Below are 57,401 nucleotides of genomic sequence, written 5' to 3' on the forward strand. Positions count from 1 at the left end.
ATCGTCAGTTCCACGTTGTCGCCCGGCATCACCATCTCTGTGCCTTCGGGCAATTCCGCCACTCCCGTCACATCTGTAGTCCGGAAGTAGAACTGCGGACGATAGCCCTTGAAGAACGGTGTATGACGGCCGCCTTCTTCCTTGCTCAACACGTACACCGTGCCCTTGAACTTGGTGTGAGGCGTAATCGATCCAGGCTTGGCCAGAACCATGCCGCGCTCCACATCTTCCTTCGGAATGCCGCGCAGAAGGATGCCGGCGTTATCGCCCGCCAGACCCTCATCGAGCTGCTTCTTGAACATTTCCACGCCCGTGCACACCGACTTGCGGGTCTCGCGGAAGCCGACAATCTCGACATCCTCGCCCACCTTCACCTTGCCGCGCTCAATTCTTCCCGTGACCACGGTTCCACGGCCCGAGATCGAGAAGATATCTTCGATCGGCATCAGGAACGGAAGGCTCACCGCGCGCTCCGGCTGCGGAACGTACTTGTCCACCGCATCCATCAGCTCGTCGATCTTGGCTTCCCACTTCGCTTCGCCGTTCAACGCGCCCAGTGCCGAGCCACGGATTACCGGAACGTCGTCGCCCGGGAACTGGTACTTCGACAGCAACTCACGGACTTCCATCTCCACCAGATCCGTCAGCTCTTCGTCTTCGACCGCATCGCACTTGTTCAAAAACACCACGATGCAGGGAACGCCCACCTGGCGAGCCAGCAGAACGTGCTCCTTGGTCTGCGGCATCGGACCGTCAGTCGCTGCCACCACCAGAATCGCGCCGTCCATCTGCGCCGCGCCCGTGATCATGATCTTGATGTAGTCGGCGTGGCCGGGGCAATCGACGTGCGCATAGTGCCGGTTCTTCGTCTCGTACTCCACGTGCGCCGTCGCGATCGTGATGCCGCGCTCCCGCTCTTCCGGAGCGTTGTCGATCGAGTCAAACGAACGAAACGTGTTCTTCGGGTTGTGCTTCTGCAATACCTTCGTGATCGCCGCCGTCAACGTCGTCTTGCCGTGATCGATGTGACCAATCGTTCCCACGTTCACATGCGGCTTCGAACGATCAAACTTTTCCTTCGCCATTTTTCTCTTCCCCTCTAAGCTTCGATGCCATTGCCAAAAGGGCGCCGGCGTTCCGGCTCCAGCCCCAAAACTCAGTTAACAGTCTTCAGTTCTCAGTCGTAAGTTTTCAGTTCCACCTGCGCTCGACCCAACTGATAACTGAAAACTGATAACTGACAACTCGTTTCTCAGTAGTACGCGTAAGCCTTCAAATATCTCTGCCGCAAATCCGCTGGCACCGCTTCCACCAACCGCAGATAACGCTCGCGGGTCAATCCCTGATCCGATACCGGAAGCCCCTTGTACAGCGCGATCGCTTCCTTGCCCAGCAATCCGCGACTGAGGACGCTCTCGAAATCGCGAACCCGCAGCTTGGTTCGGATCACGCGATTCAGAAAAACCTCCACATCGCTCGCCTTGAACGCCGCGTCAATCTGCGTGTGAAGCGCTGCGTACGTCTTCTCGTCCTGAACCGAAATTGCTGCCTGCTCGAACATCTTGACTTCTGCCTCTGTTCCTTAACTGGAGCGGGAGACGGGACTCGAACCCGCGACCAACAGCTTGGAAGGCTGTGACTCTACCACTGAGTTACTCCCGCCCTAAAACAGTGGACAGTGAGCAGTGGTCAGTGAACAGTTCGTTCGCCTTTCGGCCTCTGTTCACTGTGCACTGCCCACTGTGCACTCGAAACTCTGGAGCTGATGACCAGGATTGAACTGGTGACCTCTCCCTTACCAAGGGAGTGCTCTACCAACTGAGCTACATCAGCTCTTCTAAAACCTGAATGCCTGGGTGCCCCATCCAAGCCGCGTCTTTTGCGGTTTGGGTGGGATACCGAAAACTTCCGGCTCATTCATCGCCACGGCGGATCTTCTCCGCCTTCATCGCCATCACGGTGCGCAACGCAAGCCCACCGATAATGACCAGTGGAACCAACCTCAGCTCCACCAACCTTCCCCCGACTGGAATCTTTCCATCAAGGGTAAACCAACTCAGCACTGCCAGAACCGCATACAAAACCAGCGCCACCCAGTACTTCTTCTCCAACGGGCTGCCGGGCTCTGCCATTTCTAAAACCCTGATCACTGATCCCTGACCACTGATCCCTTTGAATGGTGCACAGGGGAGGATTCGAACCTCCGTAACTCGAATGAGTGGCAGATTTACAGTCTGCTGCCATTAACCGCTCGGCCACCTGTGCCCAAACGCCCCAAAAACGATGGACCTGTTTTTGGGGGCCAACATTCCATCTGAGATTGGGGAGCCCCATCCAAGACGCGCCTTTTGCGTCTTGGGTGGGAGACCATTCTTCCCAGCCAGACAAATTCAACCGCCGCTCCACCCGCTTCCGCGCATACCCGCCTTACCGGAGAACCTCCGGCTTGTCGGAGCATGCACCTCAGTGGGATCGCCGCAGAGGACTGAACCGGCCAGTGCATCTGTTTCGCCGGCCCGTGAAACTTGCTGCCGCCCGTCTTCCGCTTCGTCTTTAAGTGGAGCTGGCGAAGGGATTTGAACCCCCGACCCTCTGATTACAAATCAGATGCTCTACCAGCTGAGCTACGCCAGCCCGACCACCCAAGACACTTTGCCGGGGACACCGGTAATCCGCGGACACACTCCCGCTCCGCGCATAACACGGCACAGTTTTTAAGGTTAGCACACCGGAAACAGCGGAGCAAACCGGCACTTTCCCACAATCTTGCACCGATTTAAGAGATTCCGGCTGCCGCTGTAACGGAGATCAGCTACGGACAGGACGTTCACCGTAGAGTTGGTGCAGCGATTGGCGTCGCGGTGGTTTCGCTTGGCGTTGGAGCACTGCTGGCCCTGACCAAATCGAAAAAGCACTTTATCGGCCTCACGTGGGACGACTCCGGAAAAAAGGGCGGCTTTGCTTTTCAAGCAGACAAGAGCGATTACCGCGGATTACTTGCAGGACTTGAGGGTGTCACCGGCAAGAAGGCCGTCGACTCAGATGCTATGACCGTCAAGAATTAACGCGGAATCAGGATCGGCTTGCAGGCATCGAGGAACGTGCTCTGCAACACTCGGCACCTTCGAATTCGGAGGGTGCCGCGCTGATTTTTGCGCAGCTCACCTGCATTTTTTCTTGCTCCAGACCCCCTCTCCGCGGGATGATTCGATAGCTCCCATAGAGTTTGTCGTCTTCTCCTCAAGAGGTGGACCCTTATGCGAAAAGCAATCCTTGCGTGCCTTGTCTTGCTTATGGGCTCTGCCCTGCTGGCGCAGCAGGCGCTCGACAACCAATCCGTCATCAAGCTGGTAAAGGCCGGGCTGTCCGAGGACCTGATTGTCACCACCATCAACTCGTCCCCCGGCACCTATGACACTTCGGCGAACGGCTTGATCGCGCTCAAAAAAGCCGGCGCCAGCGACAAGGTCATCGCCGCCATCGTGATCAAAGCATCAGGCGCGGCTACAGGTGCAGCCGCAGTCCCGGCCCCGAACAGTCCCAGCGGGGTAACCGTCGGCGGTGCCCCGATGGCCGGCAGCGCCACACCCGGTGCTCTCGTGATGGGCGCCCTCCCGGCGGGCGTCGACAGTGTCGGCGTCTATTACCTCGACTCAACAGCAAATGCCTGGCAGGAAGTTCCGGCCGAGGTCGTCAACTTCAAGACCAGCGGTGCGCTCAAGCACTACGCCAGCGTCGGCGTGGTCAAGGAAGACATGAATGCCCTGATCGGCGGCAATCGCAGCCGCACAATCCTCAAAATGCCCGCTTCGTTCATCTTTTATGTTCCCGAAGGCCGCTCGCCGGGCGAATACCAGCTGTTGCGCCTCCACGTAAATGCCGACAGCCGCCAATTCCGAGCCAGCACCGGAGGCGTGGTGCACGAGTCCGGGGGCGCCATGCGCGACACCGTAGACTACACATCGAAGAAGATCGCGCCCCGCGTCTACCAGATCGTCCTCGGCGAAGAGGTTGGCAAGGGCGAGTTCGGGTTCCTGCCCCCCTCCGATACGGTCTCAGAGAACAACATCGCAAGTTCCGGCAAGATGTATACCTTTGCGCTCGTACCATAACCGGCCAGTTCTCCCCGGCCCTTTCTGCGCCCCGCAGGCAGGTCCGATATCCTGTAAGGGGTAGCCCGAAGTCGGCTCCCTTTGTCCATGCACAAGCGCACGCGCAGAACGCTGTTGGTCGTTGCCGGAGTCGTGCTGTTGCTGGCGATTGCGGTTTTCCTTCGCTCCAAGGCGCCGCCTGAAGCCGCTCGCCTGCTGCCTGAGTGCGACGGCATCCTCTATTTCAACCTCAAGCCGATCCGCGTATTTCTGCGCAAGGACCTGAAGCCGCCGCAGCGTGTCCCTGAATACCAGGAATTCGTCGACGCCACCGGCATCGACTGGGAGCGGGACCTCGACTCCGCCGCCATTGCTCTGCATCGCATGCAGGACCCAAACGGCCCGAATGGCCCCGTCGCATACTCCATGGTCCTCACCGGAAAACTCACAGGAAAGCGCCTCAACACCTGGCTCGACGGGCACGCCTCCAGCCGCGAAGTCTACGCCGGCCATACCGTCTACGACATTCCGTCAGAGGGCCGGACCGTCCGTGTCGTCCAGGTGGGATACGACATGATCGCCGCCTCAAACTACCCGACCACCGAGAAGATTCACTCCATCATCGATCGGCATCGCACCGCCGCCCTGCCCTTTGCCGGCTCCACTCTGCTGCAGCATCACTACCACGACGTTCCCCTGCTGGCCGTCGCATGGGGTGTCGGCCAGGTCGGCCTGCCCTTCTCCGAAAGCGGCGCCATCAAGGTATTCGGCCTTTCGCTGCCCCTTCAGGATGACTCCACCATCATCGCCAGCCTCACTCCGGGCCTTCCGCTGGCAAACTCTGTCCGTCTTCGTGTCGAAGAGATCGCTCCCGACGAGGACCAGGCAGCCAGCCAGGCAGCTGCCCTCGCCTCCATCGTGACCCTGGCCCGCGACGTCACCACCCAGCTCTCCAACGACCCCGCGAACAACGCCCTTCGTGAGCTGTTGAAGACTACCGAAGTGACTCAGAAGCGCAATCGCGTCATCGCCACTGCCACTCTGTCGCCCTCTTTTTTGAGCCGGATTACGAACGGAGATATTTCTTTTCATGCACCGGCAACCCCGCCCGCACAAAACGCATCGAAATGAAAGACGTGGTTCTCCGGAATGCGTCGTGTATTTTGCATCGGGTGTTGTGTTCAGGCCGTCGGCAAGTGCGTTCCCTCTTCCTGGGTTGGGGGTGGAAACCAAGCTGGCGGCCTTTTCATTCCCCCTGCTTTTTCTGGACTCCCTCTGCTCCCTTCCCGCATCTTGTTCAGTAGGCTTACGCTAAGGTCTTCACACAAAACCCGGAGAGGTCTCATGATTCGCTTTCTCAGAACGCAAGCTCTGTTGTGCATCGTTTTCTGTCTGTTGTCGATGGTTGCAGCGGTTGCATCCGCAAAAAAGTCCTCTCCAACTCAAAGTCGGCAATCCACCCCCGTGCTGACAGGTCAAAGCGCATTTACTGACGCCGCGCACGAATCTCCCGGCACCCGCCGCCACGTCTCCGTCGGCGATCTGCCCGCGCCCGCCCCTGACCAGTCCGTCGATAACGGCGCAAACATGGTTCCGCGCCCCGCCAATGCCTGGCCAATTGCGCCCAAGGGGTTCAAAGTCGAACTCTACGCCACCGGCCTCGACAATCCCCGCCTGCTCCGCGTCGCACCCAACGGCGATCTCTTCCTCGCCGAAAGCGAATCAGGCAAGATCCGCGTCTTTCGCGGTGTAACAGCCGACGGCAAGCCGCAACAGACATCTGTTTTCGCCGAAGGCCTGCACCAGCCATTCGGCATCGCGTTCTATCCCCTCGGCCCCAATCCCAGGTACGTCTATATCGGCGACACCGACGGCATCGTGCGCTTCAATTACCAGAATGGCGATTTGAAGGCCCGCAGCGCTGCTGAAGATCTGGCCGACCTGCCCGGCGGAGGACGCCTGCGCGGCGGCGGCCATTGGACCCGCGACCTGGTATTTTCCAAGGATGGCAGCAAGCTCTTCGCTTCCGTCGGATCGCACTCCAACGTCGACGACAGCGACACTCACCCCGAGGAGTACCACCGCGCCGACGTTCTCCAGTTCACACCCGAAGGCAAATTCGTCAAGATTTACGCCTGGGGAATCCGCAACTGCGTCGGCGAGGCTATCAACCCCATCACCGGCGAACTCTGGTGCTCCACCAACGAGCGCGACGGCCTGGGCAACAACCTCGTCCCCGACTACGTGACGCATGTGCAGGAGGGTGGCTTTTACGGCTGGCCATGGTGGTACATGGGCGGACACCAGGACCCGCGCCACGTTGGCAAGCACCCTGAGTTGCAGTCGAAGGTCATCACCCCCGACATCCTCGTCAACCCGCACTTCGCTTCGCTCGAGATGACGTTCTACGAGGGCTCGCAGTTCCCTGCCGAATTTAAAGGCGACGGCTTTGCCTGCGAACACGGCTCATGGAACCGCGCCCAGCGCTCCGGCTATGAAGTCATCCGCCTGCCCATGAAGAACGGACACGCAACCGGCGAGTACGAGGACTTTCTTACCGGCTTCACCATCGGCGACGGCTCCGTCTGGGGACGCCCCGTCGGCGTTGCCGAAGCCAAGGATGGCTCCCTCTTCATCTCCGACGACGGCTCCAGATCCATCTGGCACGTCATCTACACCGGCAAATAGTAGATCCTCGCCGTACTCTTTGGCTTCCTTTTCGCGTGAACGTTACTCCGTTTGCCGTAGGGAAGTTTCAATCGGACGCGACCATTGTCAGTTTGAAGTTGAGCAGTAACAGCCAGTCTCACGGAAGGATCAGACGGCGGGCGGTCAGGCAGCACTCATTTCTGCAGACTGTCCTTCGCGAAGAGTCTTAATGTCTCGCATCGGAGGCTGCCCGAAGAAGCGGCTGTACTCACGATTGAACTGGCTGACACTTTCGTATCCAACCTCAAACGCCACCGTCGAAGCATCCAGACCATCGATCAGCATGCGCCCCCGCGCTGCCTGCAGCCGCAACTGTTTCTGGTACTGAAGAGGGCTCATATGGGTCAGCACTCGGAAATGATGGTGCAACGTCGATACGCCCATGCCTGCAATCTCAGCCAGATCATCCACGCGTACTGGCTTCGCGTAGTTGTTTCGGATCCAGGAGATCGCCCTCGCCGTGCGATGGCACTGATCTCCTGAAGTCGCAATCGCCCGCAGACGCGCTCCCTCAGGTCCGCAAAGCAGGCGGTAAACGATCTCGCGTTGAATGAGGCCACTCAGGTAGGGAACATCCTGCGGAGTCGCCAGCAGGTCCACCAGCCGGCAGCAAGCGCCCAGCAACTCGGCTGTGATCGCACCGGTCACCATGGCAGGACTGTCGGAGAATGTGTCATGCACGCGGACTTCTTCCCGGCTGAGAAGCTCGCGGACAACCGGCATTTCCAGTTTGATCGCCATCGCGAGAAGGGGCTTTGCTTCACTGGCCTCCACCACCTGGCTGACGATCGGCAGGTCGATCGAGGTCAAGAGAAAGCTTGACTGGTCATAAACGAGTGTGGTCTGGCCGAGATCGACGCGCTTGCTGCCCTGGGCGACGACGATCACGCTGGGTGTATAGGTTCCGGTGCAGGGCGGACTCGGTGCCGTTCTGCGCACCAGCATCACTTCCGGTATCTGGGTGATCAGCCTCTCTGAGGAGCCAATGAACCAGGCAATTCTATTCGCCAGCGCGGTTCTCAACTCCTGTATCGAAAGGCCGTGTAAAGGCGCGGCGGGATGCTCACCAGTTCTGCTCATTCCGATTGCCCCCCTCTTCCAAGCATAGCTGCGTCGTTCCTTTGAGGCGAGTGCTAAGACTCCCCGTCAAGAGAATCAGGCAAAAGATCGGCAGGATCAGGATAACGGCTCGCATTCGCTTCTCCCTACACTGCAGATGGTGAGGAGATGATGCAAAGCTCCACAGTGATTTGTTTTCTGCCTCGGGTCACCGGGGTTTGGGCAAAAACGGGTAAAGGCGAGATCAGCCCCAAATCCTGAGTGCAGAATTCTTCTTGTATCCCGCGTAGCGTGATCGATCAGCCACGCTGCTTCAAGTTCCCCCACGAATCAACCACACATAGCGACGGAGAGCGATGAAAACCTTAATGCTAGGTCTGTTTCTATCCACACTGATTGCGCCATCGTCCCACGCACAGCAATCGCCGGCGCCACCAACGGAAACGATTAAAACTGCCGCAAGTCAAACACCCGAGCAACAAGAAGTCATCAACCTCTCAAACATGAAATGGGATTGGATGGCAGACAAGAAGGTCGATTCCTTGGAGACACTCTTCGATGACAAAGCCATGTTCACTCACATGGGAGGAACCTGGGGAAAAACCCAGGAACTCGCCACCATCGAGAGCGGTGGCATCTGGTACAAAAAAGCCTTAGTTTACGCAGTTGACGCGCGCATATTTGGTAACACAGCCGTCCTGCTGGAGGACATTGATTTGCAGGCAGCCGTCGGTGAGCACGAAGTCACCAATCCTTTTATGGTGACTGAGGTTTATATCAAGGAAAACGGCAAATGGAAGCTCGCGCAACTCACGTTCTCGCACCTGCTCAGGCCTGTCAAAATAAACAGCAATAAGAATTAGCCACAAACGTCGAGGAAAAGAGAATCAGCGACGAAATTTGGCGCTCGTGGAGTTTGTGAAGAGAGGGGCCGTGCGGGAATTGGCTAAGAACACTGGGAATGCTGAAGTACTTCTCGGAGATTCAAAGAGAGGAAGGAAAAATATTGAAAAAGAGAAAACTTGGAAATAGCGGCCTTGAGGTATCAGCCCTTGGCTTCGGGTGCATGGGGCTGAGTTTCGGTTTTGGCCCGGCTACTGAAAAGCAGGTAGGAATCGCTCTCATCCGTGCGGCCGTCGAACGCGGCGTGACATTCTTCGATACGGCTGAGATCTATGGCGCCTACACCAATGAAGAACTAGTCGGCGAAGCTCTCGAGCCGTTCCGCGACCACGTCATCATCGCGACAAAGTTTGGCTTTAAAATCGACGAAAACGGGAAGGGCGCCGGCCTGGACAGCCGGCCCGAGCACATCAAGCAGGTCGCCGATGCCTCGCTGAAACGCCTCAGAACTGACGTGATCGACCTTTTCTATCAACACCGCGTTGATCCGAACGTGCCGATTGAGGACGTGGCCGGTGCTGTGAAAGATTTGATTCAGCAAGGCAAGGTCAAGCACTTCGGTCTGTCTGAGGCAGGTGTACGGACGATTCGTCGCGCACATGCCGTGCAGCCCGTCACCGCATTACAAAGCGAATACTCCTTGTGGTGGAGAGAGCCGGAACAAGAGATCCTGCCCACCCTGGAAGAGCTCGGAATCGGCTTCGTACCGTTCAGCCCGCTCGGCAAGGGATTCCTCACCGGCAAAATCACTGAAGAAACAAAGTTTGATGCGGGAGACTTCCGCAATACTGTGCCGCGCTTCAATGAGGAAAATCGTAAAGCGAACCAGGCGCTCGTAGATCTGGTCGGCAGTTTTGCGCAGCAGAAGAATGCGACTCCGGCTCAGATCGCGCTCGCGTGGATTCTGGCGCAGAAGCCATGGATCGCGCCTATCCCGGGCACCACAAAGCTGCATCGCCTGGAAGAGAACCTTGGCGCAACGGCAGTGGAACTAACGCCAGACGATCTGCATCGCCTCAACGAGGCAACTGCGACCATCGCGGTGCAAGGCGCCCGCTATTCCGAGGGTGCGCAGAAGATGATTGATCGCTAAGTTCTGCCGAAATTCGAGAGCCATCGCAATCAGCAACCAATCAGTTGCGCTTCAGAACAACCTGAAATTCACCATCACCGAAATACGCACCGCCACCGGTTTGCCGTCCTTGCGCGCCGGCTTGAAGCGGTACTGCATCACGGCCGCGAGCGCCTTCTCGTCAAGTCCCATCCCCAGCCGCCGCACCACGCGCGGGCTTTGCGGAATTCCCTGCGCATCGATAATCACCGAGATCAGACACACGCCCTCGTATTTCTGACGACGTGCCTCATCTGAGAATTCCGCCTCAGGTGTAAAGATCGGAACCGGCTGTGAAACGCCTCCTACTCCCGGAATATAGATTCCGTTTCCTGAATCCGGGCCCCAGCCCGTTCCGCTTCCCGGACCATAACCTCCATCGGGCCCGAAGCCGATGCCGCCGTGGCTGCCCGGCCCGCCCGAGACGACCGTAACATTCGTCGAACTGTGCACACCGATCATCGGCATCGTCGGATTGTCGGGAAGTCTAACGTCGGGCGGCACGGCAATGCCGTTATCCAGCGCCAACTTGGGATGATCGAGCAGCGGCACCTGCACCTTCTCGATCGCATTCAAATCGATCTTCGGCAGCCGCCCCTTGTTCGGATCAAGAGGATCGTTCGTTCCTCCGCCCCGTCCGCCATGCGACGAAGCGGCTCTCGACGGTGCGAATAACGGAAAGTTGTCAATGTGAAACGGATGATCTAACCGAGGAACAGGATCGCCTTGAACAACCGCTTTTACGCCCATCAGCAACATGAGCGCAAGAACGCCGCCATTCACCAGCGTGGCCGTTCCCACGGCCCAGGGACTGGTGCGCGACGCCATCCGGTCGGCTACCGGAACCGGCGTTGATGTCAGTTCCAGAGGAGGAAGTTGCGGCGCAAAGAATCGATCGTGGACATTCTCATAAAGCCCGCGCCAGATAGGCGGCTCAGTGAGCGCTGGAGTTAGAAAGTCCCGTTCGCCGCTCGGATCTGGAAGTCCCATACGTCTCCCTTCGCACGATCGCCATTCCTGATCGTGTCTTGTGACGTGATCCTGAAACTTCAATATCCGAATAGACCGTCTCTCCGGGTGTTTGTCACCTGCGAAAAGAGTCGATTGTTGGCGTCTGCTCCCGGCCGAGTTAGCCGTCCTCCTCTTCGCCCGATTCCGCGCCTTGCTGTGCATCCGCAATCAGTTCCAGCGCCTCATCCCTCCGAAAGGCCGGCATCAGGATGCGGCGCACCGGATTGAGGATCGGACTGAATCCAAATCCTGCCGGCATGTCTTCTCTCGCGAGATATTCAACTCCGGCTTCGTCGAGCGCCCCCTTGGCCAGTTCAAACGCGACCCAATCATCGCTCTCGAATACAGTCACGAGTTCCATCTTCGGATCCGGCTTTGTCATCGCACATCACCATTAAAATGTCTGCTACTTCTTCAATCCCAGCGCTTCGACCACTGCGGGATCCACCTTCGCCGGCTGGCCGTCCTGCTTCCACACCACGCCGAACCCGCCGCGATAATCCCACATCGTCCAGCCAATGCCGTCCGCTTCGAGCGCCGTGCGCACATCGCGAATCCAATTCATGCGCGAAGTGGGATCGGTGTGCTCGCGGTAGGCGCCGAACTCGTTGCAGATCAGCGGAACGTGATGCTCCTTGCCCCACGCCGCCGCCGCATCCATCTGCAACTGGATGCGATGCGCATTCCAGTGGTCGAGCCAGTAGTGCTCCAGTGCGTACCGATTCGCCGCATCCGGCACCTCGGCCAGCGATTTCTGCATGCTGTCTTCGGTCGCGGGATAAGGAATGTCGTGCGTATAAATCCACCACGTGCCGCCCCAGCCCGCACCCTGGTGCGTGAACTCATGCGGCTCATAGAAGTGGAAGTTGTAAATCACGTTGCCGTCGGGCAGAGGATGCTGCGTCAATAGGTCCGCAATCGACGACCAGTTCGGCCCCGTCGCGATGATCGTGTTCTTCGGCGCAACTTCGCGAATCGCCTCCGCAGCACGCGCCTGCACCCCCGCCCAGTGATACGGATCCCGGTCCTCAGGCTCATTCATGATCTCGAAAAAAATCAGGTCGGGATTGCGATCGGCGTAATGCGCCGCCAGCTTGCGCCACAGCATTACAAAGCGATCGACGCCGTCGCTGGTGGTGCTGACACTCTTTTTGTAATCGCTCTCCGGATGGATGTCGATCTGTACGGCCATGCCCTTCGCGAGCATCTGGTCAACCGCATGATCGAGCCTGCCCAGAAAGCCCGAGCTATCCCGGCCAAACAATGCTCGCGAAAGTGGCGCCGCATCGATGCTGAGCCGCACATTGTCGAAGCCGAGCTGCGCCATCAGCGCAATGTCCCCGTCATCGGTATAGCTGTTGGTACGCGCGGCCGAATAATCTCCAGGCGACTGCGCAAACCACTCCGAAGCATTGATGCCATGCCGCAGATGTTGCGCGCGAGCGAATGCGGTTTTGACTTCAGTGCCGCGGTCTTGCGCGAAGGCGGCCAATGCGACAACGAGCAAAGCAAACAACAAACGAGAACGAAGCAGCACAGTTCATCTCCCAGGATCAACATTCAAAATCTAACAGGTAACCATACTACGTCCCTGCTCGATGGGTGAAGATTCGGGATAGGGAAGAGTTGTCCACTACTGGCCAGAACCCGCTATTCTCCTTTTCGCCGGACGAAACGTTATACCCATAAAGTGCTTAGGAACGCCATTCTCAGTCGGAGTCTTTTCAAGAAACGCTTTTGCCGAATCGTCGTGCTTCAAGTAAACATCCAGAAACTTCAGTGTGTAGAACGCCACCCATGCATGGCCGATGTTGGCGTCCTCTCGTCCATAGTCGGCTACCTGATTTTCCGCAAAGCGCTGCGCACTTTCCCTGCGCTGAAACATTGAACTGAACTCCGCGTGTGCCATGCCCAGCATATTCACGGTGAGAAGATCACCGTGTATCCAGGCGTTCAGAACGTTTGGACCCACGATGTATGTCGGGGGGCCGTCATGATATCTCTCAATGTCTTCGAAAAGATTCGGATCGCCCTGGGTGAAGAAAAGAAGCGGTATGTTCATCCTTTCCGGATGAACATACCCGGCTATTTTCACGAGGCCCGGGTAATAGCGCATGCTGCCGTCCATAGATACGAGGGCGTCGATGCGGGAGTCACGCGCTGCGGCAAAAAGGCTCGAACCTCCGCCCCAGCTCCAGCTCACCACGGCGACCTCAGATATATCCGCATCGGGAAGCGTTCTGGCATAGGTGATGAGAAACGAGATATCCAGAGCCTGTGCATTGATTCCATCGAGATCGTCAGTCATATCTCGCGTCGACACCCCCATCGACGGGCTCGCAAGAACAATGTACCCATGACTGGCGAGGTACTCACAAAGGTCGGCGTTCTCCCACGAAACGGAGGAATCGCTGGGAGCATAAATCAGAACAGGATAATGTTCTTTCCTCGGCGGCGCATCCTTCACCGCTCGCAGCGGGATCTCGAATGACGTCTTCAAGAGCGAACGCCACCGGTTCTGCTTTTCATCCGGCGCGTTGAAGTGGATTTCCGTGTCGGCAAGCCGGACATAGTCGCCAACATTCATGGGTTTGGCTGAACTTCTCAGCGACGGATACCAGATCAAGGTTTGCAGGGGGCGCGCCTGATCGCCCGAGGATGATGGCGATAGGTTCTTCGCCGGGTAGGAGCGTGAGCGATCGTATTGATCGACAACTCTTAAACCCACCGGGTAAGGTCCAGGTTTTTGCAGGAACTGAAATGGAGACGTTCGGGGAAGCGCCAACAGTGAACCAGGGCTTAGGCACAACGCGCAAAACACGCCTAAAACTCGCGTTCTCAACCTGGCGTTCGTTTCGCTCGCCGAAGCATATCTCAAATCTTCATCCTCACAGGGATCCGAGACCTTGTGCACGATAGTTAGATGCACCAACGGCAACTTCTCCAGCAGTCTCGAGCGGATATCCGCCAATGCGGATGCAAGAAAAGAGTTGCCCCCCCTCTCGCCCTGGGACTTCCACAGATCCTCGGGCCAACATAAAGGCGGCCCTGTTGGGAGCCGCCCCTGTTTATCGGGATCGAAAAATCCTATTTGCTCGCAATCCGCGTCGACGTATCGCCGGCAAGCGCCTGCTCGTACGTGCTCCGCAGATATTTGTGCGGATTGACGGGAACCTTGTGGATGCGCACTTCATAGTGCAGGTGCGGTCCAGTGGCGCGGCCCGACTGGCCCACATATCCGATGACCTGCCCGCGCGTCACGTGCTGGCCCGGCACAACAGACACAGCCGAGAGATGTCCGTAGAGCGTGATCAGATCGTGGCCATGATCGAGCACCACCTGGCGTCCGTATCCAGCTCCCATATTCTCATTCAGAACATCGCCGTCGCCTGCGGCGCGTACAGCTGTTCCGTACGGCGCTTCAATATCGATGCCCGGATGGAACGCCCCTTCGCCGTTGATCGGATCTTCACGCTCGCCGAAGCTCGATCCGATGCGGCCTTCGACAGGCCAGATGGAGGGAGCGTCGGCAAACTGCGTCCAGTCGCCCGTGAAACCGGGAGCAAGACCACCCTGGAGAGCACGCGTTACCTGGCCCGACATGGCCTGGTCCCGCAATGCATAGAACTGCTCGAAGGTCATCTTCACATCCTGCGGGCTGACGTCGTCCTTCATCGCCAGAGTCGGAGGCGTGGGCGCCGCGGCTGCTGCGGCGGCCGAAGCCTTTGCAGGGATCACCTTGTGCTGGCGCAGGCCGTAGAGAGCAGTGACTTCGCTGGCCAGCGCGCCGAGAGACGCCACCTGCACATCGCGATCGTGCGCAACCTGGGCCAGTTGCTTGTAGTCCTTGCGCAAATTCTGGTTGTCTTGCCTGACCTGGTTGAAGCGCTCCGTCTTGAGCAGCATGCGCGTATACGAGCCGGCCAGTCCTACGATGGTGAAAGCTCCCACCAGCGCGGCAGCAACAAATCCGTATACATAGCGCAGAGGAAGCGGAATCTTCCTGACGCGGCCATCTTCATCTCTGGCAACAAAAAGTATGTAATAGCGTTTTCGCAGCATGGTCCTGCTTTCACATCCACAAATTTGCAAGGTGCTACTCGCCGCGTAGCCAGTAAATCACCACGAATGCAGGTGCTGGGGGGAGCCCCCGCCCTATCTATGCACACCCCCAGGAGCGCTTATGCTTGAACGTTCGTACAGGCTAGCAGTGCCCCCCGCGCAGGGTCAACAACTTGTCGCGGAAATTCCGCTCGAAATTCGATTTAGGTCCAACGTCAGACTCGCCATAAGTAACGGTCTAATCCGCATATTTCAGCGGCTTGCCCTATTCTCAATAAGATGCGCAGCAAACGCGGTAGGTTGATCGCAAAGGGCGGCAGGGGCGAGTTGGCGCTCCTTGAGCGGATCCGCCGGCAGGCAAATCGCCCTGCAACCGGCGAACTGCGCCTGGGAATCGGCGATGATTGTGCGCTTTTGCGCATGAAACCGGGCGAAGAAATGGCCGTAACCACCGATTTATCCATCGCCGGCCGGCATTTTCACCTCGAATGGCACCCCCCCGAGGCCGTCGGACACCGCACCCTGGCCCGGGGACTGAGCGATATCGCCGCCATGGGAGCGCGGCCCGTAGCTGCCTTTCTTTCCCTTGGTTTACCCCGCGAGCTCACCGTGACCCCGGGTCGCCGTCCCGCCTGGGTCGACCGCTTTCTGGCCGGCTTTCTGGCCCTCGCCGATAGTCATCACACTCCCCTCGCCGGGGGGGACCTCGCCGAGTCGCCCATGGTCGTAGCCGACATTGTGCTCCTGGGTGCGGTGCCGCAAAAAGAGGCTTTGCTTCGCTCCGAAGCGCGGCCCGGCGATCTCCTTTATGTCACCGGGAGCCTTGGCGGTTCAGCCGCAGGACTCGCGGTGCTGCGTGAACGCGGAGCGTCTGTTTCCCGCGCCTCCTTGCGAGACCCAAAAGCCGACAATGCACTGGCGCCGCACCTGTGGCCGCAGCCGCGCATTGCGCAGGGCCTGTGGCTGCGCCGTCACCACGCTGCGACCGCGGCGATCGACCTCAGCGACGGCTTGTCAACCGACCTCGATCATCTTTGCGCCGAGTCCGGCGTCTCTGCAGTCATCGATGCCGCGCTGTTGCCCCTTCATCCGGGCGCAACGCTTGAGCAGGCATTGCACGGCGGTGAGGACTACGAGCTTTTATTCACGGCCGGCCCTGATATTTCGCTCCCCCGCCTCATCACCGGCATCGCCATCACCCAGATTGGAACCATTGCGAAAAGACGCAGCGGACAGCCCAACGTCGTTCTCATCCGCGAATCCGGCCTTCGCAGACCCCTGCTTCCCGGCGGCTGGCAACACTTTTCCTGATGGATATCCACGGTGGCACGAGTCTTCTTAATCACTAACTTTCTTTGAGATAGCAGATTATGATCGAGAGTGATATGGAGAACGGAACCATACGCGTACGCTTTGCGCCTTCCCCGACCGGCCTTCTGCATGTCGGCAATGCGCGAACCGCCCTTTTCAACTGGCTCTTCGCAAAGCGCATGGGGGGGAAACTCGTCCTTCGCATCGAGGACACAGACCTTGAGCGTTCAAAATCGATGTACGAGAAGAAGCTGATCGAGGACCTCGTATGGCTCGGCCTGACTTGGGACGAAGGCCCCAACGAAAACGATCCCGGCGAAACCGGCAAGTTCGGCCCCTATCACCAATCAAAACGGATCGAACTCTATTCCACACACACCGTGCAGTTGCTGGCAGAGAACAAGGCGTACCGCTGTTTCTGCACGCCCGAAGAACTGGATGAGGAGCGCCGCCGCGCCGCTGACGAACATCGCCCGCCGGTCTACAGCGGAAAATGCCGCAATCTCTCCAAGCAGGAGGTTAAGGAGAATCTCCTGCGGGGAAAGACCTACACCGTTCGTCTCAAGATTCCCGACCATCCCATCAAGTTCCACGACATCGTGCGCGGCGACCTGGAGTTTGCCGCGGACACGATCGGCGATCCAATCCTGGTGCGCTCGGCGAAGAGTGGAGCAGTGGGAGGAAGTCCCGGAGTGCCCGTCTACAACTACGTGGTCACGGTCGACGATTCCTTGATGGGCATCACCCATGTGATTCGCGGCGACGATCACATCGCCAACACCCCGAAGCAGGTGGCGATCTACGAAGCCTTCGGCTGGAAGGTGCCCGAGTTTGCGCATCTTTCCACCATCCTGGGGCCGGATCGCGAGCGGCTCTCCAAGCGCCACGGCGCCACGTCGATGTCGAGCTTTCGCGAGATGGGCTATCTGCCCGAGGCAATGGTCAACTATCTCTCGCTGCTCGGCTGGGACGCCGAAGACAGCAAGACCGAAACCTTCACTTCGGCCCAGCTCGTGCAGGCTTTCTCTCTCCAGCGCGTGACCACGAGCCCGGCAATCTTCGACTATGAAAAGCTCGATTCGCTCAACAGGCACTACATGAAACAGGCTCCGCCGGGCCGCCTCGCCGCTCTCTGCTGGGACTACTTCGGCGGCCTGCTGCCCGAGAAGGAAGAGGCCCCCGACGCCGTGCTCGTCTGGTTCTTTCACGTCATCGGCCTGTTCGTTCCGTCGGTCAGTCATCTCGACGAAATTCCTGCAAAGGCAGCCTTCATCTTCCACATGGACCCCAATCTGGCGCGCGCCGATCAAGACAACGCGGCAGCTCTTGCCGCCGGTTCGGCACAGACCGTGCTCAACGAGCTCGCGAACCATGTGCGCGCTCACGCTGGCCAGGTTTCAGCCTCGGACTTCTCCGGATGGATCAACCAGATCAAGGAAGCGACAGGCGTCCAAGGCGACGAACTCTTCCATCCCATTCGTATCGCATTGACCGGTACGCACTCCGGACCCGAATTCGAAAAGCTGATCCCCCTCATCGAGCAGGGCGTGGAACTCAACCTTGGCATCCCCAGCGTGCGACAGCGCCTCGACGCGTTCATCGGGGTTTGACCGGCTGTGAATGAAGTCTGCTGGATCAACGACACTGGCCTGGCGATTGTTATGCGCCCGCGCGGGGATGACTGGCTGAAGGATGATCTCAGCCGTCTGAAGCGCGCTGGAATTCAGACACTGGTTTCAACTTTGGAAACTTGGGAGGCACGGGAACTCGGCCTCTCCGCTGAAGAGTCCTTGTCGGAAGAGCTCGGATTGCAATTCCTCTCCTTTCCAATCAGAGATCGAACCACACCTGCGAGCAAGGAAGCATTTGATCATTTTGTGTGCGGCCTCGCAACGCGATTGCAAGCTGGAGAAAAAATTGGAATCCATTGCCGCGGGTGCATCGGGAGATCGACTGTAGTAACTGCATGCACTCTAGTCAAGATGGGATGGCGAGCGGAACGGGCTCTCGATGCGATCGAGATGGCGCGAGGCTGTTCGGTCCCGGATACCGAAGAACAGAGAGAATGGATTATTGAGTTTGGAGCGACGGAATGAGCGCTCCAGTTCTTGACGGCACCTTCCCCCACACGTGGAAAGCCGAGATCCTGTCTGCGCGCCCGGTGATTCTGCCGGCGCGTCACTACGTCTATCCCCGCGATGTCGAAGAAGTGGAGCGCGGAGCACTTGAGCTGCTGGTGCGGACAAACGAGCCCGGCGCAGCGCCGTTTCTCGCCACCTGCGCCCTGGGATTTCGCGATCCCGTAGTTCCCACCGGCGTATGGTCGGCGCCGAATCCGCGCGAGATGTGCGCCGTCGCCGGCGGATACGCCTACATCATCGACACCGCCGCGCCGGATCGCTTCACCATGCTGCCCTTTCGACCGGTGCTCCAGGTGCGTCCGGTTGTCGAACAGGGTCTGCTGCTCTTCGTCGGAAATCGCACCATCCTGGCGTGGGCCGCGGCCGGCACGGCATGGGAAACCAAAAAGCTGTCGGACGAGGGCGTTACGATCACCGGCGTTGAAGGTGAGCAGTTGCGCGGCCTGGGCTGGAACCTGATCACCGACAAAGAGACGCCGTTCACGTTGGATTTGCAGAGCGGCGCGCAGGTCAGGTAGCGCGAACGCGCTTATGTCCGCAACTCCTCTCCCGGAGCTTCAGGCAGCGAAACCAGATATCTCCAGAAAAACTTGAAAGACCTGCGCCTCGAGCATGAGCAGCAACGCATGCTATCGCGCTGCATTGCATTGGGGCGAACATATTTGCTCGTACGCTCCATACACGCCTTCAAACACCGAGTCCCAACTTGCCGCGAGCGCGTAGGCGCGCGCCGCACCGCGCATCTCGGCATGCAAATTTGGATCCTTGAGAATTCCCGCGATAGCGCTTGCGAACTCGAAGTCGGGCACAATCCGACCGGTCAGTCCGTCGCGCACAATCGTGCATGGCCCGCCATCGGGAGTGACGACAGCAGGAACCCCGCTCGCGAGCGCTTCAAGCACCACGTTGCCGAAGGTATCGGTATGCGACGGAAAGACGAAGAGGTCCATGTTGGCGTAGGCCGTTGCCAGCGCCTCGCCCCGCAGGACTCCCGTAAACTCCGCGCGCGGCAGATGCTCGCGCAACCACGCTTCCTCGGCGCCGTGACCGACAACCAGAAAACGGAATTCGCACAATCCGCTCTGCTCCAGCTCGCGCTGCACCTCGGCCAGAAGCGCCACATTCTTCTCCACCGAAAGCCGCCCCACGAAGCCAAGCACGATCTGGCGATCGTCGTCCCGGCGGCACCGCTTCTGCGGATGAAACAGCGCGGAATCAACGCCGCGCGCCATCAGGTGGCACGGGCGCTCCGTCGCTTCTTCGAGGATCCGGCATAGTTCGAAATTTGGCGCGAAGAGCACATCCGCGTTCGAGTAGAAGCCAGTGGCAACAGCCAATGCGAGGTCTTCGATGGTCTGGCCTGCTGCTTCTGAATGCGGCCGCGCCAGCACCCGCAGAAGAGGGTCGGACCGCCGCGCCGCATATTCGTGCACGTTGGTGTGCCAGCTCGCGGCCAGCGGCAGGTTGGTATGCCGCGCGATGGCAACGCCGAGAAAGCCGATTTCGCTGGGGCCGGTGATGTGGATGACATCGGGCCCGAACCGCTCCAGAACATCTTCGATGACCGGCAAATGGCGCAGATAGACCGGGTCAAAGCTCAGATCCTTTTCGAGTGGGATCGAGAGAGAGCCGCGCGGCAACTCCAGCGTCCAGAGATTGCCCTCCTCTTCCAACGCCTGCCTGCGATGCCCCGCACGCACACAAAGAAACGGCAGATCGTGACGCCGTGCAAAGTCTTCAAAATGGCGGCTGGTGTGGGCTACCCCGTTGATCTCGTGAAACGAGTCGGGAAAATACGCAACACGCGGCACCAGTGTCTTCATGGATTCCCGCGGGAGGATGAAGATCAGCCCTCCTGCTCGCCAAGGGCAAGACGCCGTTGGCCATCATCGTTCCACGCAATGCGCAGACCGCCGGATACCGGTCCCCTGCCGAGCATCTGCACGGCCTTGATGGTCCAGTGAATCGAAAACGGCGCGTGTCCATCCGGCCAGATTTCGCGCAGCGGCCGAACCACACCGTTCGCATCGGGATGATAAGCGCGCTCATCCCAGGTGCGCGAGCCTTGCGGAAAATCAGGATAGTCGCGGATCGCATCGAGCGTGGACTGCAGCAGGCGGTACTTCCATGGCTGCGCATATTGCGGCATGAACAGCACGTGGCTCACCCGCTCACGGCGAATCTCGTGCACGAATTCCGTAAAGCTCGCAGCGTTGGTCAGATTGATGTTGGCATTGGGTTCCACACCGTGCCGGTCGCCGCCGCTGATCAGCAGCATATTCCACTGCTGTGCCAGCCTGCGCGTGGCGCGATTCTCCTCCCAGTTGCGCAGCCCATTCAGTTCGAGAGCATGCATCAGGCCGCCATATTTCTGCAGAAATTCATTCACCAGGAAGCCGTGCTTCTCCTCGCCCACCAGGAAGAGATCCCACAACGGATGGTTGAAGACAAGCAGCACGTCCGGCTCATCATTGAGCGCGACCAGGATCTCCTTCAACCTCTCCTCTTTCGGGCTGGCCGTGTAGCCCGCCAGCGTGCGCATCCACTCCTTCGCCCGGCCTGAGGGCAGGTTGTGTACGCCGAGATGAAAATCCTGCACGCCCCCGTAGGGCACGCTCCACTCGACAGAGACCGGAATGCGGCGCGCGCTGGGAATGGTGCGCAGCAGCATCGGAGCCGCGATCGTGTCATGATCCGTGATCGAAACCATGGAATGCAGTTCAAGCTTGTCGATCTGTCCGCTTTCGAGGTCAAACGCGAGCTTCGGCGTCATCGGCGGAGTCCAGTAGCTTGCCGCGTAATTCACACGAACGCCGTGCATGGACTCGGCTCGGCTCTCCAGGCGCGCCAGCAGCGGACGGATCATGGCATACCTGCTGCCCAGGTTCGCCAGAAAGTCCAGCGTCTCCTTCGATTGGTTGGTGTGGCTGTGCAGCGAAACGCCGGTGCGGAACCCCTTCGGTGCATCCTGGTCGCGCCACAGGTACGAAACGGTCGATGTGGCCATTTCTCCTCCTCATTCGCGATCGTGCGCTGGATTCTTACACCTGATTGTCGTTTGTTGACCGTCAATGGGAGGTTAAGGAGAGAACAATTGCACTTCAATTAGTGCACAGTACCAATGAAGTAACACAGTGCAAAACCGGCCCTAAGCGCATGACAAGCAACCGTTTGGTTGCAGTTCATGCCCGCGTCACTTATTGGTCTTGGCAAGTTCGGGACCCAGAAAATCCTCGAAGGTCGACCCGTGCATCAGCTCCTGCGGCGCCTTGGCGGCGGCAGCATTGGCTTCGGGGATAAGGTAGTTTTGGGTCAACCCGTCGCGCAACAGCTCGAAGGCCTCCTCCGGAGTGTCTGCATATTTGAACAGATCAAGGTCCTTCGGCGAGATGGCGCCAGTATCGGCCAGCGTTTCGAGGTTGAAGACCTTCTTCCAATAATCCGAACCGTAGACCACGACTGTAATCTTCTTAGCCAGCTTCCGCGTTTGCGCCAGCGTCAGAATCTCGAACATCTCGTCGAGCGTTCCGAATCCGCCGGGAAACACAACCAGCGCCTTCGCCAGGTACGCAAACCACAGCTTGCGCATGAAAAAGTAGTGGAACTCGAAATTGAGCGCAGGCGTGATGTAGGGATTGGGCGCTTGCTCAAAGGGCAGCCGGATGTTCATGCCGATGGTCTTGCCCCCTGCCTCATACGCGCCGCGATTGGCAGCTTCCATAATTCCGGGACCACCGCCTGATGTGACCACAAAGCGACTGCGCCGCGAAGGAATCTTCGCCGCCCAGCGCGTGAGCATCTGGGACAGCCGGCGCGCGTCTTCATAGTAGCGAGCCATAGCCACGGCGGCCACCGCGCGCTTGCGTTGAAGATCGCTGGCCTTGCCTGCGGCGATTTCCGGCACGCTGGCAGGCTGTTCTTCGCTGGGGGCCGGATCACGCGAACCCGTGTTATCGAGAAGCTCGAGCGCATGATCGGCCTCCTCGCGTCCGCGAAAACGCGCCGAGCCGAAAAAAACCACCGTGTCCTGGATGTGCTCGTGCCGGAACCGTGCCAGCGGCTCCATGTACTCGGCGACAATCCTGATCAGTCGCCCGTCCGGGCCGTTGAGAAACGCGGAATTCTCATAGGCCAATGGAGCCGAGCCAAGCGGCGGTGGACCGTCGTGCCCTTCCATATCGTCCGCGGACACGGCTGTCTCGTCGCTGGATGTTGTCTTGCCGGGTTCGGCCGCAAGGTCTGTACTGGCCGTTGCCTTAGGAGTGCCTTCTGCTGCCTGTCGGTTCTCTTCCGCGCTCATACCATTACCCATTTCGATGCCGGATAGCGTCCTGCACAGCGATCCAGATATTCAGCAATCCTAATCCTGAGATCACGCCGCGCACCCCGCCGTTGGCCGCGTAAATGGCGAGCGTGGGAAACTGCGCAAAGATCGGATTCTGATCCCAGAAAAGTTGCGACCACGGAGCATAGCAGATGGCCAACCCGATGTACATCCTCAGCAGAACGCGCAGATATAGCTCGGTGCGCACCAGCCAGTGAGGAATGCGCTCCTGCCTATCAAATTCCGCTGCCGGCTGCAGGACATCCGGGTCCGGTGTAGGACGGATCAAGTTTTCGGGGTTCGGCGCTGGGTTAGGGGGCATGCTGGGTGATATAAATTCCGGCTGGTTTGACATTCTCCAGGGCCTGTAAAGCTGCCCCCGAATTCTTGCCGTTTCACCAGCTCAGGGACGCCGTATTCAAACGGTAACACAGCGGCCGGACCACCTCCGCCGCTCCCGGCCTGGCCGGTGGATTCTCCACCATTGCAAGTGCCATGCGACCGGGGGTATTTTGTTGGTGTACGCGGGTTCCAGTGCCCAGGGAGTCTGCCGTGAAAATAGCTGCCGTTGCTTTCGTTCTGCTCCTCAGTTCCTTCCCGTTGGCCGCACAGAATGGGGCCAAACCCGAGGGCCAGGTCCTGGTGCTTCGGAGTAGTCCGGTGGGCAATGGCTGCCCCATCGGCATGATCGCAAACCAGGGAGTTTGGGACCATACCATCAGGGTTCGGCAGGGGCAGCAGGAGACGGTCCTTCAGCCCTTTGGCCAGCGGATATTTCTCACATTGAACGATTCTCATCCTGCCCCGATCGTTGCTGCGACCGTGAAAGTCTACGGTCTTACCGCCAGAAACCACATGGTGCAGGCCAACGGCAATGCGAATCCCAACGGCGATGCAACAAAAATCATTGAAGTCAAGTTTGTCGCTAGCCAGAAGGGCGGCGTTACCGGCGATCTCTACATACCGGGATTCACCGCCGTGAATTCCATTGAGTTGCTTCAGGTTTCCTACGACGATGGAAGGGTGTGGAGAATCGGTGGGTCCAGCGTCTGCCGCGTCGCGCCCGACCCCATGATGCTGATCGCCAATCACTGAGGCCCTACTGCATCGTGCTCACCGCAGGCTTGGGATGTGAAACTGTGCTGCCCTCCGTCATCCCCAACGCCCACTTGATCGCTTCGAAATACATCGTGCGGATGTCCGGATCCTGCCACGCCTCTTCAGTGTGCCCGAGCGTTGAATAGAACACGCGCCCCTTGCCGTACATCTTGCTCCACGCCACCGCAAAGTCATGATCGGTGCGATGAATACGCGGATTGTTGCTGTAATCAAGCCGCGAGGCATCGAGACTCAGCAGCACGTTCACCTTGTCGCGCGACCACGCCTTCGGCTGATAAATCTCGTCGAACTTCACAAACTCCTTCGGAAAATGCCGAACCGCCGGAAAATCCGGCGCCTCGTTGATGATCGGCGCGTTAAACGTCATCCACGGATGCTGATCGAACCAGCCGCCAAGCATCTCGCCGTATTCCGGCCAGTTGTAGTTCGTATCGAGGGCTGCATGGATGCCGACAAATCCCTTGCCGTCATCGTGGATAAACGACATCATGTCGCGCTTCTGGTCAGCATCCATGTCCAGCTCGCCGGTGGTGCTGGCAAAGACGATGAGGTCGAAGTAGTTCAGGTTTTTCGCATTCCTGCCCAGGTCCTTCTTCGTCAGCAACTCGGTGTCGGTACGCAGCGTTGCATCCCACAACCCGCTCTGCTGGCCCATGTTGTAGATGGCAACCATGGCGGCGGTAACGGAGTCGTGTTCGAAGCCCTTGGTCTGCCCAATCACCAGCACGTGCTCCACGTGCACTTGTTTGGCGTGAGGTGCGGCGGGGAGCGCGCCCTGCGCATGCAACGCCGTTGCGCCTGCAAATACAAACAGCGCCCAGAAAAGGAAAAACGACTTGACCACAGGATAAGAAGCCCGCACGCGACTATACCTCCGCAGGCAATTATCGGTCAGCGAGCCCGCTCCGCGTAGCTTACTGGTGCGCTCCATGCTTTTTCAGCAGGTCTGCCCACTTGTGATCGTCCATCTTCAGGGCGTAGTCCAGCGGGCGTTGATCACTCTGGTCCTTGGCATTCACGTCGGCGCCGTGGTCCAAAAGAATCTGGATCATGCTGCCATACGGCAACCGGCCCGGGCACGAACGAGCGGACGAGTGTTTACGTTTTCATCATTTCTCCCGGAGAGAAAAATGGCCTCTGGATAAGCGGGATCGTTTTAACCGAGAGACCTCCTGGGCCGCATGTGACGGACACCGCGATTGCCAACGAAGTAAACAGTGCAAAAACCGCGGCCAGACGGCGAAAATCGTTTCGGCATGCGCACCCAAAGTAATGTGACATAGGTGTTACCAAAGTCCCATCAAACCTTAATTCTGGTACCCAAATCGCGATACGATGTTTCGAAGCCGCAGAATCCTTTCCTTCAGTGAGATGGAGCCAAGCCGTGAATGCTTCTCAAGACACGAGAGTGGGGCCAAGCGTGGTTGCCGAGACGCTGCGCAGCCTTTCAGAGCAGGCGAGAGTCTGCCACGAAAAAATTGATTTAGCCGAAGCAGGTCAAAGCTTTAATCGGGCCGACGTGCTTGCCGAAATCGGCAAGCTGCTCGATGCATGCCAGAACCTCCGTGACGCCATCCTCTCAGAAGACGGCGGGGCGAACTGGACGACAAAGAGCGAACTGGGTGCCCTGGTCCGGCGGCTTGACGACGTCGCCGCCAAAAGACGCCGCTATCTCGATCTGGCCGAAGTGCTGGCCACCGGAACCATCACGCATCGCCGCGAGCGCACCCGCCTTGAGCGCCTGGCACTTCGCGACAAGGCTGTCGCCGAGTTGATGGAGATCTCTGAGCAGCCGACCCCACCTGAGCTGCCCGGTCCGGCCCCTCAAAACTGGCTCGAATGGGCCTGCAGCCTCGAAGACGACACCAATGAAATCGAGCTCCACAAGCTCAAAAACGGCTTCCCGCGGCTCGATGACTTTGTCCGTCAGTTGGAGATCGATTGGTGGCACGAAGGTCCTGCGCCGGAAAAAACCGAGAAGCGCAAGGCCGCTCCTTCGCTTCCGGCCACGGCGAGCGGCTCGTATTCAAACGCAAATCGCAATGGCGCGCTGAAGCAGCCTGTCGTTGAAGAAGAGCCCGCTGCGCTCGATCCTTCGCCCGAAGCGCCCGCTCCGTTTGAATTGGCGTCGATCGTCGGGTCTGCATCGATTGTCGAGCCTGCGCCAGCCGTCGAGCCTGCGGCCGTTCCAGAGCCTGCGCCAGCCGTCGAGGCCGCTCCGGTTGCTGAGGCGTTTCGCATCGCGTTCAGTCACGACACTCAGATCGATGCGCCGGTTTTAAATTCCGATTTCATCGAAGCTGGATCAGACGAAGAACCCGTCGAACTCCCGCTCGAGACACTCAATCCCAATCGGAAGGGCGTCATTTCGTTCTTCCCCTGGGACCAGGTTGACCAGTTCAAGCGCCGCATCGAAACCGCGGATGTTGTGCGCAAGGACGCGCGCACCATTCGCGCCCTGCTCGCAGTCTCGCATTGGCTCGAGCCGCGCGATCAGAATCCGATGACGCATCCCATGTGCGGCATTCGCTTCCTCACCGGCTACCCCGCCACGACCGAGCCAACGTACGTTTCTCCCAGCGATGTCATGCAGTTCATCGCACAGGACGACGGCCTGCCCCTGCTCACCGGCGGCGCCGACCTGCTGCGCTGGGGATTGCTGCAGCCCTCCGAACGCAACTTCCAGGGTGTTGCGGCGGTACGGCGCTTCACCCCTGATCACCTTAAGGCGTGGTTCAGCGAGGTCTTCCGCATCGCGCTTTCTGACAAGCAGATCGACGACATATATATCCTCACCTCCGGTATTCCTTACCTCATCGGACAACTGCACAAGCTCATCATCCCCTTGCCCGACGACCCGCCGACGTGGCTTGGACTGGCGCGCTGGATGGATATCAAGGCGCAGTTTGAAAAGCAGATGCCGGAATTTGCGCACGATCTCAAGAAGGGAATCCCGGCGGTCCGCCTGACCGACCGCGAACTCTCCCTGCTCAACATGGTGGTCATCGTCAGCGCAGACTCCACGCGCGAAACCATCGTCGCCAACCTCTCTGAAAATTGGGAGAAGTATCAGCATCCGGAGTACCGCGCCATGAGTTCCCGCGATGAAGTCAGCCTCGCGGTCCTCATGGAACTCGGCCTGCTGCCGCGCCGCAATGTAACAGGCGGCGTTCCTTCCAAGGCACTGATCCCTGTCAAACACGACGACGCAATCCGCAAGATCGCCGAGCATTTGTAAGCCAAGCAATTCAACCTCAAGTATCCATGGGGCAGACGCGCAATCAGCGGTCTGCCCCACTTAGTTTGGGCGTGTTTCACTAACCCGGCACTGTGAACGGGATGCGGATCGTATCTTCATCCCGGAGGGACTGGCCTCATTTCCGCATTCATGCGTGCCATTTGTGCATGAGTGGTTTCTTGCGGTCAGCGCAACTGCGCGCGTTATTCTGTCCAGAGCCATGCAATCCCCGTATCGCTTCCCCGCTCCCGTCGTCCTTCTCGCATCGCTGTGTTCCGTGCTCGCGCTTCCCACGACCTCCGCCGCGCAAGAAAGCACGAGCAATGTCATCGCCTATCGCGGCGAGCAACCGGTTCGCGCGCAACATGGCATGGTGGTAAGCGTGCATCACCTCGCCTCTGACGCGGGCCTCCATATCCTTCAAGAGGGCGGCAATGCAGTCGACGCCGCCGTCGCCACCGGCTTTGCCCTCGCAGTCGTGCATCCCATCGCCGGCAACCTTGGCGGCGGAGGCTTCCTGCTCCTGCGCACCCATGACGGCAACGACACCTTCATCGACTTCCGCGAGAAAGCCCCGCTGGCCGCGACCGAAACCATGTACCAGGACGCGCACGGCAATATCATTCCCGACTCGAGCGTCATCGGCTACCGCTCCATCGCAACGCCGGGCTCCGTCGCGGGACTCGTGTACTCGGAAAAGAAATACGGAAAGCTCGGTCTCAAGCGCGTGATGGCTCCGGCTATCAAACTCGCGCGCGATGGCTTCGCGCTTACCCCTGAAGAGGCACACGAACTCACCGACCGCGATCTCGCCCGCTTCCCCGCATCGCGCGCTCTGTTTCAGCGCGGCGGCACCTATTACCGCCAGGGCGAAACCTTTCAGCAACCTGAACTGGCGCGCACGCTTGAGCGGATCGCCGCCGACCCCGACGATTTCTATCACGGCAAGATGGCGCATGAGCTCGTCGACGATCTCAAGAAAGGCGGCGCTCTCCTCACGCTTGACGATCTCGCGCAGTACACCGTGGTCGAGCGCAAGCCCGTCATCGGCACATTCCACAACTACACCGTCATCAGCGCGCCGCCTCCCTCATCCGGCGGAGTCGTCCTCCTGAGCGCGCTCAATATTCTCGAAAGCTACGATCTCGCCAGCCTTGGCGATCGCTCTGCCGGCTGGATGCACCTGGCCACCGAGGCGTATCGCCGCGCTTACATGGATCGTTCCGACTACCTCGGCGATCCCGACTACAACCGCATTCCCGTCGCCGAACTCACCGCGAAGAAATACGCCGAAGCATGGCGCAAGAGCGTCCTTCCCGATAAGGCGAGCCCCAGCGCCGACCTCAAGCGCCCCGAAGGCTTTCTGCCGCCCGCGCCCACCACCGCCGGCACCCGTCACGAATCGCCTGACACCACCCACTACTCCGTCGTGGACGCGGAAGGAAACGCCGTCTCCGTCACCACTACCTTGAACGACAGCTTCGGCTCGCACGTCACGTCTGAATCGCTCGGCTTCCTGCTCAACGACGAAATGGATGACTTTGCCTCGAAGATGGGCGTGCCCAATATGTTCGGCCTGATCCAGGGACCCGCAAACGCCATTTCGCCCGGAAAACGACCGCTCAGTTCCATGACGCCGACCATCGTGCTCGAAGACGGCAAGCTGCGTTACGTCCTCGGCTCACCCGGCGGAGCGCGCATCATCACCACCGTCGGAAATATCTTTCTCTCCGCTGCCGAAGGCGGCCTCAACATCCAGGAGGCCGTGGACGCTCCCCGCTTTCACCATCAGGATCTGCCCGACAATCTCTACCTCGAGCCCGGCTTCAACCCCGACGCCCTCGCCAAGCTCAAAGCAATGGGCTACACGCTATCGATAAGAGATCGTCACTGGTCAGATGGAGAATGCATTGCCGTCGATCCCAAAACCGGCGAACTTTCCGGCGGTCAAGACCACCGCAGCCACTACGGCAAGGCTGCAGGCTACTAGTACTTGACAATATCGCCGCTGTCATTCTCATAACTGGCGCCGTCATTCTGAGCGAACGGAGCCTCAGACGCATTTCAGTCTGGGGGTGGTGAGCGAAGAATCTGCTTCTGTCTTTTTCGGCCTGTCTTCGGACTTCAGACTCCGCCCCTCACGCGTATTGATGTTGCGCAAATGGTCCGGGAACGCAGGTTTCCGAGCTCTCCCCGGCAGGCTCTCCCGTTGTGGTGCCCACTCCGTCGTCGCTCGATGGCCGGTCTTCCACCCTTTCGCCGAAGGGCAGGAATACCGAAAACGCCGTCCCGCTCGCTCCTTCCCGCTGCGAACTCCAGACGCGCACGCTGCCTTTGTGGCGGTCCAGCAACTGCGCCACCACCCACAATCCCAGCCCCGTTCCGGTCTCAGTCTTGGTCGTAAAGAACGGCTCAAAGATGCGGCTGAGATTTGCACGATCGACGCCCGCTCCCGTGTCACAGATGGTCACGCGCATCCCTCGCGTGGTCCGATCGCGCCAGTCGCGCGAAGGCCGGATGCGAATCACCAGTCGCGCGTTGTGCTCCATCGCCTCAATCGCGTTGGCAATCAGGTTTGCAAAAATCTGCTGGGTCTCACTCAGCATGCAACTGATCGGGCGTTCCCCGTACACCTTCGTTTCGACGTCGATCTCCATCGCCTGCAGCTTCCCGCGGAACATCGCCAACACCGACTCCATCACCTCGCTCAGCAGAGTTTCCTTCGGCGTACCGATCTCGCGATGAAACTTCAGCGTCGACTGCGCCACCAGCGCAATGCGCATCAGCTCATCGAGCGCGCCATTCGCCCGCACCCGCGCATCCTCAAGCGAGTCCGTCGTCGAGATCAGGTACAGCATGTTCGCCACGGCTTCCATCGGATTGTTGATATCGTGCGCAACCGAGGCCGCCAGCCGCCCGGCTACCGCAAGCTTCTCGGCGCGCAGCAGTGCCTCGTCGGCCTGCTTCCGACGCGTAATATCGGCCATCACTCCAAAGATGCGCGTCACCTTGCCCTGCGCATCCCTCTCGCCCTTCCCCTGCGATTCCAGCCAGTGCAGCGAACCATCCGCCCAGCGAACGCGATACTGCATGTGGTAATCGGCGCCTTCCGCCCGCACTTTTGCAAACGCCTCGTCCAGCGCAGGAACATCCTCTGGAACCACAAATCTCAGCCACGCCTCCGGCTCTGAGCCGAACGCGCCCGGTTCGCAGCCTGCCATGCGGTACACCTCGTCCGAACGGTGGACGACTTCCTTCTCCAGGTCCCATACCCACAACCCCATCCCGCTTGCCTTCAGGGCCACCTGCAGCACATTGTCCCGATAACGCAACTCTTCGGTTGCACGTGCGCGCTCGTCCGCCAGCCGTCGTTCCGACTCGGCCAGTTCCAATTGCCGCTTCATTTCCTGATTCGCGAGCTCGGCCTTCTGCTGCGCCAGCCGCCGGACTGACCAGCCCAGCAGCAGCGTGACCAGAACAAACGACGACAGGCGAAACTCCTGCAAAGCATTCCCGGTGGAGAATGAGAATCGCAATTCGGATCGGGTGAGAAGAGCATTCACGAGCGCCGCATCCGTCAGCGCACAACCGGCAGCGCCCCACATGCCCAGAAACCACGCCGCCAGAATGACCGTGGGAAACGCAAGCAGCAGCGGAAACGCGCGCAACGGCGTAATGCTTGATGTGAGCTCGATCGCGCCGCACGCCAGCAAGCATCCCAGCAAAAACCGCACAAACCACGGCAGCCGGCCCATTCTTTCGGAACTGGGAAAGCCAATCGCCATGCACACAGCCTCTGCAACCATCGCACGTTGGCCTTGCTGCCCGGCAAACTCAGATTCTTTCTACGCAGCCCTCATGCGCGAGACAAGCGAAGGGCTTCGCAACTGAGGCTCTTTTGGCAGGTGGCCCAGGGGATAACAGTGTGGGTAGAATAGGCAAAATCTCCCTGGGTGTCCAGTGTTTCGAACCGGCCACGCAGTTCCCACCGTCCTTCGGGTTCTCCATGTGCGCCCGCTACCGTCTTCCTGTCCTTCCGGTAAGTCGTTTACGGAATGAGACAATAGGAGGCAACGCCGTGCCCATACCGGCGCAGGAACCGTCCAAGCATGCTGCCAATTCTTTCCACACATCTTTTCTTGAAGCAACGGCTGCACCCGGGTCTGCTCGAAACTGCAGCGCGCTCCGGTGCCAGGGGCGTCGAGCTCTTTGCCGCACGCCAGCACTTTGACTACACCAGCCGCGAACACGTCATGGAGCTGGCCGCATGGTTCGCCTCCAATCCGCTCGAACCGTATTCCATGCACGCCCCGCTCTTCCCCGACCGCGAGATGGGCCGCGCCGGCGCTCCCGCCGTCAACGTCGTGGACCCTGAGAAATCCCGCCGCATCGATGCCATGGACGAGATCAAGCGCGCCCTCGAAGCCGCCGAACACATTCCCTTCAAAAAGCTCGTCATGCATCTCGGCGAAAAATACGAATCGTGGTCGCTGCGCACCATGGAGTACGCCACCACCGCTCTTGAACATCTCGGCGCCTTTGCACGCCCCCTCGGCGTCAGCGTGCTGGTTGAAAACCTCACCAGCGACGCCACCACTCCCGAACACCTCGTCACCATCCTCGAAATGGCGCACCTCGACCAGATCGGCGTCTGCCTCGACCTCGGCCACGCGCATATCGCGCCCGGAATCGCCGAAGCCGTCGCCACCCTCGGCAAGCGCATTGCTGAGGTCCACGTGCACGACAACCACGGCCTCAAAGACGAGCACCTCTGGCCCGGCGACGGCACCATCGACTGGGCCGCCACCCTCGAAGCCCTCAAGTCCCTGCCCGCCGCGCCGGCAGCCGTGCTCGAGATCGGCTACGACCTCAACGACGCGACTGCTGCCATCCCCGATCGCATTCAGATGTCGTTCGAAAAGCTCGCCTGACTTCGTCTGCCGCCTCGTCTTGTGGTGTGGAGCCGCGGCAGCCATAGCGCCTGCTTCCCCGCCGGCCCGCTAATGTTCCTCCGTTCAATCGCCTGTGATGGCCGTCGTTGACGTCGCACCGCTCGCCTGACTATCGTCACGTCAATTTCCAAATGAAACTGATTTCCGCGGAGGAACGCTTCCTTTGACTCGCCTTGGTTTTCCATCCCACAAGATTTGTGTGAAGCGCGTCGCAGCGCTACTCGCTCTTACGTTGTTTTTGTCAGCATGCGGCGGCAGCAGCAGTGGCAGCATGACGGGAAACAATCCACCCCCGCAAACCGGCCCAAACGCCATCTTGAATGGCGCCTCTCTGGCGGCCGCTACCACTCACTGGGTTTCAGCCAGATGCAATGTCCAGGTCGAACTCACCAGCGACAAAGGATTCTGGTCGATCGTTCTGGACAGTTCCGGCAAGACCTCCTCAGGCAACGAAACGTGGACCCCTGGCCCTGACCCGACAAGCGTGATGGTGGGGCCAGGGACAGGCCTTGGCGGATTCTTCTGGGTATCGGGACTTGGCAATATCACCGGGTCAACCTCCTCCCAGACCTTCACCGCAAATGTCTCTGTGAAGTCCGTCAGCACCTCACAGGGTCTGGGTAACTGTTCCTTCGCCCTGGCACAGAAGGGACTCTCGTAGTCCCTGCACAGGTTTACGCCACTTGGGTGTGCGCTATCATGGCCAACATGATTCCAGGAATCAATAAGGCGCGCAGGTTTCTATGCTCCCTTGCGCTTCTGCTCTCCGCGATTCCCGCCCTTGCCAAAGACGCGCCCCTCCCCGTCATCAACTGGCCATCGACCGGGACGCCGGTCGTTCGCTTCACCTTCGGCAAATTCAAAACCCTTCCCGGCATGGGCAGCCTTCACGGATACGTCATGGAGACAACGGCGCAGAATCTTTCAGCCCGCGTCATCTCCTCGGCCCGATTCTCTGTCTATCTCTTCGACAAGGCAAAAGTGCGCGTCGGCGAAGACGCAATTGCGCTCAGCAACGTGGGCCCCGGTGAAACCGTCCGTTTCCAGACCACCGTCATGGCCTCCGGTCAGCCCGTCTCCGTTTCCATCAACGAGAAAACCGATGCCGCCAAAACCGTCTCGCTCACCGTGAACTCCACGCCCCAGGGCGCACTCCTCAAAGTCGATGGAGTCGAAGCCGGAGTAACGCCGCGCCTCATCACCGTCGGCGCCGGTCGGCACATCCTCTCCTTCAGCAAAGAGGGATTTAAAGCTGGAGAGTTCCCGCTCGAAATCGGGCGCGACGATGTCTCAGGCGGCAGCATCAGCTACGAACTCGGAGCTGCTTCCTTCGATTCCATCGAACTGCGCGACGGCAGTGTGCTCAACGGCGACCTTGTCTCCGTCTCCGGTATGGATGTCGAGATCCGCGTGGGCGGCAATCTCCAGCACATCGACCGCAACCGGATCAAACGCATCATGCTCGTCCAGCGCGACGCCCCTCGACAAGACCTCCCAACTCCCTCCACTCCGCAACCGTAGCAAGGTGCCCATCCGATTCTGAGACATGGGATACCACCCTGCCGGCGAAAACTGCCTCACTCAAGGGGTTCACCTCAACGACCTGTCAACCCCCGTTCGCCAATCTTTTCTCTAACTCCCTCATTTCACTCGCCAAAAACTTCCCGCCGTTTTGCAGGTAATTACCAGCCCTTGGCGCACAATGTACTTGAAATCCAAATCCTCCGCCCGAAAGAGATCAAGAATGCCGCCGGCAGGTTCGTTCCTAACCCTGTCCCCTTGTCCCTTTGTCCCCCTTGTCCCTTTGTCCCCTTGTTCTGTTCCCTAATCCCTGTCTTTTCAAACCTCTACAGCGAAGTCCAATGAAGAAAGACCTTTACCGCCACCCCAGTCTGTAATCCAATGAATGCAGGACATTTACCCAAAGAGACGGGATAATAGGGGTCGCGTTGTGTTGCGGTCAACTGTTGAGGGAAGGAGCCCGAAGCCATGCGAGGACAGAAAACCTGAGAGCTGAAGGCTAACAGCTAGAAGTTAGGAGTTAGCAGCGGTTGTTCAACAGATCCGCGGCAACTGCTCGCCGATCTGCGGCGCGATCACTCGATTGGCGCCCATGCCCGTGCGGGCCACGATCATCCCGGGATGCTGCGCCGTCACTTGGCCGATGCGTGCAGCGTCGGTTCCCAGTGGATGCGCGCGCAGCACAGCCAGCACTTGATCGACCGCCTCCGCGGCAACAAAGAAAACCACCTTGCCCTCGTTGGCCACGTACACCGGATCGAGTCCCAGCAGTTCGCACGCCGATTGCACTTCGGTCCGAACTGGCAACCTGGCTTCGTCGATCTCCATGCCTACTTTGGAAGCGGCCGCGATCTCGTTCAGCGTCGATGCCAATCCGCCGCGCGTGGGATCGCGCATCGCATGCACGCCGGTTCCGACCGCGTCAAGCACATCGGCAATCAGCCCGTTGAGTGCGGCGCAGTCCGAACGGATCTGGCTTTCAAACTCAAGCCCTTCGCGCACGCTCATGATCGCCATCCCGTGATCTCCGATCATTCCGGAGACCAGAATTGCGTCGCCCGCCTGCGCGCGATGCGGACCGACGTTCACGCCCGGCCGCAGCACCCCGACGCCCGCGGTATTGATGTAGCAACCGTCGCCGTGGCCGCGTTCGACGACCTTGGTATCGCCCGTAACGATGCGCACCCCGGCGGTGGCAGCTGCGTCGGCCATGGCGCGGACAATCGCCGCAAGCTGTGCCAGCGGAAAGCCTTCTTCGAGGATGAAGCTCGCGCTCAGAAATTTCGGCTCCGCGCCCGAGACCGCAAGATCGTTGACAGTCCCATTCACGGCGAGCGCACCAATCGAGCCGCCGGGAAAAAACAGCGGCTGCACCACAAAGGAGTCGGTGCTCATCGCGAGTCGGCCCGAATTGAGCTCGAAGACCGCGGCATCGCCGAGATTCTCGAGCGCCGGATTGCGAAAGGCCGGTAGGAACAGATATTCGACCAGTTCGTTACCCAGCTTGCCGCCGCCACCGTGGCCCATCACGATCGTGGGGTAATCTGCGAGGGGCAGTGGGCAACTCCAGTTCGAGAAATCTGGCGTGCTTTCGCCGTCAGCCATTCGCCGCTCCGGTCAGTGCGGCGCCGGCGTGTACCAGGTCTTCAGCCGACAAGAAACGCCCATAGTTGTAGTAGGCGGCGCATGCGCCCTCGCTCGAAACCATGGTGGCGCCTAGTGGATGGCGCGGTGTGCACTCCTTGCCGAACGCCCCGCACTCGGCCGGCTTGATGGCCCCGCGCAGCACGTCGCCCGACCTGCACAGCGGCGACTCCACGGTATGGATACCGGTGATGTGGAAGCGCTCCTCGGCATCGAACTCGCGATACGGCTCGCTGAGCCGCCAGCCGCTTTTCGGAATCACGCCGATCCCGCGCCAGGCCCGGTCGGTGACTTCGAAAACTTCGGCCAGCAGCTTCTGCGCCGGCAAGTTGCCTTTGTACGTGACGATGCGCTCGTAGGCATTTTCAACGCGGTACTCGCCCTTTTCGAGCTGGATCACCGCGCGGCGAATGCCATCGAGCAGATCGAGCGGCTCAAATCCCGTTACGACGATCGGAATCCTGTACTTCTCAGCCAGCGGCGGATACTCCCAGAAGCCCATCACGCTGCACACGTGCCCGGCCGCCAGAAAGGCCTGCACCTTGTTATCCGGCGAACTCATCAGGGCCTCGATCGCGGGCGGAACCAGCACATGCGAAACGAGCACGGAGAAGTTCTTGAGGCCGCGCCGCTTTGCCAGGTGCACGCTCATGGCATTGGCCGGAGCGGTGGTTTCAAAGCCCACGCCGAAGAAGACAACCTGCTTGTCGGGATTCTTGACGGCAAGTTCGACCGCATCCAGGGGCGAATAGACTACGCGAACGTCGCCGCCGCTTCCCTTCACCTGGAAGAGATCGCGGTCCGTGCCTGGCACGCGCAGCATGTCGCCAAAGGAGCAGAAGATGACGCCGGGCTGCGAAGCGATCGCGAGAGCCTTGTCAATGAGCTGCAGTGGCGTGACGCAGACAGGACACCCGGGGCCGTGAATCATCTCGATACCGGCCGGCAGCATCTGGTCAATGCCGTTGCGAATGATGGAGTGGGTTTGGCCGCCGCAGACTTCCATGATCCTCCACGGACGGGTGGTGATCTGGTGGATTTCGCGCGCCATGCGCTGCGCGACTTCGCCGTTGCGGAATTCAGTGAGGTACTTCACTTGGATACAGGACTTCCAGCCTGGTCGACTTTGGGAGAGTCCTCCGCGGACGGCTCGCAGCTTCCATCGGGGCAGGGCGAGGGTTGCGCACTGGCGGCACGGGCAAAGATTGCTTCCTCGCCAGCCAGTTCCTCTTCAAGAGCGCCCATTTTCTCGAAGAGGTCGAGGGTCTCCAGGGCGGTCTTCTCATCGATCCGCGAGAGCGCAAAGCCAACGTGCACAATGGTGTAGTCGCCGACAACGACCTCGGGGACGTAATCGAGGCAGACATTCTTGACGACGCCGCCGAAGTTCACGCGGCCCATCCTGACATCGCCTTCGGTGATTTGTTCGACTCTTCCGGGGATAGCGAGACACATAGTGAACCTCTTATACCGTCCAGAGGATACACCCGCACGTGATTTAAATCACATCGGGGCTGCGTGAGAACTACTTCTTCAGCCAGGCCTCAATCACCACGGCCGCAAACATGAAGGCTGCAAGTGCAAGAGCTACAACAATCAGCCTCAAAGCGTCGCCCGGCGGTCGCACTTTTCCAGTGCCATAGAAATTCCCTGTAGGTAGCCACTTCGAGAACTGTCCAGCAGGAGAAGACCGCCCCAGACCGACTAAAACGAGCAGATAATGATCGCCTTCACCGAGCTTAACGATTGCATCATCCCATTTGGCTTGGTCGTCTCCACCTGTGATCTCGTTATGCTTATCGATCTGTCGAACCAGCTCGGCGATTTTTTGCTCGTATTCATCATTGTCGTAATCGCGCTCAAACTCAGCATTGACCTCCAGGATGTTTGGCAAGGTCCAGCCCGATTCCGTGAAGTACAACATTTTGCGCTCGACTTCGCTGAGCGGGACTTGTTCGCACTCGGCTTCGGCAACGATACGTTCAACCAAGTACTCTTTTGCCTGGCGTTCGGTCTGAAAGCTCGCCGTCGTTGTAGGCACTATCGTTTCCCTCTCCGCTCATTCTCGGCGATTCGCCTCTTCACCATCTTCTTTACGAGTGTCGCCGGAAGTGGCTTGTCGAGCGCGAATTGCAGGGTTCCCTTGGAGGTTCGATAGCCCTTCAGTTCTTCCTGCATCTCGTCAGTGAGAGAAGCCTGCATGGGGAAGAAACTACAGTGGTTCTTGAAGGCCGCGTAGGCGACTAACGCGCCCTTGTAGTGAAAAGCGGGCATCCGGTAACTGAGTCCCTCTGTGGCTTCGGCGGGAACGACGGAGCGTATGGCTGCCCGAACCTCGCCGAGGGTCGTGCGCGCCGGCTCGGGCACCTTGGCAAGATAGGCGTCTACATCGTCGGCCGTCGATTTGGCTTTGCCTGCCGTTTTGCCGGTCGCTTTCTTCATGAATCCTCTTCTTTAGGTTGATGACGCAGAACATGCCAAGAACCAAGGGAAGCGCGGCGGCTTCAGGCGCCGCCGCGGGTGACACAGGAATAACTTGCTACTTCTTTTTTGGCGGAGGCATCGGTGGAACAGCCGACGACGCGATATCGGCAACCGCTTTCCACGAGCCATCAGCCTGCTTGCGGAAGGTGGTGACGTAGTTGCCGTGATCGGTGATCGGCTTTTTGGTCGCCGGATCGGTGACTGTCAATTTGTAAGTCCCGGCTGTGTAGCCGAGATCGCCGGACTTGGCAACGTCCACTTTCGAAGACTGGAAGGTGAGCGAAATTGCGGGATCGGCAAGCATTTGTTTCAGTTCGGCGCGAATTGCGTCCTTCCCTTGCACCGCGTCAGCGCCGGGCGTCATCAGAAGCGCGTCGTCCGCATAGAAGTTCATGATCTTGTCGGCATCCTTGGAGGCCCAGGCCTGGCTTGCCTGCACCTCGGTATCGGTGATCGCCTTGACGTCGGCGTCGTGCGTGTCGGGCGCAGGTGGTGGGGTTGGGTTGCACGCCGCCATTGACAGTGCGATGACGGTCGTAGCGCAGAGAGCAGCAAGAGTCTTCATATGTGTCTTTCTCCTCCGTGGAATCCTTGAAAACATAGGAACCATGGCTTTGCCTGCAGGAAAGAAAGGAGTATCCGGGAGTCAACTCAGGCAGCAGCCATTCTGCCACATCGGGATGAGGATTAGCAGCACGTTTTCGACTTCAGATGGAGCGCGGACGAGGATTCTGGCGCGTTATGCCCGGCGAGATTTTTGTTCCGCGAGATAGGCCAGCCAATCGACCATGCCGGCTCCGGTTTTGGCCGAAGCTTCAAAGATGCGGATGCCGGGGCGAATCTCATTGATGTTCTTGAGGGCTGTGGCGCGATCGAATCCGCAAGGCTCGGCAATGTCGATCTTGGTAATGATGGCGGCATCGGCGGAGTTGAAGAGCGTGGGGTACTTCAGCGGCTTGTCTTCACCCTCGGTCACGCTGAGCAGGGCTACGCGGATCTTTTCGCCGAGGTCATAGCTCGAAGGGCAGACGAGGTTGCCGACGTTTTCGATGAAGAGGTAGTCGAGGTCAGCAAGTTCCCAGCCTTCAAGGTGTTTGCCGATCATCTCGGCTTCGAGGTGGCAGATGCCGTGGGTGTTGATCTGGCGGACAGGAGCACCGCTGGCGGCAAGACGACGGGCATCGTTGTCGGTTTCGAGATCGCCGACGAGGGCCGCGACTTTTGCGCCGTTCGCCCGCAGGTCGCGCAGGGTACGTTCAAGGAAGGCTGTCTTGCCGGTGCCGGGACTGGAGACCAGGTTGAGCACCAGCACGCCCGCGGACTGAAAGCGGAGCCGAAGACCGCGCGCCAACTCATCGTTCTTTTTGAGAATTCCCTGCCGCAACTCAACGATCCGGGTAGTCATACCTTTTCCTCGACTTCATCAATCTCGATGGATTCAATCTCGAGTTCCCTCCCCTGCCGCAAATCCGAAACTGGCTCATCGCAACGTGGGCAGCGAAAGCTTTGCAGGCTCGCGATCTCAACGTCTGAAGCACAGCGGTCGCAATGCATCGTTACCGGCAGGATCTTCACCACGAGTTTGGAACCTTCAAGAGGAGTGCCTTCGGTGGCGATGCCGAAGCAGAACTGCAGCGAGTCTTCGACAACGGAGGCGAGCGCGCCGATGCGCAAGCGCACGTCTTTGACGCATGCGCCGGGATAGGCTTCGAGCTTCTCGGTGACGATGTCGACGATGCTGGAAACGATGGAAAGCTCGTGCACGGGGCCTCGCCTGAACGTCGATTCTATCCCGCAGGCCATACGGCTTGTGTGCCAAACGGCACTCCACTTGTAAAATGGCACGAGAGGTCGGAGCTCTTCCCTGTGAGTAAAACCCTTGTGCCTCATTCGCATACCACGTCCCGTCTCGCGCTGAGCGACCTTGCCCCCGGAGCCATGCAATCGGAGATCCGCGCCATGAGCGTCGAGTGCGAACGCATTGGCGGCATCAACCTGGCCCAGGGCATTTGCGATACGCCGGTTCCCATGCCGGTGGAGACCGCGGCGATTGCTGCGATCGTCGGCGGCCACAATATCTACACACGGCAGGATGGAATTACCCGTTTGCGCAAAGCGATCGCGGATAAGCAGCAGCGCGACTACGGGCTACGCTACGACCCTGAGACCGAAGTGATGGTCGCCAGCGGAGCCACGGCAGGGCTGCACGCGGCGGCGATGGCTCTCTTGAATCCGGGGGACGAGGTGCTGGTCTTCGAACCGTTCTACGGCTATCACGTGACCACGCTGAAGTCGATGCGCATGAAGCCGGTCTTGGTTCCCCTCGCGGAGCCGGACTGGGTGCTGGACACAGACGCTTTGCGGGCAGCAATCACCGAGCGCACACGCGCCATCATCGTGAATACGCCAGCGAACCCCAGCGGCAAAGTCTTTACGCGAAAAGAACTGGAAGCGATTGCCGACGCTGCGCGCGAACACGATCTGTTCGTCTTCACGGATGAGATCTATGAGTACTTCGTCTACGACGGCGCGAAACATATTTGCCTCGCAACGCTGGAGGGTATGCGCGAGCGCACCATCGTGATGTCGGGGTTCAGCAAGACATTCAGCGTGACAGGTTGGCGGCTCGGCTACGTGACGGCCGACGCGAAGTGGATGGGCGCGATGGGCTACTTCCACGACCTGACGTATGTGTGCGCGCCTTCCGCGCTCCAGCATGGCGCCGCGGCGGGGCTTGAGCAGTTGCCGCCCGCGTTCTACACGCAGCTCGCGGCGGATCATCAGTCGAAGCGGGAGCGGATTGTGGCTGCACTGCGCGATGCGGGAATGGAGCCGAGCGTGCCGGCGGGCGCTTACTACGTGCTGGCGCAGGCGAGGCGGCTGCCGGGCGAAACGGCTGCGCTGAAAGCGCGGCACCTTTTGGCGAAGACCGGTGTTGCTTCGGTGGCTGGATCAGCCTTTTTCCGTCCGGGACGTGGCGAAGATTTGCTGCGCTTCTGTTTCGCCAAGAAGGACGCCGACCTCGACGAGGCCTGCGCGCGCCTTCGCCGACTCTGAGCTGTTCAATTGAATAACCATCAAAGCGCTTAGAATCAAGCTATAGACAAATTGCGCAACAAGCGCGTTTCCGGAAAGGTCCTGACGTCGTGAACGAATTCCCTCATGCCATGCTTCGCGAAATTTTTGAGCAGCCGGCCGCCATCCGGCGGACTCTCGATTTGTACCTGAACGGCGAGGCTTTGAAGGCGGAAGCATTTGCTCCCTACGAGGGCTGGCTGAATGCGCGAGGCGAGGTGCTGATCGCTGCGAGCGGATCGAGCCGCCATGCGGGGCTGGCTGCCGAGATTATTCTCGAGGACCTTTGCGGGCTGGCCGTTGACGTGGAGTATTCGAGCGAATACAGCTGCAGGCCGGCCGTGAATCCGCGTCGGCCATCGGTGCTGGTGATTTCGCAGTCGGGCGAAACTTCAGACACGCTGGCGGCGCTGCGGTTTGCGAAAGACGGCGGACAGCAGACGCTGGCAATTGCCAACGTGGTGGGCAGCACGATGCTGCGCGAGGCCGGAGCCGCGATGCCGCTGGGCGCGGGCAAGGAGCTCGCGATTCCTGCGACCAAGAGCTTTACCTGCCAGCTTACGGCGCTATACCTGCTGGCCCTGTATGAGGGCAGTCGGCTCGGCACATTTGACGGCGCACAGTTGAAGGCGCGGATTGCTGAGCTCTGCGTTCTGCCTGGCGTGATCGAACGGCAACTCGAAGGCTGGCGCGAGCGGATGACTGCGCTGGCGGCGAAGTACAACGATGCGGGAAGCTTCCTCTACCTGGGACGCGGCGTGCACTACGCAATTGCACGCGAAGGCGCGTTGAAGATGAAGGAGTCTTCGTACGTGCAGGCCGAGGGTTATCCCACGGGCGAATTGAAACATGGGCCCAACGCGCTGGTCGGCGATCGCGTGCCGCTGGTGGCGCTGGCCACGGTGGATCGTGACGTGGACGACTCGGTTCTGCGTTACGAGAAAACCCTGCAGCTTTTGGAAGACATGAAGAAGCAGGGGGCACGGGTGATTGCGATTGCGAATACCGGCGACCGTGAAGTTTCCTCGCTGGCAACGGATTGCGTGTTTGTCGAGCCGGCGAGTGAACACCTGCTACCGATTCCAGAAGTGATTCCGCTCCAGCTTTTCAGCTATGCGATGGCTCTGGAGCGAGGCGTCGATGTGGACCGGCCGCGCAATCTCTCGAAGGCTGTAATTGAAGCGTAGGAGCTGCGCAGTTTGGGCCGTGTGTCCCCATCATTTCTGCGAAGACTTGACCAGTTTCCAGCCGGAGAAGGGTTTGACGGTGGCGCAGTTGGGGCCGCCGTCTTTGCCGGTTCCGGGAACGTGGGTTTCCAAGATCAGCTTCGGGTCATTCTCTACCCGGTTGAGAATCTCGCCCGTGATGCCGGTGAGTGGAATCTTGAGACGCCTGCTCCAGCTTGAGTCAATTTGACCTGCGGCGACACCGATATCGAGGTAAACAAAGCGAGCGCCCGAGGGGCCCCGCACGAAAGGACCGAGGAGATTCGGGTCCTCATTTTTGGTGCCGGGAACTGCTCTGACGGTGAACTCGAAGCGCAGATCGTGGACTCCGGATCTTTGCTTCTGGACGGTTTCGTAGTTGCTGCCCTTCCCTTTTTGAAGCGCGAAGTCCACGCCCGCAGGTGGCTTCTCCAGAACAATGCGCATTGTCAGTTCACACGCCATTGGCACATTCCTCAACATTGAGTTTCCTCTTGCCGTTTCCACAGTGCTCATCCGGTGGTACCCCTATTATCCGATCTCTCCAACTAAATTGCCCCGCGCATCAGGTAATAGAAACGCGTTATAGTGGTTCACAACCGAAAGACAAACGGAATCGCGCTGAAGAAGCCTTCCCTGGAGTGCGGCGCGATCGATGCGTGTATCCCTAATCAGTGAGCTGGGCTTGTGAAACGATTGATATCAAAATTCATCGTGGCGTTTTTTATCGGAGCACTAGCGGGGGTTGCGGCCTTTGCGGCGACTGTGGACGCTGGTTATCATCGCCCGGTGGCCGTCGAAGTTCTTTCGTATGTGGATGTCCACTCCTCGCATCCGGGTTCACGTTTCTATGTGAAGCTGATAGGGCCGTGGGTGGGGCTGGGTTGCTACTTTTATGACGGCCAGGTGCTTCAGGGGAGAATCGACCTGGCAACGCGTCGCGGCAAAGGCCAAAAAGAATCCGAGCTGGCGGTGTCCTTCCCAAATATGCGATGCGCAGGAAACAAATCCACGATGAACCTGGTGTTGGCCGCCATGGAATGGGATGCCGGTTTGGACAAGGTTCCGGATTCGCAGTACCCGAGCGTGGTGACGATCGCTAACCCGAGGATCGGCTCGAGCGGCTTCAGCATGGATGGGATGACGATGATGGCGATGAACCAGCGGCCGAAGAACCAGGTTCCGCTCAAGGCGGGCGACGTGCTGGGCATGGACGGCGTGACCCTGGAAATTGGCAAGGGCCCCGAGCGGAGTTCGCTGCTGAAGTCGACAAAGCGGGATGTGCATCTTGAAAAGGAATCGATGATGCTGCTGATACCGGAAAGCATCGCCTTCGCGAAAGGGAACGAGGCTGACGGAGTGTCGCTGATGGGAGGCCCGGCGGTTGCGGGATCGGCCGAGCTACGCCCTCCCGCGGACGCCGAGATTTCATTTAAAGCTCCTCCGCTCCCTGCGCCGGAGGAGTTCGAGCCATGCAAGCCGCCGGACTGCGCCGTGGATTTGCCATCGAGCGACCGCGACAGGCGCGGAACTCCGTCGAAATCCATCGGAATCCGCGCACTGGGATATGCGCCGCGTCCGGAGCAGGAATTGGGGGAACTAACTTACGATGAGGCGCTGGGATGGCTGGGTCCGCATCAGCTTCTCATTGCTTTCAATCCGCACACGCTGATTGATCGCTCGGGGCAGGCGTCAACGGGCATGGCGCTGCGAAGGATACATGCGGTTGTCGTGGATCCAGCGACGAGCAAGGTGCTGAGCAGCGCCGACTGGTTTCTGCCGGACATGGGCGAGTTTATGTGGCAACTTGCGGGCGGGCGCGTACTGGTGCATGTAGGCAACGAACTGCGCATCTACGGCGAGGGAATGCAGGTCGAGCGGCAGATTCCGCTGGACGGACCGCTGATGTTTGTGCGGCTTTCTCCGAACGGGGAGCTGATGGCGGTTGCCATTTTGCGGGAGACGCACACGCCGGAACAGCATGCGGCCCTGCGCGAAAACCTCAACATGGAGCCGCCGGAGAATGTGGAGATTCAGATACTCGATAAGGATTTCAAAACGATAGCGCGGGCCACGACATCTTCGTACATTGTTCCTCCTACGCTGCTGAACGAAGGGCAGGTGCAGTTGCTGGGCAAGCTGAAGACTCATTTTGTGCTGAGGCTGGCGCGGTGGAACGGCGAAGGGGCAACGGTGGCGCGATTCTCATCGGCCTGCATTCCCGAGGTCTCGAGCTTTGCGCCGGATCTTCTCATGGTGGCTACGTGCGAGCTGAGCACCGGGGCGCGTGAGTATCGTGTGCTGCGACCGAACGGCAAGTTGGTTCTGCGAGGGCGGCCCGATCCGCAGACGGCGGGTGAGTCTGGGCAGGGCAATGGGCGCTGCTTTGCGGTCAAGAATCTGCATGCCACGCAGTCGATGCTGAGGGGTGCACACTTTCATGGATCGGATCTCGACTACGAAGATATGCGCGTCTTTCAGTCGAGCGACGGACGGCGGCTAACGTCGGTGCGGCTGCAAGATCCGCCGCCGAGCCACGGGGCCTATGCCCTGTCACCGGACGGGACGCAGCTTGCAGTGATCGCAGATGAGAAGGTGAACCTGTTTGCTATTCCTGCGCAGTGAGCTCGCTTCGATGCTTCCACTGGCGGTTTAGTGCGCGGCGCCTTTGTCGAAGAAGGCCTCAATCTCTTCGAGCGTTTTGCCTTTGGTCTCCGGGAGCAGGAATGCGGTGGTCAGTCCGGAATGTTGGAATGAGGGGCTTGACGCGTGCGTTTCCCATTCACACTCCTACGCCTCACTGGAGATTCTTGCGAAGGTCTCGAAGCTGACCTGCCTGTTGACCTGTTTGCCAGCCGTTTGGAGCGCTTGAACCCTCTTCTGGTGTTCGCTCCATAGGACATTGGTGTTCACGCCGGTAATTCTTTGAAGAATTACAGTTGGTCCATACTTCGATTTGCCGCTGAAGCTCTTCGTCAGGAGAATTGTGCCGTCCTGGAAGAGGGTATGGAGTTTGATTCCCAGTTGCATTGGATGGGCATAGGTTGTTCCATCGTTCGAAATCAATACAGGAAATCCAAACGCTATTCGTGATCCATTGTGGATGGCCACAACCTCACGATTCAGCGCCATGATCAAAAAGAGAAATGCTGGATAGATGAGAAGAAGCCGGAACAGCGGGGTGGCCTCACCATAAAAAAACAGTGGACTGAAACCTGAATTCGCCAATTGGGTGCATTCAGAGCGATATCGATCTCGAATCCGCTGTTCAAAGGCAGAAGGAGTGATTTGAATGTACTCAGCGGGGCCAGTGAGCTGTCGGTCAAACGAAGCAGCTATGAGGACAAGCACGGGTATCGCAATCAGGACCGTCGCGGAGACGTGTAACGCCCAAAGCAGCGCGACAACAGCGAGTTCGATCAAAATAACCAGACCGTACGCTCTCAACACGCCACGTTTGCTGGCTTGAGATTGTTCTGCTTCCATCGGATCTCCAACTTAGAGCGGTCGCTGACGACGGTTTAGTGCGCGGCGCCTTTGTCGAAGAAGGCCTCGATCTCTTCGAGCGTTTTGCCTTTGGTCTCGGGGAGCAGGAATGCGGCTGTGAGGAAATACACGACGGTGAAGCCGGCGAACAAATAGAACATCGATGAGTAATTGTGCTTGCTGACGAAGGGCAGGAAGATGGCCTGCAGGGTCGCTGCGACGAGCTGGTTGATGACCAATGCGATGCTCATGCCATTGGAGCGAATGCGGGTGGGCATCAACTCTGAGAGCGCCAGCCAGACGCAAACACCGGGGCCGGTGGCGTAGAAAGCGACGAAGAGGTAAATGAAGATGGCGACCAGCCATCCGTGATTCTCGCTGGGGACTGGGCCGAGAACCGCCTTCTCGATTTTGAGGGGCGCCGATTTCGCTGCTTCATAATCGGCAAAAGGATTGCTGAAGATGGCCTGCACCTTGTTAGGTGGGACCGCGCCGTCGCGCGTGATTTTGAGCGGCGGGGTTGCGGGATCGTCGGAACGGACGTAGCTCGTGGTGCCGGTAAAGTCGCCATAGGAAAAGATGATGGCAAAGGATGCACGGCCGGGCTGTATGTCGCCGCCCGTGGCGCCGCTGGCTGCGAGCAGGCGCTGGGCTTCAGCCTGGTTGAACTGGAAGGTCAGTTGCTGATCTGAAGTGACAAGCGACTGAATCTGGCTGCGGCAATCCACATTCTGACGCTCGGTGCGCTTGAACAATGTTCCGACGGTGACCATGGAGAGAATGATGCCGCTAGTGCCGAGAACAAAGAGGAACTTGCGGCCCTTCCGGTCGACGAGCATCATGCCGATGGCCGTGAAGCAGAAGTTGAAGGCGGTGAAGAGGACGTATCCCCAGTGTGCCTGAAGATCAGACAGGCCGCTCTGGAGCAGGATATTGGTGTTGAATCCGATGACCGAATTGATGCCGGTGGCGGTGTTGCAGGCGAGAATGACGCACGCGAGGAGGAAGGGGATAACGTATTTGCGGCGCAGCAGCGAGTCGCGGACCTTCTGACCGGTGGCGGCAGCAGGTTTTGAGGCGGTCTCCATCTCGTGCAACTCAAGGGTTGCCTGTTCGGGAGAGCGGGAACGCAGGAGGGCTGCGCGTGCTTTTTCAAACTGTTTACGGCGGTAGAGCCAGCGGGGCGATTCGGTCACCATGAGGGCGCCAAGAACAAAGAGCGCGCCGGGAGGCAGCGAGACCCAGAAAATGCTGCGCCAGGCATGATCCTTGAATGTGAAAAGCGCGCTGGGATCGCCGAGGCGAGCCACGGCATCCACGCGATAGCTGAAGTAGATACCGATAAGGGCGGCAGCGACGATGCCGAAGGTAAGCAGCCATTGGAAGACGCCGGTTCCCTTGCCGCGTGTCGACGCGGAGAGGCATTCGGCGAGGTAGAGGGGAACGACGATGCCGATGAGGCCGCCGCTCATGCCCTGGAGGAGCCGGCCGAAGAAGAGTGGCGCGTAGCCGTGCGCAAGGGCAATGACGGGAATGCTGAGGATGAAGGACAGACCGCTGAGGATCATCAGTGGTTTGCGGCCGATCCAGTCGGCGAGCATGCCGGCGAAGAGCGTGGAGAAGACGCTGCCGAGCAGTACCGCTGCCACGATGATGGAGAGCTGCGATGGGTCGAGCTTGGAGGTGGCCTCGAGATAGGGCAGCGCGCCGCCGATGATGCCTACGTCGATTCCGTAGAGCAGGCCGCCGAGTCCGGCGACGAGAAGCAGGAAGAGGTTGTACCGCTGGCGGGTGCGATCGTTCGAGGCAACTGAATCAGGAAAAGTGCTGGCTGTCATGAATGTGCCTTCATTGTATTTCCTACCGCAGTGCGGAGCGGATCGCCAGGTTCAACACGACCATGAGAACGGCAGAGGCGGGAAAGAGGAGCAAGGCTTTCTTGAGCCGTTTGGGGTCGCCGCCGGCGATGGCGCCGATGATCCAGGAGCTTACGGCGAGGCCGACCCATCCGCAGGTAATGACGAAGCCGAGAGCGGTTCCCGTCATGCGCGGAAAGGCAGCGCCGGTGATGGCGAGCGTGGTGGGAAAGACGGGCGCCATCGACAGGCCGGCGATAAAGACGAGGGCGAAGGCCGGACCTGGCTTGTTGGTTTGCAGCATCAGAAACGTGGTGATCGCCATGGCGATGGATGCGCCGAGCGTGACGTCGATGGCGGGAGCATGCGCCAGGATAGGCGAAACGGCTACGCGGCCGATGAGGAGGCCAAGCGCGAATCCGAGCGAGAGGATATTGAGCGCACGCGACTCGGGAATGCCCTGGGCGATGAGGTGACGCGGGAGCCAGTTCCAGACGCCGACTTCGCAGGTGATGTAGAGGAAGAGGAAAAGGCCGAGCATGAACAGGAGTGGACGGCCGAGGATGGGGCCGACGTCGGCGAGCAGGAATTGCGCGTTGCCGCTGGGGGCGGGCATTTTCGAGAACGCCTGCACGATGAGCGCGGCGACGGTGAGTGACGCGATGGTGTAGCAGAGGCGGACCCAGTTTTTCTTGAAGATGTTGGCGGCGATGAAGGGGGTGGTGAGGCCGCCGAGTCCGAAGAAGAGGTTGACGAGGTTGAGGGCGATGGCGCTGTGCTGGCCGCTGACGCTGTTGGCGAGTGCGTTGGCGCCGGTGACGACGATGCCGCCGCCAATGCCGAGAAGGAATAACAGCAATAGGATCGGGCGGAATCCTGTAGAGCGCGGGAGCAGGAAGAGTGCGACGGCGATGCACGACAGGCCGAGGATGAGGCCGATCTTGTCTCCCTGGGTATCGAGCAACGGACCGACACCGAGCGAGGCGATGATGAGACCGAGGGCCTGCACGAAGGCGATGGTGCCGTTTTGCGTAGGCGTGAGGTGGAAGCGCTCAGAAAGCTCGGGCAGAATGGTGCCGAGCATAGCGGCGATCATTCCATAGACAAAGATGGCCAGAATTGCGGCAAAGATGAGCACGGAGCCGGGACCCTTTCAATATCGTAGGCAAGGATACGGCATGGGACCCGGGGGATCGCGAAAAAAGGGCTCTGACGAGGAGTGCGGGAATTGGCGATATGGCGCGGCCTAGTCGCGGCGGAGGATGAGGAAGACGCTGATGAGGACGAGGGCTGTTCCGGCGAGGATGCGGGTGGTGATGATTTCGCCGGCCATGAAATATCCGAGAGCCACGGCGACGATGGGATTGACGTAGGCGTGGCTGGAGACGCGCGTGGCGGGCATGTGCGCGAGCAGCCATACGAAGGCCGTGAAGGCGAGCAGCGATCCGAAGACGATGAGGTAGAGCAGCGCCGCTGCCGCACGCAGAGTGATGTGCGGGAAGGGGTGCATTTCGCCGAAGCCGGCGGAGAGCGCTAGGAGCATTGCGCCGCCGAGCATCATGGCTGCTCCGGCGGTGATGGGGCGCGATCTGGGAAGGTTCATGGAGCGCGCGAGCACGGAGCCGAGCGACCAGGTTGTGGCGCCGGCGAGGACGGCGAGACAGGGGACGAGGGCGAGATGCTGTTTGCCGCCGGGGATGAGGAGAATGGCAACACCGAGAAAGCCGAGGACGGTGGCGATGGCCAGCATGGGGCGCATGCGCTGCTGGCGGAGAATGAGCATCTCGATGATCAGGGTGAGGATGGGCAGGGTCGCGGCCAGAACGGAGACGACGCCGGAGGGCACGTATTTTTCGGCCCAGAAGAGAGGGCCGTACTCAGCGACGAACATGAGGAGCGCCATGATGGTGAGGCTTCGCCACTGTTTTGGGGTGGGGGCGGTTTCGCCTTTGACGCGCATGAATGCGTAGAGCAGGATGCCGGCGGTGAAGAAGCGGGCTCCGGCGGCGAAGAGCGGGGGCAGCTCTTCGACCGCGATGCGGATGGCGAGGAAGGTGGTGCCCCAGAGGATGTAAATGGCGAAGAAGGAGAGGAACAGGCGGATGCGGTAGGATTGCGATCCTTTGTCTTCAGCCGGGATGGTAACCGTTGAGTCAGCCATAAAGAGTTACCATGTTTACATTTCCAGGATAACCTGTCAACATGGTTTGAGAGGTTAGCGGTGGCCAATAGCTCTACAAATGGGGGAAGCACTCGAAAGGCAAGGAAACCCTTCGAGCTTATAGCCGGCAATGCTGCTCTCGACCTGGTGAATACGCTGGACTGGCGGTTTCGGGAGGAGCCTCCGCCGGAAGAGTTGCTGAGGGACTACGACGATCTCGCGTACTTTTCGGCGCAGTCCGGCTTAATAAGTGATGCGCTGGCTCGGCGGCTGATTCGAAATGTGAGTGAGAGCAAGGCGGCGCATGTTGTTGTGGCGGTGCGGGAGTTGCGGGAGGCGGCGGCGCTGGTTCTGTATGCGGCGCTTGACGGCGATGAGGTGCCTGGCTCGGCGGTGGCGTCGCTCGAAAGGAATTTCAAAAGGGCGCGGGATTCGCAGCGGTTGCAGAAGGTGGCGGGCAAGCTGGACTGGGAGTTTTCGCAGGGCAATTCCCTTCCCGAGTTGCCGCTTTGGCTGCTTTCGCTTCGCGCGGCGGAACTGGTGACTTCGGATGAGATGGAGCGGGTGCGGGCGTGCGGGAACGCGGAGTGCCGGTGGCTTTTTCTCGACACGAGCAAGAACCATACCCGGCGATGGTGCGATATGAAGATTTGCGGGAATCGGATGAAGGCTCGGAGATTCAAGGCGCAGCACCGGGGCTGAAACCTCCCAGGGATCCGACCAGTTGTTGAATTTCGACATCTGCAGAAGGTCGTTGATTTCGCCGCCCCTTGCGGTGATACGGAAGCAAAGAGCGGAAAGGCAATGACGCGTTGCTTAGATTCGTCGGCCAGATCGTCATCGTAAGGGAATTATGGCCGTTCATGAAACTCGCGCAAAACATCATCGATCATTAGGCGATGCAGAGAGAATGTTCGCAAGCGGACGATAATGCCCGGCATAGAACAGAAGGGCGTAATTGCGAATCCATGTAGCCAATGGACCACCAAGACCGAGGGATATCAGCACGCCGAGACCGAAGGCCGACAGTTCGATCAGAATTTCAATTGTAATGCGGCAAACCACTAGCGCACCGGTCGCGTCTTCCAGCATTGAGTTGATCGCCACTGCGAACATCTCGATAAAACCAAAGATCATTTGACCCAGAAACCAAATAGCGAGGGCCGCAATGATCCATAGCATAAGAGGCAGACCCAGACGCAGAATGAAATATGAGAAGAAGGTCTCTCCATTTCCGCGAATTCGGATCTTTACAGCAGTCCATGCCTCTTTAAACGTGAGTTCCTCGAGCGCCATATGCGGAAGAATGAAATCGACCATCACAACGTGAGCGAGAGCGGCTCCGAGACAAACCATAAGAGCGAATCCCATACACGGCAGGAATGTTACGAGGAAGACTCCAGGATCGAATTTGCCCTCGGGCGTGCGCAGCTTGAAGACGCTTATGGCAACTGAGATAAACCCACACAGCACTACAGCGGTTAACCCGACCACGGTCAGCCAGAACAGCAATGCCGCCCTAAAGAAGCGCATGGCCGAAATTCGATAGAGTTCCCAGACAGGTTCAATTTGCTTAGTCTCATGCACGACGCAGTGAAAAAAGACAAAGCGCAGATGAACAAATACATAGGAAACAATAAAGAAGAGCGAAATTATCAGCACGGCTTCGAGAATCGTGAAGAAGATTGTCTCTGGAGACAACAAGGTAGTGAAGTCAAAATGAGGAACGTTGAACGAGAACACGTCCGGAATCCAAAACCTGGAGTTGATCAGGACTCCTTCGCTAATCACCGCGATTGCAGCGAGCCGTATAAATGACAGGCAATTAAATGGGCGGAAGCAATAGCGGAATGTGCGCAGCATGGCAGGCCAAACTGCTTGTGAAGCAGATAGGGATGGCAATCTCCACTCTCGCGGTCCAGTTCACGATAGCACTCGGTCAAAATAGTTGTGCGCCATTCAATTCTCCCACCGGCGAGGTAATGTGGAAGGCAGCTGCCTTCCACCTGTACGCAGCATGCAACCTCATGGTGCTCCATTAGACTGAAAGCGATGAATCTGTTTGAGCGCAAGGGCTGGGCGGTGCTGGCGGTGGGGTTGTGCGCATTGCTTTCGGGGTGCGGAACGCCGGGCCCGCCGCAGCCTCCGTCGCTCAATCTGGCCGCTCCCATTGAAGACCTGTCGGCAATACGGACAGGCGATCACGTTGCCTTGACGTGGACGATGCCGAGGCGCAATACCGACAAGACTGCATTGAATGCTAATGTGGCGGTGCGTATCTGCAGGCGTGAAGGAAGCGGAACATGCGACCGGGTGGGGTCGGATTTGAGTGTCGCTCCGGGAAATCCGGGAAGCTTTACGGATGCGCTGCCGGGGTCGCTCACGAGTGGTGCGGCGCGACCGGTCAGTTATCTGGTGGAGTTGCGCAACGAGAAGGGCCGGTCGGCGGGGCTGTCGAATGCGGCAACGGTGCTGGCGGGGGAGGCTCCGCGACCTGTTGTGGGACTCAAGGCGGAGTTCCGCAAGCAGGGAGTGGTGCTGAGCTGGACCGCGGATGGCGAGACGGCGCCGGTCAGGCTGCAACGGAAATTGTTGACTCCGCCGGCGGGCAAGACGAAGCTAGGCCCGCTTGCTCCGGCTCCAGAACCGAATAACGAGACGCTACTGGTGGACGAAGGCGCGGCGCAGGGCCGAGCGATGGACACGACGGTTCGTGTGGGCGAGAGCTATGAGTACAGGGCGCAGCGCATGAGCCGCGTGGATGTGGAGGGGAAGACGCTGGAACTAGCGGGGGAGATCTCAGCGCCGGTCGATGTTGAAGCGAAGGATGTGTTCCCCCCGGACGTACCCACAGGATTGGCGGCGGTAGCGACGGCGGGCGAGAATGGCGCGGGGCCCTCGATTGATTTGAGCTGGCAGGCCGAGCTTGATCCAGCGCTGGTGGGTTATGTTGTTTATCGCCGCGAGGGCGATGGGGCGTGGAAGCGGATTTCTCCGGCAACTCCGTCGATCGCTCCGGCATTTCATGATGCAGATGTTCAGCCGGGGCACAAGTACCGTTATGCTGTGAGCGCGGTGGACAAGAACGGCCGCGAGAGCGCACGTTCCGAAGAGGCCGAGGAAAGGGTGCCTGAGAGGTAATGCCTGCAAATAGAATGTCCCAGGAGCAAGTGAAACGACGAATCGCGATCGAGATGGCTGCAGAAGAATCGAAAACGAGTTGCGATATCCAAATCAGGCGAAACATCCCTCAGCGGCTAAAGCCGTCCATATATTGCTGGACTTATGGCACGGATAAATCCGTGCCCTTTCAAAGCGGGTTTTTCGTCAACCTGGGCACGGCTGAAGCCGTGCCCTTTTCAAAACGGCGCTCGTCCAGCGGCCTTAATGAGCAATGGTTTCAGACTCGCTGCACGATCAGATCAAGTTCCGTCCTGTCGAAGGAGTTTTCGTGATGAAGTACTGCCGTTTTCGTTTTGAAAAGCAGATCATGTACGGGTTCGTGGAAGAGCGCGGGGGCGAGGAATGGATCGTGGATCTGGCCCCGACGCCGGAGGAGGATCTGGCGCTGCACCTGGCGCATGCGCGGGCTTTGGCGGCCAGGGAAATGGTGACCGATCCAGCGGGATTCGATTTTGAACCGCTGCCGCTGAACGAAGCGGATCTGCTGCCGCCGGTGACGCCGTCGAAGATTGTCTGCGTGGGGCGCAACTATCGCGATCACGCCAAGGAACTGGGGAACGAAGTCCCGACGGAGCCGCTACTGTTTTTCAAGCCGCCATCGTCATTGCTGGCACACAAGGGCACGGTGCTGATGCCGCCGCAGTCGGAGCGGGTGGATTTTGAAGGCGAGCTGGCGCTGGTGATCGGGAAGCGGGCGAGCAGGCTGCAGGCGGGCGCCGATTGGCGGAGCTATGTGCGCGGATACACCATTGCGAATGATGTGACGGCGCGCGACCTGCAGAAGAAGGATGGACAGTGGACGCGCGCCAAGGGTTTTGACACGTTCTGCGCGGTGGGACCGGTGGTGGCAAGCGAGGTTGATCCGGAAAAAGGGCTCACGGTGGAGACGCGTGTGAATGGCGAGTTGAAGCAGCATGGGTCGACACTGGATTTTATTTTTTCGATTCCGGAATTGCTTGGCTATATCACGGCGGCGATTACGCTTGAGGTGGGGGATTTGCTGCTGACGGGGACACCGGCGGGAGTGGGGCCGCTGAGGGCGGGGGATCGGGTGGATGTGGAGATCTCAGGGCTTGGTGTTTTGACCAATACGTTTGCGGCAGCATGAGACGAAAGACTAGCCAAGGGCTTCTCCGTTGAAATTCCCATCGGGCATCGTCCCTTACGGGGCTCGATTTAATCGCCGACATCCCCATGCTGAAGCATGGGGCTAACGACCATTGTGCCTCCGGCGCGGAACAGCCCAAGGGGCTCAATTCAAGAAACAAAAGGGCCATTGGATTCGTGCACATGAGAGCGAAACGTTGGGGGGTGCAGGCGCATCCTAAAGAGCGGTACACTGGAACCGGGCGCGCTTGATTGCATTGCGCGCGCTGGGGTCCCTTCCCCAGGAGGAAAAATGGCACAGAATCTGCTTGAACAACTGCGCAAGTACACGACTGTTGTTGCTGACACCGGCGATATTGAAGCGATGGAGAAGTTTCGCCCCACCGATGCCACTACGAACCCTTCGCTGATTACCACTGCGGCGCAAATGCCGCAGTACCAGCCGATCGTCGATAGCGTCCTCATGGACGCGAAAAAAGAACTGGGCGACAGCGCAAGCGACAAGGATGTTGCCAACCTCGCATTCCAGGGGCTGGCCATTGCGTTTGGCAAGAAGATCCTGGCGATTGTGCCGGGGCGCGTTTCGACGGAGGTCGATGCACGACTCTCCTACGACACCGAAGCCACGATTGCGCAGGCGCGCAGCATTATTGCGCAGTACGACAAGGCGAAGATCGGGCGCGATCATGTGCTGATCAAGATCGCGTCGACATGGGAAGGCATTCGTGCCGCAGAGGTGCTGGAGAAGGAAGGCATCCACTGCAACCTGACGCTGCTGTTCGGCATTCACCAGGCTATAGCCGCCGCCGAAGCTGGTGCGACACTGGTGTCGCCGTTCGTGGGCCGCATTCTGGATTGGTACAAGAAGGATACGGGCAAGGATTACCAGGGCGCCGATGATCCGGGCGTGCAATCGGTCACGAAGATTTACGACTACTACAAGAAATTCGGATACAAGACGCAGGTGATGGGCGCGAGCTTCCGCAACATCGGGGAGATCAAGGAACTGGCGGGATGCGACTTGCTGACGATTTCGCCGCAATTTCTTGCCGAGTTGGAAAAGACGGAGGGCGATTTGCCACGCAAGCTCGATCCGGAGGCGGCGAAGTCAATGCAGATCGAGCGCCTGGTGGTCGACAAAGCCACTTTCAAGAAGATGCATGCAGCGGATCGGATGGCATCGGACAAACTTGAAGAAGGGATCGAAGGCTTCTCGGCCGCGCTGGTGAACCTGGAGAAGCTGCTGGCGAAGCGGTTGGCGGAGTTGGAATCGCGGGCACCGGCGGCGGTTTAATTTGATTTGAGATTGAGATACAAGAGGGCGGCCTTCGGACTGCCCTTTGTTTGTTGGAGACGACATGAGCCTGGTTGGTATAGCAGGTCTCAGAAGCGAAATCCTTCGACTTTGCTCAGGGCAGGCTCTGGGGCACCAGGCCTTTTGATTAAGGAAGCGTGGCCTTGGTGCACATAGTTCTATGCGTGGTTACCAATGGATGGTTCGCCGCAGGTGAAGTGATTTACCTCACATTCCCGGTGCTACAATTCCGCTAAAGTTCTTTTCAAGCAAGAAAATCCAGCGATGGCCGGGAGGGCTTCCGGACTGCGCACGTTGCATCCGGATCTCGTCGTTTCCTGCCTCCGCGCTTATCGGGGACCCGCATGCAGGTGCAAACTCATCCGCTCGAACCGTTCTTTCAGCAGGCAGTTAAGAATAGTTATGAAGGCCGGCTTGGGCTGGGTCCGGAGATCACGAGTTACGTGTCCCGGATGCTTTGCGAGTTTACCGAGGCGGACAACCTCTTGCGGTTGCACGATTCGAAGGGGCGGCCGATCGAGAAGCTTGAAGAGATGGTGCGCGCCTCCGACCCGATCCATGGTACGGCGCGATCGTTCATCGCCGAGCGATCGATCAGGAAGTATATCGGCGACTACACACTTTTTCTTGCCGGGATGTGTCCCGAGGCCATCGAGTCCGATCCGAACAGCACTTCACAGAAGCCGACGCTGGCCGAGCTGATTCGCGTGGGCAAAGAGAGCTACTACATCGTGAGCCAGTTCAACGTATTTGAGTATGAGAAGAAAGCCGCGTTGTACGGGCAACTTTCGAATTCGTTTGAGCATTGCATTCTTGGTCTCGCCATTGCCCGCAGGGATTTGTGGCGAACGATAAATCCGCCAGCACCTGTACATTAGCCATATTTCTAGAAGGAAGCAGTCCTATACGCGGTCTGGTGGTTCGAGCCCCAGGGACAGGCACAATGTCCCTGGGGTTAACGATGTGTGTTACCACCCTTTGCAATTGACATTCCACTCTGCCAACAAAGTTGAGGTTCCCTCTTTAGTCGCAGCAACATTTCAGCTAAGCTCTGTGTCAACACTATGTACATCGGGTGGTGGCTGGTACTGCCGGCTGCACGACGTGAGCTGACCGGCCACTGCACAACAAGCAGTGCCGATCGCGCGCGAGTGCTTCACGGAGGTCTGTATGCAAAGCCAGGGTCATCCACTTGAGCCGTTCTTTCAGCAGGTTGTTCGCAACAGCTATGAAGGCAAGTTGGGATTGCACGATCCCGACGTGACGGGATATGTAGCACACCTGCTCTGCGAATTCTCACAGACCGACAGACTCTACCAGGTGCGCGATGCCGAGGGGCATCCGATTGAAGAGTTGGAGGCGATGGTTCTGGCGGCCGATCCGGTGAATGGCACCGCGACCTCGTTCGATGCGGAACGCGCCATGCGCAAATACATCGGCGATTATGCGCTGTTTGTCGGCGGGATGTATCCGGAGGCGAACGTTCCGGGCACGCGGCGACGGGTGCCGCATCCAAGTTTGTCGGAGCTGATTCACGCCGGCAAGGAGAGCTACTTCATTGTGAGCCAGTTCAACATGTTTGAGTACGAGAAAGAGGCGCCGTTGTTCGCGCGATTGTCGGACGGATTCGAACGGTGCATTCTGGGGCTGTCGCTGGTGCGCGAAGAGTTGAGAAAACGGAAGGCGCTGCCGGCGCCGGAAATGAATTGAGAGACAGGGACAGAGGGACAAGGAAGCGTAACAACTCGAGAGATGGTGCCCCGCTGGGTTGTAGACCGCGGGGCATTGTTTTGCGGAGTTATTCGGACCAGACGGCGAGGACGTTGCCTTGGCCGTCGGAGAAGTGGAAGCGCTTGCCTCCGGGGAAGTCGAAGGTGGGAACGGTGATGGAACCGCCGGCGGCGATGATGGCGTCCTGCGTGGCTTTCAAATCCTGCGAATAGAGGACGATGAGCGGCTGGGTGTCGCTTGGCGATTGCTGCAGTGGGTCGCCTTTGCGGAATCCGCCGTCGATGCCTGCGTGGTCCTTGTCGAAGGCGATGTAATCCGGGCCGTAGTCCTGGAAATTCCAGCTGAAGGCTTTCTCGTAGAATGCCTTGCTACCGGCGATGTCGGTGGTGGTGAATTCGATGTAATTGATGGCGTGGTGCTGGGCGGGTTCGCTCATGCGTCTCTCCTCATGCGTTGGGATGCGTGGAGTCGAGGGAAAGGTGACGCGAATGCGAAGCGCAGGCGCACCCTTCCAAGGTGCTCTGATACGCCTCCATCCGCATTCCCTCAGGCGGGAGAGTGCAGGTAGAGCCCGCTGATAAATGCTAAGGCGCGGACTGCCG

General features: G+C 59.1%; 56 protein-coding genes and 4 tRNA genes. 25 read left to right on the top strand and 35 right to left on the bottom strand.

Annotated elements, in window-relative coordinates:
- From tuf to WCA10_RS00150, 7 genes are all read right to left on the bottom strand, one after another.
- Window positions 1-1,085 (bottom strand): elongation factor Tu (gene tuf / locus WCA10_RS00120; protein ID WP_472820445.1); only part of this gene is annotated, 1,085 nt, incomplete at its 3' end.
- 167 nt (window positions 1,086-1,252) lie between these two features.
- A complete protein-coding gene (locus tag WCA10_RS00125) occupies window positions 1,253-1,561 on the bottom strand; it encodes a hypothetical protein (RefSeq protein ID WP_472820446.1) in 309 nt (102 codons plus the stop codon).
- A gap of 26 nt (window positions 1,562-1,587) precedes the next feature.
- A tRNA-Gly gene (locus WCA10_RS00130) sits at window positions 1,588-1,662 on the bottom strand.
- A gap of 95 nt (window positions 1,663-1,757) precedes the next feature.
- A tRNA-Thr gene (locus tag WCA10_RS00135) sits at window positions 1,758-1,833 on the bottom strand.
- 80 nt (window positions 1,834-1,913) lie between these two features.
- Complete coding sequence (locus WCA10_RS00140) at window positions 1,914-2,132, bottom strand: hypothetical protein (RefSeq protein WP_472820447.1); 219 nt, start codon at window positions 2,130-2,132, stop codon at window positions 1,914-1,916.
- Window positions 2,133-2,177: 45 nt separating this feature from the next.
- Window positions 2,178-2,265: transfer RNA gene (locus WCA10_RS00145), tRNA-Tyr, on the bottom strand.
- A gap of 293 nt (window positions 2,266-2,558) precedes the next feature.
- Window positions 2,559-2,634: transfer RNA gene (locus tag WCA10_RS00150), tRNA-Thr, on the bottom strand.
- A 227-nt stretch (window positions 2,635-2,861) separates the two neighbouring features.
- Between WCA10_RS00150 and WCA10_RS00155 the strand changes: the two genes are divergently transcribed.
- From WCA10_RS00155 to WCA10_RS00170, 4 genes are all read left to right on the top strand, one after another.
- Window positions 2,862-3,065, top strand: a complete 204-nt coding sequence (locus tag WCA10_RS00155) for a hypothetical protein (RefSeq protein ID WP_472820448.1) — start codon at window positions 2,862-2,864, stop codon at window positions 3,063-3,065.
- A gap of 192 nt (window positions 3,066-3,257) precedes the next feature.
- Window positions 3,258-4,112: a hypothetical protein gene (locus WCA10_RS00160; RefSeq protein ID WP_472820449.1), complete on the top strand. Its 855-nt coding sequence runs from the start codon at window positions 3,258-3,260 to the stop codon at window positions 4,110-4,112.
- 87 nt (window positions 4,113-4,199) lie between these two features.
- Window positions 4,200-5,222, top strand: coding sequence for a hypothetical protein (locus tag WCA10_RS00165; protein WP_472820450.1), 1,023 nt, complete (start codon window positions 4,200-4,202; stop codon window positions 5,220-5,222).
- A gap of 213 nt (window positions 5,223-5,435) precedes the next feature.
- Window positions 5,436-6,779 (top strand): PQQ-dependent sugar dehydrogenase, encoded by a 1,344-nt coding sequence (locus WCA10_RS00170; protein WP_472820451.1) that lies wholly within the window; start codon window positions 5,436-5,438, stop codon window positions 6,777-6,779.
- Window positions 6,780-6,923: 144 nt separating this feature from the next.
- Here the strand turns inward: WCA10_RS00170 and WCA10_RS00175 are convergent, their stop codons facing one another.
- A complete protein-coding gene (locus WCA10_RS00175) occupies window positions 6,924-7,880 on the bottom strand; it encodes an AraC family transcriptional regulator (protein ID WP_472820452.1) in 957 nt (318 codons plus the stop codon).
- A gap of 335 nt (window positions 7,881-8,215) precedes the next feature.
- Between WCA10_RS00175 and WCA10_RS00180 the strand changes: the two genes are divergently transcribed.
- Together WCA10_RS00180 and WCA10_RS00185 are read left to right on the top strand one after the other, a co-directional pair.
- On the top strand, window positions 8,216-8,722 hold the full coding sequence (locus tag WCA10_RS00180) for a nuclear transport factor 2 family protein (protein ID WP_472820453.1): 507 nt from the start codon (window positions 8,216-8,218) through the stop codon (window positions 8,720-8,722).
- Window positions 8,723-8,865: 143 nt separating this feature from the next.
- Window positions 8,866-9,855 (top strand): aldo/keto reductase, encoded by a 990-nt coding sequence (locus WCA10_RS00185; protein WP_472820454.1) that lies wholly within the window; start codon window positions 8,866-8,868, stop codon window positions 9,853-9,855.
- A gap of 51 nt (window positions 9,856-9,906) precedes the next feature.
- On the opposite strand, the gene WCA10_RS00190 is transcribed toward WCA10_RS00185, so the two are convergent.
- From WCA10_RS00190 to WCA10_RS00210, 5 genes are all read right to left on the bottom strand, one after another.
- The gene (locus WCA10_RS00190; protein WP_472820455.1) at window positions 9,907-10,863 is read right to left on the bottom strand and encodes an energy transducer TonB; all 957 of its coding nucleotides are present in this window, start codon (window positions 10,861-10,863) and stop codon (window positions 9,907-9,909) included.
- Window positions 10,864-11,002: 139 nt separating this feature from the next.
- Window positions 11,003-11,266: a putative signal transducing protein gene (locus tag WCA10_RS00195; protein WP_472820456.1), complete on the bottom strand. Its 264-nt coding sequence runs from the start codon at window positions 11,264-11,266 to the stop codon at window positions 11,003-11,005.
- 24 nt (window positions 11,267-11,290) lie between these two features.
- Complete coding sequence (locus tag WCA10_RS00200) at window positions 11,291-12,421, bottom strand: glycoside hydrolase family 5 protein (protein ID WP_472820457.1); 1,131 nt, start codon at window positions 12,419-12,421, stop codon at window positions 11,291-11,293.
- Window positions 12,422-12,517: 96 nt separating this feature from the next.
- On the bottom strand, window positions 12,518-13,471 hold the full coding sequence (locus tag WCA10_RS00205) for a dienelactone hydrolase family protein (protein ID WP_472820458.1): 954 nt from the start codon (window positions 13,469-13,471) through the stop codon (window positions 12,518-12,520).
- A gap of 500 nt (window positions 13,472-13,971) precedes the next feature.
- Window positions 13,972-14,943 (bottom strand): M23 family metallopeptidase, encoded by a 972-nt coding sequence (locus WCA10_RS00210; RefSeq protein WP_472820509.1) that lies wholly within the window; start codon window positions 14,941-14,943, stop codon window positions 13,972-13,974.
- Between the two features lie 282 nt (window positions 14,944-15,225).
- On the opposite strand from WCA10_RS00210, the gene thiL reads away from it, so the two are divergent.
- Genes thiL through WCA10_RS00230 form a run of 4 tightly spaced genes read left to right on the top strand, consistent with a single transcriptional unit; the run spans window position 15,226 to window position 18,916 of the window.
- A complete protein-coding gene (gene thiL / locus WCA10_RS00215; RefSeq protein WP_472820459.1) occupies window positions 15,226-16,257 on the top strand; it encodes a thiamine-phosphate kinase in 1,032 nt (343 codons plus the stop codon).
- A 59-nt stretch (window positions 16,258-16,316) separates the two neighbouring features.
- Window positions 16,317-17,867 (top strand): glutamate--tRNA ligase, encoded by a 1,551-nt coding sequence (gene gltX, locus WCA10_RS00220; protein ID WP_472820460.1) that lies wholly within the window; start codon window positions 16,317-16,319, stop codon window positions 17,865-17,867.
- Window positions 17,868-17,873: 6 nt separating this feature from the next.
- Window positions 17,874-18,353: a protein-tyrosine phosphatase family protein gene (locus tag WCA10_RS00225; protein ID WP_472820461.1), complete on the top strand. Its 480-nt coding sequence runs from the start codon at window positions 17,874-17,876 to the stop codon at window positions 18,351-18,353.
- On the top strand, window positions 18,350-18,916 hold the full coding sequence (locus tag WCA10_RS00230; RefSeq protein ID WP_472820462.1) for a hypothetical protein: 567 nt from the start codon (window positions 18,350-18,352) through the stop codon (window positions 18,914-18,916). The genes WCA10_RS00225 and WCA10_RS00230 overlap by 4 nt, the downstream gene beginning before the upstream one ends.
- Window positions 18,917-19,027: 111 nt before the next feature.
- Here WCA10_RS00230 and WCA10_RS00235 read toward each other — a convergent pair whose 3' ends face one another.
- From WCA10_RS00235 to WCA10_RS00250, 4 genes are all read right to left on the bottom strand, one after another.
- The gene (locus WCA10_RS00235) at window positions 19,028-20,221 is read right to left on the bottom strand and encodes a glycosyltransferase (RefSeq protein WP_472820463.1); all 1,194 of its coding nucleotides are present in this window, start codon (window positions 20,219-20,221) and stop codon (window positions 19,028-19,030) included.
- A gap of 23 nt (window positions 20,222-20,244) precedes the next feature.
- Window positions 20,245-21,405 (bottom strand): hypothetical protein, encoded by a 1,161-nt coding sequence (locus WCA10_RS00240; RefSeq protein WP_472820464.1) that lies wholly within the window; start codon window positions 21,403-21,405, stop codon window positions 20,245-20,247.
- A gap of 186 nt (window positions 21,406-21,591) precedes the next feature.
- The gene (locus WCA10_RS00245) at window positions 21,592-22,575 is read right to left on the bottom strand and encodes an LOG family protein (RefSeq protein ID WP_472820510.1); all 984 of its coding nucleotides are present in this window, start codon (window positions 22,573-22,575) and stop codon (window positions 21,592-21,594) included.
- Window positions 22,576-22,702: 127 nt separating this feature from the next.
- The gene (locus WCA10_RS00250) at window positions 22,703-23,044 is read right to left on the bottom strand and encodes a hypothetical protein (protein ID WP_472820465.1); all 342 of its coding nucleotides are present in this window, start codon (window positions 23,042-23,044) and stop codon (window positions 22,703-22,705) included.
- A 230-nt stretch (window positions 23,045-23,274) separates the two neighbouring features.
- On the opposite strand from WCA10_RS00250, the gene WCA10_RS00255 reads away from it, so the two are divergent.
- Window positions 23,275-23,817 (top strand): hypothetical protein, encoded by a 543-nt coding sequence (locus WCA10_RS00255; RefSeq protein WP_472820466.1) that lies wholly within the window; start codon window positions 23,275-23,277, stop codon window positions 23,815-23,817.
- Window positions 23,818-23,821: 4 nt separating this feature from the next.
- Here the strand turns inward: WCA10_RS00255 and WCA10_RS00260 are convergent, their stop codons facing one another.
- Window positions 23,822-24,703 carry a ThuA domain-containing protein gene (locus WCA10_RS00260; RefSeq protein WP_472820467.1) on the bottom strand — a complete coding sequence of 294 codons (882 nt, stop codon included), beginning with the start codon at window positions 24,701-24,703 and terminating at the stop codon, window positions 23,822-23,824.
- Between the two features lie 52 nt (window positions 24,704-24,755).
- Complete coding sequence (locus tag WCA10_RS00265; protein ID WP_472820468.1) at window positions 24,756-24,908, bottom strand: ankyrin repeat domain-containing protein; 153 nt, start codon at window positions 24,906-24,908, stop codon at window positions 24,756-24,758.
- A 317-nt stretch (window positions 24,909-25,225) separates the two neighbouring features.
- Here WCA10_RS00265 and WCA10_RS00270 point away from each other — a divergent pair, with 317 nt between their 5' ends.
- Together WCA10_RS00270 and ggt are read left to right on the top strand one after the other, a co-directional pair.
- Window positions 25,226-27,079 (top strand): hypothetical protein, encoded by a 1,854-nt coding sequence (locus tag WCA10_RS00270; protein WP_472820469.1) that lies wholly within the window; start codon window positions 25,226-25,228, stop codon window positions 27,077-27,079.
- Between the two features lie 220 nt (window positions 27,080-27,299).
- Window positions 27,300-29,069 (top strand): gamma-glutamyltransferase, encoded by a 1,770-nt coding sequence (ggt, locus tag WCA10_RS00275; RefSeq protein WP_472820470.1) that lies wholly within the window; start codon window positions 27,300-27,302, stop codon window positions 29,067-29,069.
- A gap of 148 nt (window positions 29,070-29,217) precedes the next feature.
- Here ggt and WCA10_RS00280 read toward each other — a convergent pair whose 3' ends face one another.
- Complete coding sequence (locus WCA10_RS00280) at window positions 29,218-30,864, bottom strand: ATP-binding protein (protein ID WP_472820471.1); 1,647 nt, start codon at window positions 30,862-30,864, stop codon at window positions 29,218-29,220.
- Window positions 30,865-31,188: 324 nt separating this feature from the next.
- Between WCA10_RS00280 and WCA10_RS00285 the strand changes: the two genes are divergently transcribed.
- From WCA10_RS00285 to WCA10_RS00295, 3 genes are all read left to right on the top strand, one after another.
- Window positions 31,189-32,010: a sugar phosphate isomerase/epimerase family protein gene (locus WCA10_RS00285; protein ID WP_472820472.1), complete on the top strand. Its 822-nt coding sequence runs from the start codon at window positions 31,189-31,191 to the stop codon at window positions 32,008-32,010.
- A 220-nt stretch (window positions 32,011-32,230) separates the two neighbouring features.
- Window positions 32,231-32,692, top strand: a complete 462-nt coding sequence (locus tag WCA10_RS00290; RefSeq protein WP_472820473.1) for a hypothetical protein — start codon at window positions 32,231-32,233, stop codon at window positions 32,690-32,692.
- A gap of 38 nt (window positions 32,693-32,730) precedes the next feature.
- Window positions 32,731-33,552 carry a PEGA domain-containing protein gene (locus WCA10_RS00295; protein ID WP_472820474.1) on the top strand — a complete coding sequence of 274 codons (822 nt, stop codon included), beginning with the start codon at window positions 32,731-32,733 and terminating at the stop codon, window positions 33,550-33,552.
- A 534-nt stretch (window positions 33,553-34,086) separates the two neighbouring features.
- Here the strand turns inward: WCA10_RS00295 and hypE are convergent.
- The 8 genes from hypE to hypA form a co-directional block, all read right to left on the bottom strand.
- Window positions 34,087-35,157 (bottom strand): hydrogenase expression/formation protein HypE, encoded by a 1,071-nt coding sequence (gene hypE / locus WCA10_RS00300; RefSeq protein WP_472820475.1) that lies wholly within the window; start codon window positions 35,155-35,157, stop codon window positions 34,087-34,089.
- Entirely contained in the window at window positions 35,150-36,292 is a 1,143-nt protein-coding gene (hypD, locus tag WCA10_RS00305) for a hydrogenase formation protein HypD (RefSeq protein ID WP_472820476.1), read from the bottom strand. The genes hypE and hypD overlap by 8 nt, the downstream gene beginning before the upstream one ends.
- Window positions 36,289-36,651: a HypC/HybG/HupF family hydrogenase formation chaperone gene (locus tag WCA10_RS00310; protein ID WP_472820477.1), complete on the bottom strand. Its 363-nt coding sequence runs from the start codon at window positions 36,649-36,651 to the stop codon at window positions 36,289-36,291. The genes hypD and WCA10_RS00310 overlap by 4 nt, the downstream gene beginning before the upstream one ends.
- Window positions 36,652-36,721: 70 nt before the next feature.
- Window positions 36,722-37,237, bottom strand: coding sequence for a hypothetical protein (locus WCA10_RS00315; RefSeq protein WP_472820478.1), 516 nt, complete (start codon window positions 37,235-37,237; stop codon window positions 36,722-36,724).
- Window positions 37,237-37,638, bottom strand: coding sequence for an iron chaperone (locus WCA10_RS00320; protein ID WP_472820479.1), 402 nt, complete (start codon window positions 37,636-37,638; stop codon window positions 37,237-37,239). The genes WCA10_RS00315 and WCA10_RS00320 overlap by 1 nt, the downstream gene beginning before the upstream one ends.
- A 97-nt stretch (window positions 37,639-37,735) precedes the next feature.
- Window positions 37,736-38,245: a YybH family protein gene (locus tag WCA10_RS00325; protein ID WP_472820480.1), complete on the bottom strand. Its 510-nt coding sequence runs from the start codon at window positions 38,243-38,245 to the stop codon at window positions 37,736-37,738.
- Window positions 38,246-38,419: 174 nt separating this feature from the next.
- On the bottom strand, window positions 38,420-39,085 hold the full coding sequence (hypB, locus tag WCA10_RS00330; protein ID WP_472820481.1) for a hydrogenase nickel incorporation protein HypB: 666 nt from the start codon (window positions 39,083-39,085) through the stop codon (window positions 38,420-38,422).
- Window positions 39,082-39,444 (bottom strand): hydrogenase maturation nickel metallochaperone HypA, encoded by a 363-nt coding sequence (gene hypA, locus WCA10_RS00335; RefSeq protein ID WP_472820482.1) that lies wholly within the window; start codon window positions 39,442-39,444, stop codon window positions 39,082-39,084. Before hypA ends, hypB begins: the two co-directional genes overlap by 4 nt.
- 102 nt (window positions 39,445-39,546) lie before the next feature.
- On the opposite strand from hypA, the gene WCA10_RS00340 reads away from it, so the two are divergent.
- Both WCA10_RS00340 and WCA10_RS00345 read left to right on the top strand, forming a co-directional pair.
- Window positions 39,547-40,737, top strand: a complete 1,191-nt coding sequence (locus WCA10_RS00340) for a pyridoxal phosphate-dependent aminotransferase (protein ID WP_472820483.1) — start codon at window positions 39,547-39,549, stop codon at window positions 40,735-40,737.
- A gap of 89 nt (window positions 40,738-40,826) precedes the next feature.
- On the top strand, window positions 40,827-41,942 hold the full coding sequence (locus WCA10_RS00345; protein WP_472820484.1) for an SIS domain-containing protein: 1,116 nt from the start codon (window positions 40,827-40,829) through the stop codon (window positions 41,940-41,942).
- A 30-nt stretch (window positions 41,943-41,972) separates the two neighbouring features.
- On the opposite strand, the gene WCA10_RS00350 is transcribed toward WCA10_RS00345, so the two are convergent.
- Window positions 41,973-42,425, bottom strand: a complete 453-nt coding sequence (locus tag WCA10_RS00350; protein ID WP_472820485.1) for a DUF5990 family protein — start codon at window positions 42,423-42,425, stop codon at window positions 41,973-41,975.
- A 222-nt stretch (window positions 42,426-42,647) separates the two neighbouring features.
- On the opposite strand from WCA10_RS00350, the gene WCA10_RS00355 reads away from it, so the two are divergent.
- On the top strand, window positions 42,648-44,585 hold the full coding sequence (locus WCA10_RS00355; RefSeq protein ID WP_472820486.1) for a hypothetical protein: 1,938 nt from the start codon (window positions 42,648-42,650) through the stop codon (window positions 44,583-44,585).
- Between the two features lie 165 nt (window positions 44,586-44,750).
- Here the strand turns inward: WCA10_RS00355 and WCA10_RS00360 are convergent, their stop codons facing one another.
- From WCA10_RS00360 to WCA10_RS00375, 4 genes are all read right to left on the bottom strand, one after another.
- Window positions 44,751-45,446: a hypothetical protein gene (locus WCA10_RS00360; RefSeq protein ID WP_472820487.1), complete on the bottom strand. Its 696-nt coding sequence runs from the start codon at window positions 45,444-45,446 to the stop codon at window positions 44,751-44,753.
- Between the two features lie 35 nt (window positions 45,447-45,481).
- Complete coding sequence (locus WCA10_RS00365; protein WP_472820488.1) at window positions 45,482-47,284, bottom strand: MFS transporter; 1,803 nt, start codon at window positions 47,282-47,284, stop codon at window positions 45,482-45,484.
- A 22-nt stretch (window positions 47,285-47,306) separates the two neighbouring features.
- Window positions 47,307-48,440, bottom strand: a complete 1,134-nt coding sequence (locus WCA10_RS00370; protein WP_472820489.1) for an MFS transporter — start codon at window positions 48,438-48,440, stop codon at window positions 47,307-47,309.
- A gap of 108 nt (window positions 48,441-48,548) precedes the next feature.
- Complete coding sequence (locus WCA10_RS00375; RefSeq protein ID WP_472820490.1) at window positions 48,549-49,463, bottom strand: EamA family transporter; 915 nt, start codon at window positions 49,461-49,463, stop codon at window positions 48,549-48,551.
- A 60-nt stretch (window positions 49,464-49,523) separates the two neighbouring features.
- Between WCA10_RS00375 and WCA10_RS00380 the strand changes: the two genes are divergently transcribed.
- A complete protein-coding gene (locus tag WCA10_RS00380; protein ID WP_472820491.1) occupies window positions 49,524-50,165 on the top strand; it encodes a CGNR zinc finger domain-containing protein in 642 nt (213 codons plus the stop codon).
- 180 nt (window positions 50,166-50,345) lie between these two features.
- Here the strand turns inward: WCA10_RS00380 and WCA10_RS00385 are convergent, their stop codons facing one another.
- A complete protein-coding gene (locus tag WCA10_RS00385; protein WP_472820492.1) occupies window positions 50,346-51,365 on the bottom strand; it encodes a DUF7544 domain-containing protein in 1,020 nt (339 codons plus the stop codon).
- A gap of 150 nt (window positions 51,366-51,515) precedes the next feature.
- Here WCA10_RS00385 and WCA10_RS00390 point away from each other — a divergent pair, with 150 nt between their 5' ends.
- The 5 genes from WCA10_RS00390 to WCA10_RS00410 all read left to right on the top strand — a co-directional run bounded on the left by WCA10_RS00390 (window position 51,516) and on the right by WCA10_RS00410 (window position 56,778).
- Entirely contained in the window at window positions 51,516-52,604 is a 1,089-nt protein-coding gene (locus WCA10_RS00390) for a fibronectin type III domain-containing protein (protein WP_472820493.1), read from the top strand.
- Between the two features lie 313 nt (window positions 52,605-52,917).
- Window positions 52,918-53,754 carry a fumarylacetoacetate hydrolase family protein gene (locus WCA10_RS00395; RefSeq protein WP_472820494.1) on the top strand — a complete coding sequence of 279 codons (837 nt, stop codon included), beginning with the start codon at window positions 52,918-52,920 and terminating at the stop codon, window positions 53,752-53,754.
- A 291-nt stretch (window positions 53,755-54,045) separates the two neighbouring features.
- Window positions 54,046-55,047 (top strand): transaldolase, encoded by a 1,002-nt coding sequence (locus WCA10_RS00400; protein ID WP_472820495.1) that lies wholly within the window; start codon window positions 54,046-54,048, stop codon window positions 55,045-55,047.
- A gap of 365 nt (window positions 55,048-55,412) precedes the next feature.
- Window positions 55,413-55,946 carry a hypothetical protein gene (locus WCA10_RS00405; protein WP_472820496.1) on the top strand — a complete coding sequence of 178 codons (534 nt, stop codon included), beginning with the start codon at window positions 55,413-55,415 and terminating at the stop codon, window positions 55,944-55,946.
- A gap of 292 nt (window positions 55,947-56,238) precedes the next feature.
- Window positions 56,239-56,778: a hypothetical protein gene (locus WCA10_RS00410; protein ID WP_472820497.1), complete on the top strand. Its 540-nt coding sequence runs from the start codon at window positions 56,239-56,241 to the stop codon at window positions 56,776-56,778.
- An 88-nt stretch (window positions 56,779-56,866) separates the two neighbouring features.
- Here WCA10_RS00410 and WCA10_RS00415 read toward each other — a convergent pair whose 3' ends face one another.
- Window positions 56,867-57,235 carry a VOC family protein gene (locus WCA10_RS00415; protein ID WP_472820498.1) on the bottom strand — a complete coding sequence of 123 codons (369 nt, stop codon included), beginning with the start codon at window positions 57,233-57,235 and terminating at the stop codon, window positions 56,867-56,869.
- Window positions 57,236-57,401 lie beyond the last annotated feature (166 nt).

This window comes from Occallatibacter sp., assembly GCF_049582745.1.
Classification (GTDB): Bacteria; Acidobacteriota; Terriglobia; order Terriglobales; family Acidobacteriaceae; genus Telmatobacter.

Coding starts and splice junctions, on each gene's coding strand:
- WCA10_RS00125 (WP_472820446.1), bottom strand. CDS start 1,561: ATGTTCGAGCAGGCAGCAATTTCGGTTCAGGACGAGAAGACGTACGCA.
- WCA10_RS00140 (WP_472820447.1), bottom strand. CDS start 2,132: ATGGCAGAGCCCGGCAGCCCGTTGGAGAAGAAGTACTGGGTGGCGCTG.
- WCA10_RS00160 (WP_472820449.1), top strand. CDS start 3,258: ATGCGAAAAGCAATCCTTGCGTGCCTTGTCTTGCTTATGGGCTCTGCC.
- WCA10_RS00165 (WP_472820450.1), top strand. CDS start 4,200: ATGCACAAGCGCACGCGCAGAACGCTGTTGGTCGTTGCCGGAGTCGTG.
- WCA10_RS00170 (WP_472820451.1), top strand. CDS start 5,436: ATGATTCGCTTTCTCAGAACGCAAGCTCTGTTGTGCATCGTTTTCTGT.
- WCA10_RS00175 (WP_472820452.1), bottom strand. CDS start 7,880: ATGAGCAGAACTGGTGAGCATCCCGCCGCGCCTTTACACGGCCTTTCG.
- WCA10_RS00180 (WP_472820453.1), top strand. CDS start 8,216: ATGAAAACCTTAATGCTAGGTCTGTTTCTATCCACACTGATTGCGCCA.
- WCA10_RS00190 (WP_472820455.1), bottom strand. CDS start 10,863: ATGGGACTTCCAGATCCGAGCGGCGAACGGGACTTTCTAACTCCAGCG.
- WCA10_RS00195 (WP_472820456.1), bottom strand. CDS start 11,266: ATGACAAAGCCGGATCCGAAGATGGAACTCGTGACTGTATTCGAGAGC.
- WCA10_RS00205 (WP_472820458.1), bottom strand. CDS start 13,471: ATGAATGTTGGCGACTATGTCCGGCTTGCCGACACGGAAATCCACTTC.
- thiL (WP_472820459.1), top strand. CDS start 15,226: ATGCGCAGCAAACGCGGTAGGTTGATCGCAAAGGGCGGCAGGGGCGAG.
- gltX (WP_472820460.1), top strand. CDS start 16,317: ATGATCGAGAGTGATATGGAGAACGGAACCATACGCGTACGCTTTGCG.
- WCA10_RS00230 (WP_472820462.1), top strand. CDS start 18,350: ATGAGCGCTCCAGTTCTTGACGGCACCTTCCCCCACACGTGGAAAGCC.
- WCA10_RS00235 (WP_472820463.1), bottom strand. CDS start 20,221: ATGAAGACACTGGTGCCGCGTGTTGCGTATTTTCCCGACTCGTTTCAC.
- WCA10_RS00240 (WP_472820464.1), bottom strand. CDS start 21,405: ATGGCCACATCGACCGTTTCGTACCTGTGGCGCGACCAGGATGCACCG.
- WCA10_RS00245 (WP_472820510.1), bottom strand. CDS start 22,575: ATGGAAGGGCACGACGGTCCACCGCCGCTTGGCTCGGCTCCATTGGCC.
- WCA10_RS00250 (WP_472820465.1), bottom strand. CDS start 23,044: ATGCCCCCTAACCCAGCGCCGAACCCCGAAAACTTGATCCGTCCTACA.
- ggt (WP_472820470.1), top strand. CDS start 27,300: ATGCAATCCCCGTATCGCTTCCCCGCTCCCGTCGTCCTTCTCGCATCG.
- WCA10_RS00280 (WP_472820471.1), bottom strand. CDS start 30,864: ATGGCGATTGGCTTTCCCAGTTCCGAAAGAATGGGCCGGCTGCCGTGG.
- WCA10_RS00285 (WP_472820472.1), top strand. CDS start 31,189: ATGCTGCCAATTCTTTCCACACATCTTTTCTTGAAGCAACGGCTGCAC.
- WCA10_RS00295 (WP_472820474.1), top strand. CDS start 32,731: ATGGCCAACATGATTCCAGGAATCAATAAGGCGCGCAGGTTTCTATGC.
- hypE (WP_472820475.1), bottom strand. CDS start 35,157: ATGGCTGACGGCGAAAGCACGCCAGATTTCTCGAACTGGAGTTGCCCA.
- WCA10_RS00310 (WP_472820477.1), bottom strand. CDS start 36,651: ATGTGTCTCGCTATCCCCGGAAGAGTCGAACAAATCACCGAAGGCGAT.
- WCA10_RS00320 (WP_472820479.1), bottom strand. CDS start 37,638: ATGAAGAAAGCGACCGGCAAAACGGCAGGCAAAGCCAAATCGACGGCC.
- WCA10_RS00325 (WP_472820480.1), bottom strand. CDS start 38,245: ATGAAGACTCTTGCTGCTCTCTGCGCTACGACCGTCATCGCACTGTCA.
- hypB (WP_472820481.1), bottom strand. CDS start 39,085: ATGACTACCCGGATCGTTGAGTTGCGGCAGGGAATTCTCAAAAAGAAC.
- WCA10_RS00350 (WP_472820485.1), bottom strand. CDS start 42,425: ATGGCGTGTGAACTGACAATGCGCATTGTTCTGGAGAAGCCACCTGCG.
- WCA10_RS00360 (WP_472820487.1), bottom strand. CDS start 45,446: ATGGAAGCAGAACAATCTCAAGCCAGCAAACGTGGCGTGTTGAGAGCG.
- WCA10_RS00365 (WP_472820488.1), bottom strand. CDS start 47,284: ATGACAGCCAGCACTTTTCCTGATTCAGTTGCCTCGAACGATCGCACC.
- WCA10_RS00375 (WP_472820490.1), bottom strand. CDS start 49,463: ATGGCTGACTCAACGGTTACCATCCCGGCTGAAGACAAAGGATCGCAA.
- WCA10_RS00390 (WP_472820493.1), top strand. CDS start 51,516: ATGAATCTGTTTGAGCGCAAGGGCTGGGCGGTGCTGGCGGTGGGGTTG.
- WCA10_RS00395 (WP_472820494.1), top strand. CDS start 52,918: ATGAAGTACTGCCGTTTTCGTTTTGAAAAGCAGATCATGTACGGGTTC.
- WCA10_RS00400 (WP_472820495.1), top strand. CDS start 54,046: ATGGCACAGAATCTGCTTGAACAACTGCGCAAGTACACGACTGTTGTT.
- WCA10_RS00405 (WP_472820496.1), top strand. CDS start 55,413: ATGCAGGTGCAAACTCATCCGCTCGAACCGTTCTTTCAGCAGGCAGTT.
- WCA10_RS00410 (WP_472820497.1), top strand. CDS start 56,239: ATGCAAAGCCAGGGTCATCCACTTGAGCCGTTCTTTCAGCAGGTTGTT.
- WCA10_RS00415 (WP_472820498.1), bottom strand. CDS start 57,235: ATGAGCGAACCCGCCCAGCACCACGCCATCAATTACATCGAATTCACC.